Consider the following 57,671-nt stretch of genomic DNA (forward strand, 5'->3'; position numbering starts at 1 on the left):
GGGCCTCGACTTTTACAAATCCATCCCCCAACCCTCCCTCGTCATCTTCACCACCTCTTACCGCGACTACGCCGTCGAAAGCTACGAAGTCAATGCCGTTGACTACCTCCTCAAACCCTTCACCTTCGCCCGCTTCCAGCAAGCCGTCGAAAAAGCCGCCAGCCGCCGCCAGAACACCACCCAGGCCCCACAACTCGTACTCCGTGTCGACTACGGCCTGGTAAAAGTCTTCATCTCCGACATCCAATATATTGAAGGCTGGGACAACTACCTCAAAATCTACCTCAAATCCCAAAAACCACTCCTTGTCCGCATGACCATGAAAGCCATCATGGAAAAACTACCCCCGAAAGACTTCATCCGTGTGCACCGCTCTTACATCGTCGCCCTCTCCGCCATAGAAAATGTACGTAACAAACAAATCCTCATCGCAGGATCCGACATCCCTTTAGGCAGCAGCTACGAAGCCGCATTCTTCGATGTTTTCAAATCCTGATTTTCACCACAACAAACCGTTCATTGACCCCAATTTCCCCCCGAAAGGCTAAACCTTGTCTTTAATTGCAGGTCCTATGCATAAACCAGCATGAAAAGCCTTTTCCCTTCACCAAAAACAAGAACATGAAAATGCGCACGATCCATTTCAGCTTACTGGCCATCATTCCGGCTATGCTGTTATTTTCCTGTAGTAAGAAAGACGCGACGACGACTTCTACCACTACAGACAGTACCACGACAACTGATACTACCACCACTACTGCGACATCAGATTGTAGTTCCGCGGCCAACACCACTGCCAAGGTAGTTTGCCTGGCCGAAGCCTTTGAAGCTACGCTTTCCAGCTCACAGCTTTCATCACTCGTCACCAGCTATTCCAGCACCTATGCCATCAGGTGGTCTAACCTCCCCTGTGGTAGCAGTTGTCGCAATGGTCTGCAATACTCCTCCCTGAGCAGTACACAGCTCGCCGCTGCAAAAGCAGTCGTAGTAGCAGCTTCAGGTACTGCTGCCAACGAAGGATATGACGAAATCACCCAGATCATTGCAGCAGACGATGTGTTGAATACCGCTAGCGGTAGCAGTAGCTATGGTTCCGGTATCTACTTCATTGCATTCGTAGGTACGCCTTCTACCACCGGTACCTGGCAATTGCAATTCGGTGGCCACCACCTGGCAGTAAACATCACTTTCAGCGGTGGCGCTGTAACCGGTGCTACGCCAAGATTTGAAGGTATCGAACCCAAAAGCTGGACATCCAGTGGCACCACCTATGCCCCCCTGGCACAGGAACAGGCTGCTATGGTGGCCATGCTCGCCTCTCTCAGTACTTCGGAACTGGCAAGTGCCCTGCTGACCACCAAATTTAGCGATGTACTCTTAGGCCCTAACGAAGACGGACAGTTCCCTACAACTAAATCAGGCATCGCTGTCAGCTCTCTCACCAGTGCACAACAGGCGTTGGTATTAGCCGCCATGAAACCGTGGGTAAACGATGCAGACAGTGCTACCGCTGCAAGCCTGCTCAGTACTTACAGCAGTGAGTTAAGCAGTACTTATATTGCTTATTCCGGCAATGCTACACTGGCTACCAATGCTGATTATGTACGTATCGATGGCCCAAGCGTATGGATAGAATTCGTTTGCCAGACGGGGGTAGTATATCCTTCACAGATCCACTACCACAGTGTGTACAGGGACCATAAAAGGGATTACGGCAACAGCTTTACTTTCTAATCTTATTGTATGCGATATTACTTTTTGCTGCTCATTTGCTGTGTAGGTGCGCTGGGTGCAAAGGCACACCCCATGCCGAATTCAATAATATTATTGGATATTAAATCCAATGGTGTTGTTGCAGAAGTGCAATTGCCACTGAGCGAACTGGAACTGGCCCTTGGGCACAAAGTTGAGCCCGGCCCGGCGTTGCGTGCATACCTGCTGGCACATATACATCCGCAAAGCCTGGAAGGCTACCCTTGGACGGTGCAGGTAAAAGACCTGCATATACAATCTGCAGCGCAAACGGCTACAGGCCCTTATAATGAGGTGACAGCTACATTGTGGATGGAACCTGTAAAGGGTACATCTGTTCGTAATTTCAGCCTGCATTACGATGCAATCATTGCCGAAGTCAGCTCTCACAAAGCACTCGTATCAGTTCGTCAGGATTGGGAGAGAGGTAAGTATGGAGAACAATCTTCGGAGGTTGGCGTAATCAAACTGGATGTCAGGAGTGGCACCATAGAACCATTGGTCGTGAGCCGGGAGCAGGGCAGCCTGTGGCGGGGATTCAGCAGTATGGTGGCACTGGGTATGCAACATATAGCAGCAGGTACAGATCACCTGTTGTTTCTCTTAGTGTTACTACTACCTGCACCACTGTTGGTAAGGCAACAGCGGTGGGATGGTTACGGTGGCACCAGGTATTCCCTCATACGCTTATTACAGATCGTGACAGCATTTACGATTGGTCATTCCATTACATTGCTGGCTGGTGCTGCTGGCTGGTTACGATTACCCTCGCAACCGGTAGAAGTACTGATTGCAGTGTCTATATTAGTATCGGCAGTACATGCACTGCGGCCCCTCTTTCCCGGTCGGGAAGCGTGGGTAGCAGCAGGTTTCGGCCTGGTACACGGATTGGCATTTGCCGGTACGCTGGCCAATTTACAACTGGATGCCACGAGAATGGGATTGAGCATATTAGGGTTTAATGTAGGTATAGAACTGATGCAGCTGATCGTAATACTCTTTGTGATGCCATGGCTGATATGGCTAAGCCGGATACCCGCATATAAGTATGTACGTGTAACCGGGGCAGTGTTAGCTGGAATAACAGCCACCATGTGGATCACAGCCCGCATATAAAAGTTTTTTGCCGGCCGCAGGCCGCGCCCAAAGATCAACATTTGAAGTTCTCAAATGTTGATCTTTGCTCTTCTCCCTTCCAATATCCTATAAAACGACCTCGTCCTGATCTCTTCCATTGTCAACCCTGTTGCTACCACTTCTTCCTCCGACACCGCCCCACAATTAATAGCCTTCAAAAAGAAGTTCAGCAACCCCTGCCCGGTGGCAGCATCATCAAAGATGTCTTTATTTAAAGTAGAAATGGCAGCCCGCTCCACAAATGTTTTCAGTCTGAATAAAGCCTCCTCATAATTGCTCAGGAAGAAATGATAAGTCGCTGCATACCGCATAGGTAATTGTGCCGGATTCAGGTCCCAGCCCTGGTAAAACCCATTAATCAGCGAATGCATGGTATGACCATAACCCGTACGCCATGCCTGGTGCACATGCTCCCTGTTTTCTTCCAGTTGTGCATAATTCAGGTAATCACCTTTATGCAATGCGACAGGTATCACATTAGTAGCGCCATCAGACAAAAAAATCCCTGTTCCCCCCAGTGCTACCTTCGTCATATGATGTGCAAAATCACATACAGGATGTGCCATAGTCTGGTACTTTGCCGTAATGCCGCAGGAAGCAGTATAATCATACGTGCCAAAATGGGCAGCTATACATCGCCCTTCACTTGCCCGGATAATGCGCATCAGGGGGTTACGCCCTTCTTCATCCATAATGATCTGGGTCGCTTCCACCATTGTTTCCATTTTCAAAGTACCGGGCTGCAGCTGTAGTATTTTTTCCAGTACTTCAAAGAAACGGACCAAAGTAGTAACCTGCTCAGGAATGGTAACTTTAGGCAGCATCACAACAAAGTTTTCAGGAAGAACCCCCTTTGTATGCTGTAATAAAGTAGTTAAAAACAGGTCCAGTGTGCGCACGCTTCTCTGCTTCAGGTCTTCAGTAAATGGTTTGATCCGGATGCCGATGAAAGGGGAGATGGTATCAGACTGCATGCCCTTTGCCAGTTCAATAGCAGCTGCGATGGCTGTGGCATCTTCTTCGTCATCAGGTCTGTTTCCAAACCCGTCTTCAAAATCGATACGAAAATCTTCAACAGGTTCTGTTTGTAATTTAAGCATGATCTTATTGTATATAATCTCTGCAAGCCCGGTGTCTTCCCAGTTCAACGCCTTTGCCAGTATGCTGCTGTCAGGTGCATACGTATGGAAATGTTGCAGGGCAATTTCACCCATCCTGATACAGGTATCAGCCTTGAACAGGTTAGCGCCGCCATACACCGTATGTATGGGTTGCCTGTCTGGTTTATCGCCGGGGTAGGTCTGTTGAAAAGCAAGGTTTGCTATTTTCAGGGTACCCAGCAGGGCATGTTTGTCAGAGTCGGGAATAGATAGTTGCATAGTTTAATCAGTTTAAGAACCACGATAAGTAGAGTAGCCAAAGGGTGACAACAGGAGCGGCACATGGTAGTGTTCATGGCTGTTTACAAAAAAGGCAATCTCTACAAATGGAAAAAAGGAAGTCGTGAAATTGCGCTCAAAATATTCCTGTGTGTTGAAATGTAATTTATACAGGCCATGGGGCAGGAGGGCCGCGGCATCCAGCAGGTCAGTCACCCTGCCATCATTGTTGGTGAGGCGGGAGGCGAGTTGCACCCACTCCTCGTCATGCAGTGCAAATAAAGTAACAGATACATCACGGGCGGGGGCACCCAGTGAGGTATCGAGTATATGGGTGGTCAACTGGCTCATGCAAGTAGTTTTTCAAGACGTAAGTGTGTAATCTTCCCTTGCTCTGCCATGGCGATCTTAATTTCTTCGTCCGGGGTATTGTTCATCCTGGCATGGAGCAGGGACAGCATTTCGGTGGCAGACTTGCCGGTGGCGCATACGATAAAGATGTAGCCGAATTTTGCTTCATAGCGTTGATTAGCGGTGGCTAATTCCTGCAACACAGCTGTATCTGCATTGACCACACCCGCCTGTTCTTTGTGCAAAGCTGGCTGGTCGCCGATGCGGGGATGATGGCTGAATGCCTCCAAACCATCCGCGGGGGTACATGCCAGCCAATGTTTACGGGCTGCATCCAGCAAAGTTGTTTTATCCGCCATGGGAAAATCTGCTATCATCTTTTCCACCCAGGCATGTGATCCACAGCATTGCTGCAGGGCGGTGTACAACGCAGGCTGGGGTAAATGATTGAGTGCATCGAGCGTCATATGGTGGTGGGAAACCTGTTTACATTTTTGTAATAGATGTATACCGCCGGTTCCTTGCCCATGGCCGTAAACCACTGCTGGCAGTACGGCGCCATCCAGATAGCATCTCCTTTTTTAACAGGGTACCATTGATGATCCAGCATATATACACCTTGTCCCTGAAGATATAGCAATCCATGTTCCATGATGTGTGTTTCTACAAATGGCAGGTGACCACCGGGGTCGTAGGTAAAGATATTCACAGCCATATCAAAAGAGAGATCTTCCGGCAACAGTACCTGTAACCGCAAAGCAGGATCACCGAGAAAAGCAGGCCCGGGTATATGTGCACTGTCACCAAACAGAATGGTAGGCGTGGGGTATCCTTCCAGTGGTTCATACACCTTGTGGAAGGTGAGCAACTGTGTACCGGCACTGGCTTGCTCAAACTGGTATGTTTCTCCGGGTGGGAAGTAAACGAACTGGCCGGCGCTGAGTGGGGTGCCATTGGCAATACAGTTGCCCTGCATCACATAAAAGAAAATCTGGGAAGCAGCAGTGCTGCCACTCACAATACTCTCCGCCTTCATAGTGATGAGTGTCTGGCATAGCCTTGCACCCATCTGTTCATTGATGAGCACATTGATTGTACAATTCGTCCATCCGGGTACTACACTGTTTACATGCCCATCGGGGCATATCAGTGCGTGACTACTTTTGACAACGGAACGGGTGAGTGCTGAAATCTCCATATGTTTATCTGATAAGTTGTTGAATAAATGCGTGGGCGACCTGCAGGGATGCTTCTATATCAGCAGGCTCCACATCTTCCAGCGGATGATGACTGATGCCTTTGAAACAACGTACAAAGAGCATACAGACAGGGGCTATGGCTGATACGGCTACCGCATCGTGACCCGCTCCACTCACGAGTTTTACAATTTCAATACCAGTAGATTGAATAGCATTTTCCAGTACACCGGTAAGTTCCTCATTACACTTCACGGGTCTTGTTTCCTGCACAATGTTCCATTCAAAACTGATATTTCTTTTTTCACAAATAGCGGTAAGCAGGTGCGACAATTCCGTAGTGTCAATATGTTCACCTCTTACATCAAGACTGCACACCACCTCACCCGGAATCACATTCGAAGCGCCATGTACCACCTGCAAAGTGCCCACAGTAGCAACTACCTTGTCCCTATGCTGCATGGCCCATTGTTCCACCATCACAATGCACTCCGCCGCACAGCAAAGTGCATCCTGCCGCATGGTCATCGGCACCGTACCTGCATGACCTGCCATCCCTTTAAAGACCAGCTGGCTGCGTTGCTGACCTGCTATACCAGTAACAATCGCCACTGGAATATGTTTTTCATACAATACAGGTCCCTGTTCAATATGTATTTCAAAATACCCCAGCCACTGCGCTGGCGGAATCTGATCTGCTGCTAACAGTTCCGGGCTACCTCCCATAAGGCGAATGGCATCCCCCAATGTAGTCCCCCCAGCATCCTGTATCTCCAGCTGCTGCCTGTCAAAGGCTCCTGTCAATACCTTACTTCCAAGATAGGTAGTATGAAACCGCACCCCTTCTTCATCACAGAATGCGACAACCTCAATATGAAAGGGTAAGTCCATTTCAAGGGAACTGACCACATCCAGTGCCATTAGTATACCCAGTGGCCCATCCCACTTTCCTGCATTGACCACAGTATCAAAATGGGAGGCAAAGACAAGTGTACGGGCATGGGGGTTTTTAGAAATTAACCTGCCACGTACATTGCCAATATTATCTATCCGTGCGGACAATCCCGCTTCCTGCATCCACCCCAATATCACCTGGCTGGCCTTCATAAAAGCCATAGACCCAAAGGTGCGGGTCAGGCAGTGATGATCTTCACTGATAGCTGCCAGTGCCTGTATCCGTGCAAGTATGGTGGCTGTACTCATAAGCGTAAGATATTTTCCCCCTGTGGCGCGGCAGTATATACACCTTCGTCATATACTTTTACACCTTTGAGGTAGGTTTGGAGCACCACACCATCCAGCATTTCGTGCGCATAAGGTGTAATCGGGTGTTTGTGTTGTAAGTTTTCAGGAATGACTTCAAAAGATTGATCGGGGTTCCAGATCACCAGGTCAGCATCGTACCCTTTCGCAATTTTTCCTTTGTGCTTTTGGGTGCCTGCTAACAGTGTGGGGGCGGTACACAACCATTGTGCAATCTGGGTCAGTGATACTTCTCTTTTTTTCGCCGCTGTCCATAAAGCGGGCAAGGCTAACTGCAGGGACGATATTCCGCCCCACGATGTTACATAATCACCCTGTTTCAATCCTGGGGGACTGGGCGAGTGATCCGTAGCCACCATGTCAATAATACCCGATTTTAAGGCTGACCACAGGAGTTCATTATTTTCCTGACTCCGAATAGGCGGCGCGCATTTAAACGCCATATTGCCATCAGGAATGCCCTCTGCGTTGAAGTATAAATAATGTTGCGCTGTCTCAACCGTCAGTGGCAATCCCTGTGCCTTTGCTTTGATGATCTGCGGCAATGCAGCAGCTGCAGAAAGGTGTACGATATGCACCCTGCAATTATATGCTTCACATAAGCGTATCATAAGGGCAATGGCTTCTTCTTCCCAGGCAGCGGGGCGCGAAGCCAGGTAGGCTGAATAGGTACCCACTACAGATGCCGGCATCGGGGTGGATAACTCACAATGTACCAGCAGGGGTAAACCATGTTTGGCTATCACAGGCATGGCCTTTCTTAAATCTTCTTCTGTCACATTGGGAAAGTCTTCAATACCGGAATGGGTCAAAAATGCTTTGAACCCCAATACACCGTGGGCAATCAAGGGTTCTAACTCATCCTGGTTACCCGGAACTACACCTCCCCAATAGCCGCAATTGGTATACAGGTTAGCCACCCTGATCTTTTCTTCCAGTGCGGCCACAGTAGTAGTAACGGGGTGCGCATTCAGTGGCATGTCTACCAGGGTAGTAATACCACTGGCCAGTGCGGCACGGGTAGCTGTAGTAAACCCTTCCCAGTCAGTTCTGCCCGGTTCGTTGATATGTACATGCGGATCAGTGATGCCAGGCATCAATACATAATCTTCTATGTCGATTATTTTTTGAACAGCATCGCCGGGTATAACAGTGACAACATCTGCAATCAATCCATCCTTAATCAGTACCACGGCCGGTCGAATACCATCGGGAGTAATAATACGGTTCCCTTTTATAGCCAGGTCAAACATATATGAGTTCTTATTTAAAAATAGGCATTTAATTTTTTAAATTAGAGAAGTAAATGTTAACCATCATGATCAAACTAGGCGAAAATTCATACGGCAAAAACGCCGTTCAATTATCCAAAATCATCCGTCACCCTGAATATGATGAATTCAGGCAGATTACTGTCAATGTATCCCTGCAAGGCGATTTTGAAACCGCCCATACACGGGGAGACAACACGAAGATCCTGCCAACGGACACACAAAAGAACACAGTGTATGCCCTTGCCAAAGAGCATTTTACCACCAGCATAGAAGCCTTTGCCCTTCACCTGGCAGAACATTTTGTACATACCCAGCAACAGGTATCTACTGCTACAGTCGAAATAGCAGAAGCTGCGTGGTCAAGACTTACGCCTCATGCTTACATCAGTGGAGGTACAGAAAAGCACACGACCAGGATCGTTTACAATGCGGCAGTTACCACCATTGCCAGTGGTATTACCGATCTGCTTATTCTCAAAACAACTGACTCCGGTTTTGAGCACTTTATCAAAGATCCTTATACTACCTTAAAAGAAACCAGCGACCGCATTCTCGCTACCCAATGTGAAGCAACCTGGATCTACAAAGGACCGCTTAAAGATTATAGCGCCATCTTTGATAATATCCGGGCTACCTTGCTGGGTACCTTTGCGGGCCACAATAGCCTGTCTGTACAGCAAACCCTGTATGCCATGGGCGAAGCTGTGCTGGAAGCCTATCCTGAGGTACAGGAGATTACCCTGAAAATGCCCAACAAGCATCACATTCTCTTTAACCTCGAGCAATTTGGTATGAGCAATCAGAATGAAATTTTCATTGCTACAGATGAGCCTTATGGTTATATAGTAGGTACCGTCATCCGGGAGTAACCGCATTCCGCTCCCTGATTATTTCCGCTGCAATACTAACCGCAATCTCTTCCGGGGTCTGACTCTTAATAGGCATACCTACCGGGGCGTGAATCCGCTGCAATAACTGTGGGGAAATCCCTGCTGCCTGGTACTCCTCAAACAACTGCTTTATTTTCGCCTCGCTCCCCAACATACCTATATACCTGAACTGCTTATAGAGCAAGGCCCTGATCACAACATCATCACTGCGGTACCCCATGGTCATAACGACTACATAACTGTGAGGCCCCTCAGGTATCATTCCTTTCAGTTGACTATAATCTTCTACTATTACTTTTTCATGTGCCCATTCATTCCGCAAAAAAGTATTCAGCCCGGGTCTGTTATCATATACATGAATATAAAAATCCAGCATAGACATGATCTTGGAACAGGCTAAAGAACAATGTCCGCCACCAACCAGGTACAAATGATCTTGATACCCCAGTTGTTCAGTATAGCGCCAGTCATCAGGCGAAAGCATAACAAATGCGGACCTTCCTGTTTGTTCCTTAAACTCCAATCCCGCAGGCGATAATTGCAACAATCCATTTCTATATTGAGAAAGGCAGTTAATAATCTGTTGAATCAAACCAACATCTTTTTTATCCACACGGTACAGTAAAATAGTTTGCTCCCCGGAACAGATCATACCACTCTGATCTCTTGGACTACTTTTATCATGCACCTGTCTGCGCACCACGGCCACTTCCTGGTGCTGCATCAACTGTTCCCTGGCCATTTCCACAAATTTATGTTCCATGATCCCGCCTCCGATGGATCCCGCCATGTTTCCCACAGCATTGACAGCCATGAAAAATCCTTGTCTGCCGGGACTACTCCCCTCACTCTGCAATACATAGAGCAGCATGACAGGAATATCCTGCAGCAGACTTTCACGAATCAATTCCCAGGTGACTAACTTTTTCTTCATGGGCTGGAACAGGCTGTTTTGAATACAATGCCATCAACACTCTTTCAGGTGTCATAGGCGCAACAAACGGAATCACTGCATCCGGCTTAAAAGCCAGGATGGCATCCCTTAGCGCAAACCATGCACCTATTCCATACATGAGTGGTGGCTCTCCCACAGCTTTTGAGCGGAAGATGGCCATGTTGTCATTCGTAGTATGTAAATGGTCAATGAGAATTTCTTTGGGCACAGCATAGATGTCCGGAACCTTGTAGGTAGACAATGCATTCGATAACAGTTTGCCATGTTGGTTATAAATCACTTCCTCAAGCGTCATCCAGCCTATGCCCTGAACAATGCCACCTTCAATTTGTCCCCTGTCAATATCAGGGTTCATGCTTACACCAAAGTCATGTACCACTTTCACGCTGTCAGTTTCATATGTACCGCGCAGGCAATCTATAGTGACTTCAATAATAGCTGTGCCATATACATGATAGGCAAAAGGATGTCCTTTGCTTGTTTCGTTATTATAATGAATAATGGGCGTGGCATAATGGCCATGCTCAGAAAGAGAAACTCGTTGCACAAAGGCAGTATTTACAAGTCGAAGCCAGTTCCATTCGGTAGGGTTACCATCCAGTAATACGACTTCATTTTGAATGGTGAGTTGCTCACGGTTGGTTTTTAAATCTGTGGCTGCCAAAGTCAATAACCTTTCTAACAGCACTTTACAGGCCAGCAAGGTAGCCTTGCCATTCAGGTCCGCCGTGGCACTTGCTGCAGACGGCGATGTATTGGCAATCGTGTAAGTACTGGTCGCATTGATCTTCACTCTCTCATAACCAATACCCAGCGTTTGCGCAGCAACCTGCAATATTTTTGTATTCACACCTTGCCCCATCTCTACTGCACCGGTACTGATACCTACACTACCATCGCTATATATATGAACCAGTGCGCGTGCATTGTTCATCAACGTATTCGTAAATGAGATGCCAAAACAAACCGGCATCAGTGCAAACCCTTTTTTAACTAACAGATGTGCTTCGTTAAAAGCATGGATGGAAGTACGTATATTATCCAGGTCGTACAATGCTACTGCTTTATCCCAACAAGCGGTGGCTTCACTTTCTGCTAACTGTCCATAAGGGAATGCATCCCCTGTCTGAATCAGGTTGGCTCTTTGAATCAGTGCCTTATCAATATGTAAACCTGCCGCTGCTGCTGCAATAGCCGCCTCAATCACATACATGCCCTGTGGCCCGCCAAAACCTCTGAATGCAGTATTGGGGGGTAAATGTGTTCTGCAGCTGTATGCAGTCGCAGTTACATTGGGTATATAGTAGGCATTGGTACAATGGAATAAAGTTCGTTGCAGTACGGCAGGCGAAAGGTCGGCACTGGCCCCGGCATTCTGAAAAAAAGTAACCTCATAGGCCAGTATTTTCAACGCACTATCTAACCCTATTTTGAAATCGGCCATGTAGGGATGGCGTTTTCCTGTCATGGCCATATCTTCCATTCTGTGCAGGGAGTATTTCACCGGTTTATTCAGCAGGTGTGCAGCCAGTGCGCAGAGTGCTGCCCAGGTATTTGCCTGGTCTTCCTTGCCGCCAAATCCGCCGCCAAGGCGGGTTACTACTACCTCTAGCCGGTGCATAGGTATGCCCAGCACCCGCATAATCGTTCTTTGTACAGCCGTTGGGCCCTGGGTAGATGAATATACTCTCAATGACCCATGTTCCTGTGGAATGGCATATGCGCCCTGTGTTTCTATATAAAGATGTTCCTGCCCGTTGATGTCAATAGCGCCTTCAAAGATATGTGTGCACTGGGACCAGGTACTATTTGTATCTCCCAGTATCACTGATTTGGGTGGCATAATGAGTTCTCCTTTCGCCTGTGCGGTTCTTGGATTCGTGATCACTTCCAATGGATCAATGATAGCCTGTATCTTCTTCACGGCTGCCCTGGCCGCATCCCTGCTGTGCGCTACCACCAGCGCCAGCGGCATGCCTGCAAAATGAATATGGTGGTCAGCAAAGAGTGGTTCATCGGGGATAATTCCACCGATCTGGTTCTCTCCCGGAATGTCGTGTGCTGTGAAAATGCGTACTACACCCGGTATCTGCAATGCTTCTGTCAATTCCAGCCGGCGCAGTATGCCATGTGCCACAGGGGAGCCATAGGCAGCGGCAAAGAGCGTGCCCTGTAGTAGTGGCAAATCATCCAGGTACACCGAGGTACCTGTGACGTGCGTATCGGAGTCTATATTCTTCATCGGATCAGGATGGCTGTTTCCAGTTGTGGAAACAGGGTAATGAAATGAGCCTTGAATAATTGTGCTAATAATAACCGTTTGTAATCTTCAGTGCCCCGGGCATCAGAGATGGGGGTGACTTCCGTTTGCAACAAAAAGCTGGATTCCCTGATCAGGGATTCAGTCAATAATTTGCCTGTCATGAACCGGGCTGTTTCCTTCAGCAATAGTGGTACAGGTCCGACCCCACCTGCAGCAATGCGGATATCGTCAATGATATCGTATTGCATGGTGATACTGATGGCGGTATTCACGCTGGCAATATCGAGGTGGGTGCGCTTGCTCACTTTTTCAAAGTTGAACAAGGTATTTTGGGAAGGCAGGTTGAACCAGAACCGGGTGATGTATTCATCGCCTGATTTGTCCAGTTGTTTATAGCCTTTGAATAATTGTCTGAGGGGGAGCTCCCTTTCTTTTTGCCCGTCACTGAGCACGAGGGTAGCATCCAGCGCCAGGAAGAAAATGGATAAGTCCCCGATGGGGGAGGCGTTGATAAAATTCCCGGCTATGGTAGCCATGTTCCTGATCTGGGTGGAGCTCACCTTTTTCAGGTATTTACTTAGATAAGGAAAGTAAGCCTGTAATAGGGGAGATGCCAGCATGTCCGATACGGTAGTGGCGGCACCCATGATGCATTTATTGCCTTCCTGCCAGATGCCTTTGAGGGCAGGTTGATCATACAGGAATCGTAGCGCCTTTTTTCCAAGGGCGTCATGCTGCTGAACATAGAGATCAGTGCCCCCGCCAATTGGTTGCGCCCTCACATCATCAGCCGATTCCAGGGTGCTATGGAGTGCCTGTAACCGTGCCGGTATATGTACAAAATATTCAGGTAAAATATGTGCCCCGGCAGCATATTGTGCGGGCGTAGTGCCATTGCGGGGTTCCAGTATTTCCGCCACCCTTGCGGCAGCCCTTTCTATGGATTTATAGCCGGTGCAGCGACAGATATTCCCGTCGATGGCGGCAATGGCATTTGTCAGCGTAGGGGCTTTATGGCTCAGGCAAAATCCCGTGAGGGACATCACAAAACCTGGTGTGCAGAAACCACATTGGGTGGCGGCACAGTCCTGCATGGCATGTTGCACGGCGGTGAGTGAACCTGGCAGGTTAATACCTTCAATAGTCACCACATGTTTACCTCTTACATTTCCCAAAGGGGTCAGGCAGGAGGTAAAGGAGCGGTAGTGCATGGCACCGTTTCGCAATTCCCCGATCAGTACGGTGCAGGCACCGCAGTCGCCCTCATTGCAGCCTGTCTTGGTGCCGGGCAGGTGTTGGTAGTACCGGATGTAATCCAGCAGGAGCATACCTGGGGGGAGGCCGGTACCAATGTCTTCATTATTGAGAATAAAGCGTAGCAATGGGGATAATGGGTTTATTGGAAGATAATAAAAATTTGCCAGAAAAGCAATTCCCCCCTGGTAAGCCAGGGCCTGTGGCTACCTTCCCTTCAATGAAACTATAGTGCTTTTTCGTCACCAATTCGTCACCAAAAGGGCACCTCATTATCCAAGGGATATTGAGGTGCCCTTTTAGTACCCTTTAAATACCGAAGTAATGGTGAAGTTGTAGTATACTTGAGCTATGAAATCACTATCCTTATTCATAGCATTACTCCTCTACCTCACCCCTGGGTTTTCCCAGAAAATCCTTGCCTTCTACACCGCCAGAGAAGACGCTGCCCACATCAGCTTTGTGCACGAAGCCAACAAATGGTTCCCCGCTGCCCTCGCCAAATACCACTGGACCTACGACTCTACCAACGACTGGAGCAAATGCAACCCCGATACCCTGGCCAGGTACAACGTCATTCTCTTCCTGGACACCCGTCCGGAAGCCCCTGCTCAAAGAGCAGCTTTTCAAAAATATATGGAACATGGCGGTGCCTGGATGGGATTTCACTTTTCCGCCTTCGCCCTTACTCCCTCTGCGTACAACCAGGACTGGGACTGGTATCACAATACCTTCCTGGGTTCCGGATCATATGGGAGCAATACCTGGCGGCCAACTTCCGCCGTATTAAGAGTAGAAAACAAACAGCATAGAATTGTTCATGACCTGCCGGATACCTTCCGGTCAGCACCGAATGAATGGTATAGATGGTCTAACGACCTCCGGAAGAATAAGGATATTACCATTTTATTGTCCATCGACCCGGCCAGTTTTCCCCTGGGTACCGGGCCCAAACCCAGCGAAATATGGCATAGTGGCTATTACCCCGTGGCCTGGACCAACAAACGATATAAAATGGTCTATGTAAATATGGGGCATAACGATATTGACTATGAACACGGTACTAATAGGGAATTATCTTATACATTCGCAAACCCTGACCAGGACCGGTTTATCATCAACTCTCTATTTTACTTAATAAATTCAAGTAGAATATTACCCTAATTCTGGCAATATTTTAATCAACTTTTTCAAGTTTTCCTGCCGGAATCAGGTTACCTTTGACCTCGGAATGCTAATGAGTGACTCGCGTGGTAATGCGCAATTGTTTACTTCTGATAATGCCTTTGACCAAATCTATCCACAAGGGATTCAACAACTGTCAAAGAGGCACTGGACACCGCTTCAGATCGCTACTGCGGCTGCTGCGTTCCTGGCGCACAAGCCGGGTTCCAGGGTCCTGGATATAGGTAGTGGAGTTGGTAAATTCTGCCTGATAGGGGCATATTTTCATCCAGAATCTTATTTTTACGGAATAGAACAACGAGAAGAGCTGTATCTGTACGCCAGACAAGCTAAGGAAGTACTAAAGGTGGAAAATGCCGATTTTATATCCGGCAACTTCACCCGTTTTAACGCAGACCAGTACGATGGTTTTTACTTTTACAATTCATTTTTTGAACATCTGAAACCGGAAGATGGTATCGATCAGCAGATCAATTATTCAGCTAATCTTTATGACTATTATTCCCGCTACATGCAGGAAATAATGGATCAAAGGGTTTCGGGCACCCGATTAGTCACCTATTATAGTATGGGGGATGAAGTGCCGGATAGTTATCAGCTGGTAGACGCTTCCGACGATATGCTCTTAAGAATGTGGATAAAACGTTAACGGAAAAATTGATTAATGACATGAAAACAGCAGAATTAGCGTCGAAGATAATCGTCCAATTAAAAGATGCTAAAGACGACGGCGCAGTTGAAGCGTTATTAAATGCCTCTCTGAAAGAATTGGGAGCCAGCAGGATTTCCATCAGACAACTCGAAGAGAAACTGGAAGAAGTGTCACCTCTGGAAGTAGATAGTGTACAATGGATGAACCTCCGGTACACCCGTATCTATCTCCGCAAGCAGGAGGAGCTGCAAGAAGTTTAATAAGAAAGGCCCCGGCAGATGTCGGGGCCTTTTTATTTCTTGTGATTTATAGTGATTAGTGAGAAATGACTCATTTAAATAATTAGCGGTCATGTCTGCCGTGATCTCCACCCCGGCCATGTCCACCGCCGTTCCACCCGCCACCGTCATGACCTCTTCCATTACCATTCCAACCGCCGCCATGTCCTTCATGACCACGTCCGCCTCTGTCCCAACCACCACCGTCATGACCTCTTCCACCATAATATCCGCCTCTCGGACCATCACCATGTGGCTGTGCAGCGAAGTAACGGGGATTACGTGAATCCCTGATGATTGACTGACGGCCCCAGGCACCTCTGTATCCCGCATATCTTTCCCTGTAAACACCCGGGTGCAGGTAAGGACGAGGTTCATTTACCACTACCTTATAACCGCGATACAGGTCATAATGGAAGCGTGGCGGCAATGCTGGTGCAAACACCCACCTGCTACCTTCCAGGTATATAAACTGGCGCTCTGGTATATAATAATATGCGTCGATATCTGGCATGTAGTAATATTCAGCATAGTCATAACCCACAGGGCCCCACACTGGCTGGCTGCCAATATTCACGTTCACATTAAACCTCACCTGCGCGTCTGCCTTATAACCGTATATTGAACCAATGGCTACTAAACAGGTAATAAGAACTATCTTTTTCATAACAAGTTGTTTTATACCTATCAATAGCCAAATAGAATGCCAAACTCTAAATTTCCGCTGAAACCCTTATCTGGTAAGGGAACCAGGGGTGACGCCGAAATGCTTTTTGAATGCCCGGCTAAAGTGCTGGAGGTGAGCGTAACCTGTTTCGAATGCGATTTCTGATAATGTGAGCTGATTATCAAGGAGCATCATTTTCGCATGTTCCAAACGTGTTATATTGAGGTAACCAAAAACTGTGTTGTTAAAGATTTGTTTAAATCCCTTTTTCAGTTTGAACTCATTTAACCCACACCGGCGGGCTAGTTGAGAAAGGGTAGGCGGGTTTTGCATTTCTTTCAGTATAATTTCTCTCGCCAGGTAAATTCTGTCAATATCATCCCTGCTTTTTAATATATCTGTTTTCGTTATGCGTGGAGTGAATAATTCATTTTGCAGCATCATCAGTTCCATCATCTTCGTTTCAAGGAACAGCTTTTTCATATTCCCCTGTAGCGTGCTGTTCCAGATGGCATGGATGACAGACAGCATTTGAGGTGTATAATGTACAGCTGGTTGCTGTATGAGGAATGGACGTTCTGCCTGCAGATTTTCGACTATATGTGGGTAGTAAGGTGCGAATAACTGTGCAAACCGGTCTGTGGTCATATGGATAGTAAATGTATTGTGCGCACCATCGCCAACAAAACGGTTCTGTTCCCATTGTCCGGCATTGTACATCAGGTTGTGATAACCTTTTACGAATTCCAGTTCTTCTTTCAGATAACTTTGTTGCTGCAGGGTACGGCCTTCAAGTGTGAAGTTCATTTCAACAATTGGTGCATCGTTGAAGTGCCGGAGGGTCTGACCTTTCAGGCGGGGATCTATAATGTATAGCTGGCCATCCGAGACAGAAATCTCTCCCAGTTTCATAAAGCGGTGCTGCCCCGTGGCTTCAGGTAGAATCAGGCTGTTCACATATGGAACATCATTATCCGGGAGGTTTTTGATTTCCTCAAAACCGGGGAATTTTTGTTGGTCGGGCATATCTGCAAAATACTCCGTTTTAGGCACAAAACATTCCGGAATATGCCATTGTCCGGGCGCTACAACAAGCATCTTTGGTATATGAAAACACAACAACATGTACCCGTGCTGATCGTCGGCGGGGGCGTGGTAGGCTTGTCTGCCGCGCTATTTCTTTTACAACAGGGTATCGTTCCTATGCTGGTGGAAAAACATGCCGGCACTTCTATTCATCCCCGCGCCAGGGGCTTTGATATTCGCAGTATGGAATTATTCCGTTCATTGGGTCTGACCGATGCCATCCGTGAGGCCGGGAAGGCATTGGCGCCTGCATGGGGTATTTTGAGTGGCGTTTCTATTGCAGCTGCTATGGAAAACCGTAAGCCGCATAAAAAAACGAGAGGTCCTGAACTGATCGTGAAGGCGGCGAACCTGGACAGTTATAGCCCGGAGCAGGGTGCAAGATGTACACAGGATTTATCAGAACCGGTATTATTAAAGGCAGCTATTGAAAGAGGTGCAGATGTACACTTTCAAACTAAATGTATTTCTTTTTCCCAGGATGAAAATGGGGTGAGCGCTGTCATGCAGAGTGGAGAAAAAGAATGGACAGTGACAGCTGATTATATGATTGCTGCTGATGGTGCAGGTAGTAATATTCGTAGCACTTTGCAGGCCGCTACTATGGGAGTAGGCGCTCTTGGTAAACTACTCAATATTTACTTTGAGGCAGATCTTTCAGCAGAAGTGAAAGGCAGGGAATTCAGTTTATTATTGGTTGATACTCCTGGTATCAAGGGCTTATTGACGGCTATTAATAATACTGACCGCTGGGTCTTTCATTTATTAAATGACAGGGATTATACACAGGAAGAACTGATAGCCATATTAAACACCGTAGTCGGTTTTCCTGGAAAAAAGATCCAAATTCTCAGCATCCTTCCCTGGCAACCCACTGTGAAAGTAGTAACCAATATGCGTCATGGCCGTATCTTCCTGGCAGGCGATGCTGCGCATACCATGCCGCCATATGGTGGTAAAGGTGCAAATACCGGTGTTCAGGATGTGCATAACCTGGCCTGGAAACTGGCTGCTGTATTAAATGAAAAAGCAGATAGTACACTACTGGATACTTATGATATAGAAAGACAACCTGTCGGGTATGAAAATGCTGTCAGTTCCGGTGCCTGGGCAGATGAGTATGGATTGCTGAAAAAGAAGAGAGGAAATATGATGAAGATAATGGGCAGTATGCTATCTGTTATTGCGCTCAACAAACTGGGTTTTAAAAAGCGTAGTCATCGTATTGCCATGCATAACATAGCAGGCATAGCTGGTTTACCGGAATACAGGTATTCAAAACAAAAAACCTACCTGAAAGCCGATGCCCTCAATGGCGCTGTTGGTACCCGTGTACCACATGAGTGGATCACTGTTAATGGAAAGATAATATCCTCGCTGGATGTAGTAGGTATCGGCTATGTTTTGTTTACTGGCAAGGGTTGGAATGGGGAGCTGCAAAACAATATCCCCGTTTATCCAATGCGTATGTTGCCGCCAAAGGTCGCCATATTGGTGAGACCGGATGGGTTTGTCGAAAAATACTTATATTCAATACCGTAATTGTAAAATAGCCACGTTCATAGACCCAAAAAGACACCCCCAATGAAATACGTGTCCTACTTTTTCTATATCGTCTGGCACTGGGGCTTTAGCATGGCATTTTTTATCATCTGGTATGAGATTCGCGGAGAAAAACAATTTGGCGTAAAGACGATTGGCACAGATGACCTGGTGACACATATACCGGCAGCAGAGCTGGAGCATGCATCTATGTATGAACCGGTAAATTATTATACAGGTAGCTGGTTATTGGACCATGTGGAAAAGCATGAACTGGGTACGACCTTCCTGGATGTAGGATGTGGAAAAGGCAGGGTACTGGCCATTGCTGCAGCCTATGGGTTTACCAATATTACAGGGATTGATTTCTCTCCAAAGCTGTATGGCGATGCACTGGAAACCGCCACGGCACTGGAAAACAGGTATGCAGGCTGTAAAGTGGATATTGTATGTGCAGATGCCAGGAAATACGATATTCCGGACCAGGTAGGTGTGATCTTCCTGTTCAACCCCTTTGACGAGGTGATCATGGATGACTTTATCAGCCAGGTGATGGAGAGCCTGCTCCGAAACCCCCGCCCGCTAAAAATCTTATATGCCAATCCCCAATGTAAACAACTCTGGCTGGATGCCGGTTTTAAGGAATCGGCGGCTTTCCAGAAACTAAAATACCTGAAAGGATCGGTTCTGACATTTTAACCCGGGTTAAAATTTTTACCATAGGAAATAGGCAATTTTACATCAACAAACAAATACACAAAAAACCCAAAAACAAGATATTATGAAAAGAACAGCAAACGCACACTGGAATGGTAATTTAAAAGAAGGTAAAGGCAATATTTCTACCCAGAGCACCGTACTGGCCAATACACAGTATTCTTTTAACGCCCGTTTTGCCGATGGACCAGGTACAAACCCTGAAGAGCTGCTGGGTGCTTCCCATGCAGGTTGTTTTACCATGGCACTGAGCGCAGCGCTTACACAGGCTGGCTTTACAGCTGGCGACCTGGATACAAAGGCGACTGTAGAACTGGATCCTTCTATTCCCGGTATTACAGGGATTACGCTGGACCTGGTAGCGGCAGCCATTCCGGGGGTGAGCGAAGAGCAGTTTAATGCGATTGCGAAGGGTGCGAAGGAGAATTGTCCTATTTCAAAGGCGCTGGCAGCTACGCCAATCACTTTGAATGTGACCTATAAAGCATAAAATGGTGTTAATACCACATCATAAAAAACGCTTTTGCCGCAGGCAAAAGCGTTTTTTATTTTAAAAAGAAATATCAATTTTTTGCAGGCGTGATCTCATCTGCCTCAGGTGTCGGATTCAACACAAATGCTTTTTTCCTGGGATCGTACATAATATACAGGTACCCGCCTCTCTTTCCAACATCATTCCACACGGTAATATCCTTGTTCCCATCATTGTTAATATCATCTACAATGGTGTTGCCGTAAATGATCGTCCACACATTTCCACTGGCAGTTTTTACATTTTCAAAGTCAATCTCCTGGGTCACTTTGTTCGTCACTTTATCCACAATCTTCAGTTTCCGCATCACGGCCTGTTTGCCAATGACCTTCTTGCTATACACCCCTACCAGGTACTTATCTTTCAGGCTGGCACTCTGGATAATATCGATGGGGTTGATCTTCGCAGTGGCGACTGTATCAATCAGTTCCCCGATTTTTTCCAGTTCTAGTGTTTCAGGCGTCATGTTGTTTTTCAGTGACATCCAGGTGCCTTTCATCTTGTTCCCGTAAAACAGGAAATCCATCATCGCATTCGGCTGGTTATTAATGGTTTCTTTCAAAACCATATGGGTACGTTCGTTGAGTATACCATTGAGGGGAATCGGTTCATTCAGGTTATCATACATATACACCCCTTTTACAGTAATGGCTTCCGGGTCATCTCCATACCCACGCAGCAGCTGCACAGAGAGATGAATAGGTCGGTCTCCGATTTTCCCTTTGAAATTATAGCAAACATACCAGCCCGCATGACTGGTGCCGGCAAATAGCAGGCATAGGAGCAGGGATAGGATAGATCTTTTCATAGGTATTGGTCATTTGGAATAGGACAAAGATACCCCAACTTATTGAGATTTTTCATATATGATGTCAATTCAGAAAATAGTCAGTACATTTACGTAACTAGTTACGTAAATTATGTCAACAATGGAATTCTTCAAAGAAGCGGGCAAAATGGCGCTTGGCAGCCGGCTCCGGTTGCTCACAGAAAAGATTACCGAGGACGCGGGACAGATTTACAGCCTCTACGGTATAGACATGCAACCGAAATGGTTCCCGGTATTCTACGTGCTTTCCAAAGGGGAGGGCAAAACCATCACCGCCATCGCCAAAGAAATTGGTCATACCCACCCATCTGTGAGTAAGATCACCACCGAAATGGCAAAAGCCGGTTACCTCCTGGAGAAAAAGGATAAAACCGACGGCCGCCGGAACGTGGTGCAGTTATCAAAAAAAGGAAAGGAAACCGCTCTTCAGATTGCAGATCAATATAAAGATGTAGAACAGGCGGTTAATGAGATCTCTTCCCAAACGAGAAATGACCTCTGGCAGGCGATTGAGGAATGGGAATTCTTATTGGAAGAAAAAAGCCTGCTGCGCCGTGTACTGGAAACGAAGAAACAAAGAGAAAGCAATACCATTCGTATTGTGGAATATACACCTGCCTATCAACAGGCTTTCCGCGATCTGAATGAAGAATGGATCAATACGTATTTCAAAATGGAACCTGCTGATTACAAAGCACTGGATCATCCGAATGAATACATACTTGACAAGGGTGGATATATTTTGGTAGCCCTGGATGGCGACACGCCGGTAGGGGTATGTGCACTGATCAAAATGGATGATCCTGTATACGAATACGAACTGGCTAAGATGGCTGTATCTCCTAAGGCGCAAGGCAAAAGCGTAGGCTATAAACTAGGTAGCGCCATCGTAGAAAAAGCCCGTTCATTAGGTGCTAAAAACCTTTACCTCGAAAGCAATACAATTTTAAAACCAGCCATTGGATTATACCAGAAATTAGGGTTTAAAAAAGTAGCCGGGCGCGCTACTCCTTATGAAAGATGTAATATTCAGATGGAGTTGATCTTATAAAAAAATGCGGGTTATTACAACCCGCATTTTTTTATTAACCGTTGACTAACTTCATCGCACCTGGCAGGTACCTTTCTCCTAAATTCGGATACTTGATAACGAGTGCATCAATTGCTGCCAGATCGTCGGCAGACAAGGTAATATCTACTGCTCCTGCATTTTCTTCCAGGTACTTAATTCTCCGGGTACCAGGAATCGGAATAATATCTTCACCCTGTGCCAGTACCCATGCCAGCGCCAGCTGTGCAGGCGTGCATTGTTTACCAGCTGCCAGTGCTGCAAATTCAGCTACCAGTTTTCCATTATTCTCCAGGTTCTCTTTTTGATAGCGGGGTAATCCTTTTCTGAAATCACCCTCTACCAGGTTGTCGGCACTGGCATCGATCAGCAATCCTCTTGACAGCGGGGAATAAGGTACCAGCGAAGTGCCGAATTCCCTGGCGGTATTGAGTATATCACCTTCCACATCTCTTGTCAGGATAGAATATTCTGACTGCAGGGCTGCGATAGGATGCACGGCATTTGCTTTTCTTAAAGACCTGGCGGAAGCCTCACTCAGTCCCAGGTATCTTACTTTACCTTCTTTCACCAGTTCTGCCATGGCACCCACTGTTTCTTCAATAGGTACATTTGGATCCACGCGGTGTGCATAATACAAATCGATGGTATCTATGCCCAGTCTTTTTAAACTATTTTCCACGGCGGTTTTGATCCATGCAGGAGAGCCATCAAAGTAAGTGTTGGACGTGCCACTGGGACCAGCCTGACCATCTCTGAAACGGAAACCGAATTTAGTTGCGATAAAGATTTTATCCCTGTTAGGGACTAATACTTTTGAAATGAGGGATTCGTTTGCACCAGCGCCATACATATCTGCAGTATCCCAGAAATTAATGCCCAGTTCCAATGCCCTGTGCAGGGTTGCAATGCTTTCTGTATCATTGCTGGGGCCATAAGCAAAGCTCATACCCATGCAGCCCAATCCTGTAGCGGAGAGCTTTTCGCCGGTATTGCCAAGGGTTCTGTACTTCATATCGTGCGTGTTTTTGTACACACAAAGTTAGGGGGCATATAGCAGGTGGTCATTAACGGAATCAAACAGAAACTTACAATTTTCAAACAAGCACAGCCCCATTCCGGATTTCGCCCGGCGACACGCCCGCATGCTTGCGGAAGAAGTTGGTAAAGTAAGGTGGTGACTCAAACCCCAATGCATATCCTATTTCAGCCACGTTCCAGTCGGTATGCTGCAATAAGGCTGTCGCTTCGCGGGTAATGCGGGAGGCGATATGCGCAGTGGTAGTCTTGCCGGTGATTTCTTTTACAGAACGGTTCAGGTGATTGACGTGTACAGAAAGGCTTTGTGCAAAGTCGTTGGCAGTCTTTAACCGCAGTGCAGCCTCCGGGGTGTCAATGGGGAACTGCCTTTCCAGCAGTTCCAGGAATAAACTGGAAATACGGGTAGATGCATTGGCGTGTTTCTCAAATGAACCGGCAGGCGTCATTTTCATGCCTTCGTGAATGAGCAGTTGTACACAATTGCGGAGAACGCTGAACTTATGCACATAATCACTGTTCATTTCCCTGACCATTTTATCAAAGATGGCTGAGATTTCCCCAATTTGCATTTCATCTGGAAAGAATACAGGGTGTGGCGTGCCGATACTGAACAGGGGCGAATCCTGCAACTTCTCTATCTGCGACAGGAAAGCCTCGGTGAAGATGCAGTACCAGCCACGCTGATCCGGATCATCCGTTTCCCAGGCATAAGGTACTATGGGATTGGAAAACAGGAAAGCAGGTCTGTCTATATTGATCCAGGTATCGGCATAGTGAATCTTGCCGGTACCAATGATCAGGGAAATTTTGTAGAAGTCCCGGCGGCTGTAAGGGCTGCTGGTTACGCAGGCCTGCCGCATGAAGATATTGAAATTCCCGGGGCCGTTTTCGTTCGCGGGCGTTGCCTCGGGGTGACGATTGTAAAAGTCCTGGATACTTTCGGAGCGTTTCATACATTAAAGTTATAAAATTCAAACATGATTACCACCTCCCGGTATTATCCCCATGATTTTTTATCTTGTCAGCAAAATAATACCCACGTAAAATGAAGTCTCAGGTCTTAATTTTTCTATTATTCTGTATTTCCGTACAGGCACAGGTTACGCCTGTCTACAACCGGGCGCCGCTCCGGGAAAACCCGTACACAGCATTACCGCTTGGAGCTATCCGTCCACAAGGCTGGTTAAAAGAAATGTTGATTCGCCAGAAGAATGGTGCTACCGGCGAACTCGATAAGCTTTATCCCTTAGTCATGGGGCCACGCAATGGCTGGCTGGGTGGCGATGGTGACCAATGGGAACGCGGCCCTTACTGGATAGATGGTTTACTGCCACTGGCTTACATACTGCAGGATACCGCCCTGATCCGCAAAGTAAAACCATGGGTAGAATGGAGCATCAGGAGTCAGCAACCCGATGGTTACTTTGGCCCTTCAAAGGACTATAGTCCTGAGCCCGGCGTCCAAAGAGACAATAGCCACGACTGGTGGCCGAAAATGGTGATGCTCAAAATTCTGCAGCAGTATTACATGGCTACCGGCGATCAACGGGTGGTAAAACTCATGACCAACTATTTCAGGTACCAACTAAAAGAGTTGCCCATTCATCCATTAGATCACTGGTCATTCTGGGCCAGGTTCAGGGCCGGCGATAACCTGCAGGCTGTATACTGGTTGTACAACATCACCGGCGATAAATTCCTGCTGGACCTCGCCGATCTGCTGCATAAGCAGACATTTGATTTTACCCATGCATTTTTGAATACTCCCCTGTTATCACAGGTGGGCAGTATTCATGGTGTGAACCTCGCACAGGGTATGAAAGAGCCTATCATTTACTACCAGCAGCACCCGGAACAACAATATTGGGATGCTACCGTGAAAGGCTATACAGACCTGCGTCGTTTTGATGATATGGCCATGGGCCTGTATGGTGGCGATGAAGACCTGCATGGCAACAATCCCACTGGTGGTTCGGAGTTATGTACCGCTGTAGAAATGATGTATACACTGGAATGCACACTGCCCATTACAGGTGAGGTGGCCTATGCTGACAAATTGGAACGCATTGCTTTCAATGCTATGCCTACACAGATTACGCCTGACTTTATGGACAGGCAATATTTTCAACAGGCGAACCAGGTGATGCTCACCCGCCATACAAGAGGTTTTCATGTAAACCATAGCGGTACGGATGTATGTTATGGTCTGCTTACAGGTTATGCCTGCTGTACATCCAATATGCACCAGGGTTGGCCCAAGTTTACACAAAACCTCTGGTATGCTACTGCCGATAAGGGAGTGGCGGCATTGGTATATGCACCGAGTGAGTTGAAAATAACCATTAACGGAAAACAAATCGGCTTTACAGAAACGACAAATTATCCTTTCGAAGAGCAGATTACATTTACCTATACAGGTGGTAATAATTCCTTCCCATTATCATTGCGTATACCTGCATGGTGTAAACAGGCTAAAATTGCCATCAATGGAAAGGTAGAACAAGAGCCGGCCGGCAACCAGGTTGTAAAAGTGAACAGGACCTGGAAGAAGGGAGACGTGGTTACTTTACAATTACCAATGCACCTGAATAATCAGCGCTGGTATGAAAACAGTATATCTGTAGAAAGAGGTCCATTGGCCTATGCGTTGAAGATAGGCGAAGAAAAGAAGTTAGTGCACATTACCGCTGCAGATAGTATTGATTATGGTAACAGCTACTATGAAATCAGGCCCACCACACCCTGGAACTACGCCTTGTACGCAACGCCGGAAAATGAACTTTCAGCCCATTACATGGTTGAAAAGAGCAGTAAGGTAGCAGCTTATCCATGGGAGCCGGAAAAGGCGCCAATTACCCTTAAAACGAAAGGCAGGATCATTCCCAGCTGGCAACTCTACCAGGAGATGGCGGGACCTGTTCCTTTCAGTACTATTTTCCAGTTGGAACTGGGCGAAGAAAAGGAAATAGAACTGATACCTTATGGTTGTACACACCTGCGCATTGCACAGTTTCCTGTCATAAACAGGTAGTTGTCGCATCGTACCCGGCAATTGTCGGAATTGCCCATAATTGGAATAAATGACTTAACTTAAGTTTGTAGTATAAAATCAAACACCATGAGCGCTATCACCATCAAAACCACGGTTAATGCACCTGTAGACAAGGTGTGGAAAATCTGGAGTAATCCGGAGCACATTGTTAAATGGAGCACAGCTTCTGAAGACTGGCATACGCCTAAGGCAACAAATGACCTGCGTCCGGGAGGTCGGTTTTCTTCCAGGATGGAAGCTAAAGATGGCAGTATGGGCTTTGATTTTTGGGGTACCTACGATGTGGTAAAGCTGCATGAAAAAATCGGCTATACCCTCGGCGATGGCCGTAAAGTAGATATCTTTTTCCACGGTCATGGAGAGTCAACTGATATTAACGAGACTTTCGAAGCAGAAGAACAAAACCCCGAAGAGATGCAAAGAGCCGGATGGCAGGCAATTCTTGATAATTTTAAGAAGTACACTGAGTCCATCTAAGCGAATTAAAAAAGCCTCCTGGTCAGGAGGCTTTTTTAATATTATATACGAATTGCCATCTTAATGAAAGTTGAAAAACTACACCACCCACAAGCGAACCGATGATTGCCCCACCTAACACGTCAGAAGGGAAATGTTTACCGACATATACCTGCGCATAACATACAGCTGCCGCCCAGATCCATAACCAGTTCCATTTTTTATCTAAGTAATGCCTGATAGCAAAGAACCAGTAAGTGGCCAGTGCAAAGTGATTGGCAGCATGATTGGAAGGGAAGGAATATGCACCGCCGCAATCCACCAGGCTTCTCACCATTCCATTCAGTTCAGGATCATAGCATGGACGTAGTCTGCCTACGAAGGGTTTTACAAGTTGTGCACACAATGCATCAGTAAAGGCAAATGTGATCAGGGTCATGATGATAAACAATACGGCATCGTGCTTCAGCTTCCGTAAGCTGAACCATAACATAAACACATAAAGTGGGATCCAGGTAAGAGGTTCTCTTATCGCCATCATGATGGGGTCCAGGAATTTACTGTCCGCATCGTGATTAATAAGCATAAAGACGACCTTGTCCAGTTCCCTGAACGAATGTAAAATGTCCATAAATTAAAGTCGTTTACACTGAGTTTCAATTGGCAATGCCGGGATGGACAATGTAGGTGTTGTCACTGGCGGCAGCTTATTTCAATCGTTTTTAAAGTTGTAGGTATTCTATCCAATCTATTCAGACTGTAAGGTAATTATTTATTCAAATGTCCTCTTTTTGTTCATAATCATTTAATATTAGCGACGAGGGTCAAAAGTTCGTCGATGTATTGTTTTCGCATAGTTGTGCCCGCTTTTCCGTCATATCGCATGATTCTGCGGGCTGGTCGCTATAATTCCGGAATATGCCTATAAGACTGCCTGAGTTATCGGATTCAGTTGTAGTATTGATCCGCAGGCTTCCTGTACGCGAACGAACATCAAGCTTATGAAGTCTACGATACTATCGTATTTTTTATTGATTGCCTTTCCCATTTCCCTTGTTGCGCAGACTATTGTGTCAGGAACAGTGACCAATGCCGGCACCCACACTCCCCTGCAGATGGTAAGTATAGTGATCACCGGCAAAACGATTGGTACACATTCTGACGAAAAAGGTCATTTTAGTTTAACAGCCAGCGAACCATTTACACAGATCTCCGTATATGCCATGGGGTATAAAACAGTGAAACTCGCTGTGGTACCCGACAAGCAGCAGGTGATCAACGTAAAGCTGGTACAGGATACCTATGGCCTCAACGAGGTCGTGGTCAAATCAGGAAAAAAGCAGCGATACTCGAATAAGAATAATCCTGCCGTAGACCTGATCAGGGAAGTGATCGCGCATAAATCAAAGAACCGCCCGGAAAATTATGACTATGCAGAATATCATAAATATGAAAGGATGTTACTCTCGCTCAGTCACCTGTCAGATACCTTTCGTAACCGGCGTATCTTTAAGAATTACCAGTTCCTCTTTACAGAGCAGGATACCGATGCCATTGGTGGCAAACTGATGTTGCCTGTGTATATGGAAGAAAAGTTGTCTGACAATTATTATCGTCGCAATCCTTATACCAAAAAGCAAATTATCCGTGCCAGCAAGCAGGTGAAGTACGATGAAAATCTTATTGATAATAAAGGCTGGTCTTCTACCCTCAATTTCTTTTACCAGGATATAGATATTTACCAGAACAATATCATGGTAATGACGAACCAGTTATTGAGTCCTGTGGCTGGTGGCGCACCTGGATTCTATAAGTATTTTATTACAGATACGGTAGACAACCAGGTGGTATTGGATTTTAGTCCCAGGAGTAAAACAGACCTGCTTTTTGAAGGGCGCTTGTATATCAGGCTGGATAGTACTTATGCCATATCGCGGGCAGAGCTGACAGTGGATAAGCGCATCAACCTCAACTTTGTCCGGCGCATGGAAGCTGTTTTGGCGTTTGATGACAGGAACCAGTTGAAAGAAAGCTCGCTGAAAATTGACTTCGGTCTCAGCAAAGAAAAAGGGAAAGGGATGTATGGGGAGCGCATAGTACAGATCGACAGCTTTTTCCTGGATAGAAAAAGACCTGCTTCGGATTATGCCGGACCTGCAGTAGAAACGGTGGCGGATGCGGAGAAAAAGGATACTGCTTATTGGAGTTCGAATCGTCCGTTTGCATTGTCGGGACCGGCATCGGGTGTGTATAAAAATATGGATAGCCTGCAGCGTACGCCTTCTTTTAAGAGAGCGGTGAACTGGGCGACATTCTTATTAATTGGTTTTAAAAACTTTGGCCCCTTTGAAATAGGACCGGTGAATACTTTTTACAGTTTCAATGCAGTAGAGGGCTTCCGGCCTCGCTTTGGCGGCAGAACGACGGAGCAGCTAAGCAAGCGCATTTACTTTGAAGGGTATGTAGCGTATGGTGTGAAAGATGAACGCTTCAAGTATTTTGCGAGTGCTACTTATTCACTGAACAATAAATCTATTTATACCTTTCCGCAACATTATATCCGGGCCAGTTTTCAACACGATACCAAAATTCCAGGGCAGGAACTGCAATTTGTGCAGGAGAACAACGTGTTGTTATCATTTAAGCGTGGTACCAGTAACCAGATGCTGTACAATGATTTTTTTAAGTTAGAATACCAGCATGAGTTACAGAATCATTTCTCTTATTCTTTTGGATTTAAATACTGGGACCAGCATCCGGCAGGAGGTTTATCATTCCAGAAAGAAGTGAATGAAGAAGTGGTAAATGTGGCCGGTGTAAAGACCAGCGAAGTGAATATGACATTGCGCTATGCACCGCATGAGCAGTTTTACCAGAGCAAATTGTACCGCACACCGATAACAGATAAATACCCTGTATTTACATTGCGGTACAACCAGGGTATAAAGGGATTGCTGAATGGGGAATACAATTACCAGCATATAGCGTTGAATGTGTCGAAGCGGTTTTATTTATCACAGCTGGGGTATACAGATGTCAGTGCAGAAGGATCTTATTTGTTTGGGCAGGTGCCGTTTCCATTACTGGATATTCACAGGGCGAACCAGACGTATTCTTTTCAGTTGCAGTCTTACAACCTGATGAACTTTTTGGAGTTTGTGAGCGATCATTATGCGGGTATCAATATCGATCATCATTTCAATGGATTTTTCTTTAACAAGGTACCTTTATTGCGCAGGTTGAAATGGAGAGAAATTGTGAATGCAAAGTTCCTGTGGGGCGGGGTGAGAAGTGAGAATGCAGGCAGGCTCATGCTATTCCCTTCGGGAACTTACCCGCTGAGTAACGGGCCATATATAGAGGGCAGTGCAGGTATCGGCAATATCTTTAAAATAGTCAGGGTGGACGTGGTAAGGCGTTTTACATACCTGGATCATCCGGAGGTGCCATCATGGGGAATCAGGACAATGTTGAAGTTTGATTTTTAGGCGATAATTAGTATTTTAGTTATCGCACTATGAACCAGAGAATGTACAAATTCCTGTTGGCAGACGATGACAGGGATGACCAGGAAATTTTGATAGAGGCTATATTGCAGGAGCAGCCAGCTACACAAATTAATACTGTATTTAATGGGCAGAAGGTATTGGATTATCTGGCAGAGCGCACGCCTGCCGAATGGCCGTCATTGATTATACTGGATTATAAGATGCCGGTGATGAACGGGAAGGAGGTGCTGGAAAAGATACAGGAAGTAAATATACCCAAGGTAGTATGGAGTACATCCAGCCAGCCTGAGCATATGCAGTTATGCCAGGAATTGGGCGCAGCCAGATATTTTATAAAGCCGAGCAGCAAACCTGAATTAGACGCGATAGTGCTGGAATTATTCCGCATCTGTGGCGGGTAAGGTGATAGTAAATGTAGCCCCTTCGCCTACCTGTCCTGTAGCGCTGATAGTACCATGATGGTTCTGTACAATACGCTGGCAGAGCGCCAGGCCTATGCCGGTACCCGGATAGCTGTCACGACCGTGGAGGCGCTCAAAAATCTCGAATATTTTCTCACTGTTTTGCGGTTCGAAGCCAATGCCATTGTCATGGATGGTAATGATGTATTTACCATTGCCGGTGGTGGATTGGAGGGTGATATGGGGTGTCTTTTCTTTGTGATGGTATTTGAGGGCGTTGCCGATCAGGTTATCCAGTAATTGGCGTAGTTGAAAGGTAATACCGGTCACAACAGGGAGTGGGCCTGTTTCTATATTTGCATGGAGTGCTTCGATGGTATCCTGGTAGTGGGAGAGAACATCTTCGACTATTTTATTGAGGGGTACCTGTTCAAATGGAGGTACCTCACCAGATATCCTGGTGTAGGTAAGCAGGTCTTCGATGAGGCCCTGCATGCGATGCGCGGCATCTGCAGTTCTTTCGAGGTAAGACTTTTCTTTTGGTGGCAGGGAGGTGCCAATGCGTTCTAATAACGCGGATGTGTAGAACTGCACTTTGCGGAGTGGTTCTTTCATGTCGTGGGCAGCGGCGTAGGCAAATTGCTGTAACTCTCGGTTCTGGATTTCCAGCTCCTGTGCGTATTGTTGTATTTTATCTTCAGCGACTTTTCTTTCGGTGAGGTCGCGGGTCACTTTAGAGAAGCCGATAACGTTGTTATGATCGTCATGGAGGGCAGTGAGCACAACGCTGCCCCAGAAGGTGGTACCGTCTTTGCGCACGCGCCAGCCTTCGTGAATGGCTTTGCCGGTAGTACGGGCCTGTTGAATCAGTTTTTCGGGGAGTTGCCGTTGTTGATCTTCCGGGCGGTAGAAGATGCGGAAGTTGCGGCCTATGATTTCTGCTTCTTTGTAGCCTTTGATTTTTTCAGCGCCTTTATTCCAGTTCATGATACGGCCATCTTTGTCCAGCAGGAGGATGGCATAGTCTTCTACTTCTTCCACCATTTTGTGGTAGCGTTCTTCGCTGCGTAAAAGGGCTGCGTCTTTTTGTTTGGCAAGCAGGCGCAGGCGCTCGTATGAAGCGGGGTCGTCGGGTAGTGATTTTGTGTCCATGTGGAAAAGTGTACGTATCGTCTCAAACAAATATAAGATTAAATTAACCAACGCTTTTGAAGTGCCACAATAAATAATAACTTTAATGCGAACAAGACTGTATTGCCGGTGACATTGACCGAATTACAGGCAAATCCTAATCTCACGCAAAATTCAGGTTATTAAATGCGATTAACAACGATCTTACTTGCCACGTTATGTAGCTTCCAGGTTTTCGGACAACCTAAAATTATTCCTGAACCTGTATCCATGCAGCTTAACAATGGAGCATTGCCATTGGGTAAAAATATTGTCTGGACCACGACGGTAAACAGTACTGCCTTGTCGCAGGCAAAGACACAGGTAGAAGCAGATTTCAGAAAGATGGTAGCTGCTGGCGGGGAAACCCGGATTTCCCTGACCTTGTTAAAAAAAGAAGATGCAGGCATTGGCACCGAGGGGTATTTACTTGACATCGATAAGGAGGGTATGCATATTGCTGCTAACCAGGAGAATGGATTGTTCTATGGCTTACAAACGGTACGCCAGTTACTATCTGCTCCTGAAGCTCCTTATCTCACTATCAGGGACTATCCTGTGGTAGGCTACAGGGGAATGATGCTGGATGTGGCCAGGCACTTCTTTACCAAAGCAGAGGTGATGCAGTATATTGATGAAATAGCAGCGTACAAATTTAATATGCTGCACCTGCACCTGACCGATGACGGTGGATGGCGTATTGAAATAAAAAGTTACCCTAAGCTGACAGCAGTAGGTGCCTGGGGTGTAGAAAAGTATGGCTATTACGGTGAATATTCACCGGCAGGGAAAAATGCAAAATATAACTATGGTGGATTTTATACCCAGCAGGATATAAAAGACATAGTGAAATATGCAAAGGAGAAATTCATCGATATTCTTCCGGAGATAGATATTCCGGGCCATTCTATGGCAGCAGTGGTAGCTTATCCGGAGTTGTCAGGAACAAAGGATGCAGTGAATTATAAAGTATATTCAGGAGAGAAAGGATTTATGGATTGGACGGATCATGGGATAGTGGCAAGGTATGATAATACGCTCAACCCTGCTAAACCTGAGGTGTACAGGTTCCTGGATAAGGTCTTTGAAGAAGTGGCCGGTTTATTCCCATACGAATATATCCATGTAGGGGGCGATGAATGTGCGAAGAATTATTGGCAGAAAGATCCGAATGTGACAGCACTGATGCAAAAGGAAAAGCTGAAGAACTATGAGGAGGTACAGGCATATTTTGAAAAGAAAGTAGAAAAGATCGTCACGGCCAAAGGTAAAAAGCTGGTTGGCTGGGATGAAATACTGGAAGGCGGAGTGGCACCGGGTGCTACCATTATGAGCTGGAGAGGAGAGAAGGGAGGTATAGAGGCGGCACGATTACAGCATAAAGTGATTATGACCCCGAATAACTATGTATACCTCGACTTTATGCAGGGCAATAAATTTGTAGAATCAAAGGTATACGAGACCCTGCGGTTAAAGAAAGTATATACATTCAGCCCGGTACCTGCAGGGGTAGATCCGAAATTTATTTTAGGAGGGCAGGCGAACCTGTGGACAGAGCAGGTTTTTGATTTCAGGAAAGTAGAATATATGACCTGGCCCCGTGCGCTGGCAGTGGCAGAGTGCCTGTGGACACCGGCTGCAAAAAAGGACTGGCCCCGTTTTGTAGAAAAAGTGGAACAGCATATGCAGGCATTTGACAAGGACACCATCAGTTATGCGCCTAGTATATATGAACCCGATGTAACGGCGCAATATACAAAAGACAGCGTATGGTTATGTACGTTTACACCTGAAATAGACGGGCTGGACATGCATTATAGCGTGGATAATTCTTTTCCCGACATAAAGTCCCTGGCATATCAAAAACCATTCGCATTGCCGGAGGATGCAGTAATGATTCGTATAGTTAGTTATAAAAATGGCAGGCAGGTAGGCAGGATACTGACAATACCTGTAGCTGCATTGAAAAAGGATTAAGTTATGAGGTATTTGTTGTTGGCGGGTTATTTCTTCTTCTTTTCAGCGTTCTGCTTCACACGGTAAATAACAATTTTGGTAATGAGTTCCAGGGGAAGGGGTTGATCATAGGGAAACTGGATCGACCCTTTCCCTTGTTTGTAAGGGGATAATTCTTTCTCAAATGCCTTTATCCCGGTAGGTGCAGGGTAAAACCCAATATGGTGCTTAAAAGCCGCAAAATGCACCAGGTTTCCATTCAATACAAAAGTGGGTATAGCATATTTAATAGTCTCTGTAGCATTTGGAGCGGCCTGTTGAATAGTCTGTCTTACCTGTTGCAGCAGGGCTTGCACATCCGTTGGAAAGGTAGCAATGTATGAATCAATAGTCATGTTGGTTTAAAATTTGTTTCCGCTAATTTAATGTTACCTCTCTACAAAACCGCTTTATTGAAGGGCCTGTTCCTGTTCATTTTTGCAGGCTGTTGTACCCGTGCATTTAGCCAGGTTCCTGCGCCAGCTGCCGATACGCTGAAGGGGGATTCATCGCGGGTGCATATTCCTGTTGAAAGGTTGGAGTCGCAATTTGACTTTACCGATCTCGTCAGGGATATTTTTCATATTCGCAGGGATTCTGCTAAGAAGCCTTCAGGAATCATTATCGTACCCAATATAGCCTCCAATCCAAGTATTGGTTCGCAGATTGGAATTAAGGCGGTGGCAGGGCGTAAGCTGGGCAATGATCCGAATACATTGTTATCGGTAGGAGCCACCTCTGCATCTATTACAACGAAGGGGATCATTTATTTCTACATCAGTCATAATATCTACACACCAGGAAATAAATGGAATTTTCAGGGGAGCCTGGTAGCTGCAAAAACCGTGACACCTGATTATGGGTTAGGGATAGGGATAGATCCGGCAGGCAGTGCAACAGATAAGCAGCTGGCGAATCCGGATCGTAAGCCACGGGGGCTGCATGCGCAGTTTTATAACTTCAGGGAGAAGGTGTATAAAGAGGTGGTGCCACATTTGTTTTTAGGGGCTGGGGTATCATTTGATATCAGGAGGAAGCTCACAGAAACGGATACATCAGGGAATACGCCTTATGATATTTATAGCGACAGGCATGGGTTTCACAGGGATCATTATATGGCAAACGGGTTGTTGTTCAATGTACAGTATACCACGCGCGATAACCAGAATCGGGCTTACAAGGGAATGTATATAGATGCGGGTTTCAGGCTGAATCAAACCTGGATGGCGAGTACGCGGAATGCGTTGCAGTTTACAACTGATGTTCGGAAATATGTTAGTTTATCGCACCGGAACCCGGAGCATGTGGTAGCTTTCTGGAACTGGGGATCTTACCTGATAGCGGGGAATGTACCTTATTTGGAGTTGCCGGGTACGGGAAAGGATCCGTCGTTTAGAAGTGGGCGGGGGTATACGGTAGGGTATTTTAAGGGAACGCAGTATAACTATTCAGAGATAGAATATAGGTTCCCGATATTAAGAAATAAGTTCCTGAGTGGGGTGGCGTTTTTTCATGTGCAAACGGCGAATGATGCTTCGGGAACGAAGTTGTTCCAGGTGTGGCAACCGGGTGGTGGGGCAGGTTTGAGGGTGTTGTTTAATAAGCTCACGCGGACGAATTTGTGTTTGGATTATGCGTGGGGTAAGTTTGGGGCGAGGGGGTTCTTTTTGGGGTTGAATGAGGCGTTTTAGTTTTTAGAAGGCCAGTCTTTTTTTCATTGCTTCTATTACATTGTAAATGATGAGACAGGTGCTGTAGTGAGTAAAAGTGGTGAACAGCCTTTTATTAAACTTCGGCAGGTGTAAGGCCGGAAATTCGCGGCAGCCGGCAAAGCGGTGTTCGTAGATGGTGCAGCGGTTTTCGTGCAGGAAATGACAGGGGATGGTGTTGATGATCATCAGGTCATTGCTGGATCCTGTTTCGATGTATTGTTCTTTTAGTTCGGTGTTGGTTTTGTTGAGGTGTGTGGCTAATGCGGTTACTTCCTCTTCAGTAACATTGATCATGAGGTTACGGCAGCAGTTACCACAGGTGGTACAGTCTATTTGCGGGGTGATGAGGGTATCCAGCTCGTGGACAAGCTCATCTATGTCATTTGAGTCCTGTGATTGCAGGAATGATCTGAATGCGAGATTTTCAGCTTCCTTTTCTTCGGCAGCGTGTGCGATTTCTGTGAGTGTGGTAGTTAGTTTCAAGCTGCGAAGGTAGGTAAAATTCCCTGTTTTATTTTCTCAATCATCATATGTAGTGGGGAGGTTGAAAATCCCGGATGGCGGTACCTATTTTGTTCCAATTACTTATTGCATTGGAATCCAGGTATCCATAACTCCCGTCCGGACGAATCAGTACTAATGACGCAGAATTATTTCCTTTGCCTCCAGGTACAATGAAATAGTATACACCAATATAGTCATCCCAGAGATATTCTTTGTTGTGGATGGTCATGCCTTTTTTATTGATTGTAACGATATCCGGACCAGGGAAAATGAAGACCAATACTGCAGAGAAAATCAGCGCCGGGAGCGAGATGATCAACATGTAGTAGGAACTGGCGAATAAGGCTTGTATTGTCAACCCCAGGGCCATAATGCCTATGAATGGATAGAGGGGCGGGAGTGTACGAATAACGACATTCCCATCTTTGTCTGTTTTTGCCGGGTTGTAATAGGCAAATTTACTGGCGCGTGTTAACGCGATATTTTTCGTATAGGTAAGGCGTTTTTTACGTATGATGTTCTCTTTGATACGTTCGAGGAGTGCATCGTGTTCCATTGTTCATGATTTATTGTTCAATGCGGGTGATAACCTTTTTACAGGATTGGGTTCATCGGCAATAGCATTATTTTGTCAAATAATCCGGCACCATGTATTGAATTTCCTTAAATCCCCCGAACATCACTATTGGAGTCAGTGTGTTATTTTTTATAATGAATTCATAAATGTAAGGACGGGTGTAAGTCTTTAGAATGAGCGTGTCATGTGCCACCGTCCAGCTACCTTTTGCAAGGCAGGTTGTATCAAGGTCTTTATAAAAGACCTTGATTTTATAGGTAAAACTCGAATCCTTTTCTAAGTTCAGTTTCCATCTTGAGTCTTCTCCGTAATCAACGTAGCATACCCGTCTTTCGTGATAATAGGTACCTGTTATGTCAGGTTCGGAAAAAGAGAGTAATGCAAGGATGGCCAGGTATTTTAGCATAGTCGGGAATATAAGGCAATATACTGCTTTATAACCAATCCGGTTAAACTTTAAATTACTGTAATTCCAGTGTATCCAAAGGCGGGGCAGGAATTATCGATGTCGGATAGCGAGGTTCATCCAGTGCCACCAGTATTTTCTCCCGCACGAGGAAACGACGTAGTTTACCTGTCGGTGCAGTTATTAATTTCAGGGTATCTCCATTTACTGTCCACTTACCATTACCTGGACTTTGAACGATTGTAAATACACTACCGCCAATATGTTCGGTATTCAAAGTGTAACTGGAATCTTTTTCCAGTTTCAATGTCCAGATTACCTGGTAGTCATTATCGTTATCACGATACTTCTTTTTCCGGGAGTAGGTACCAGTAAGATCTGGAAGAATAAGCGGCAGCAAAGCTGACAGAAAGAGGTATTTCATCATGGTTAGGAATATTATTAGTTTATACTAAAAAAGCCATGCGCGGTTACGACGGAATAAGTGACTACTGGTGCATGGTATGAAAAAGATTAAAGATAGCATATTGATTAATTATTCGCGATATTCCATCTATATCTATCGGTTCTAAAAGCGATAATTCAAATTATCGTCTTTAACCCCGATATAATTAATATCGGTCAAATTGACGATATTTTGAAATATCGGTATAATAAACGATATTTGGAATATGACCAGTATTATTACAGGAGATATTATCAATTCGCGGAAAGTTGATCCGGTTATTTGGTTAAATCCTTTAAAGGCTCTTATGAAGGAGTGGGGGAAAACACCAAAAACGTGGGAGATATACAGGGGAGATAGCTTTCAATTAGAAATAAATCAACCTCAGCATGCCCTGTTAGCAGCAATTCGCATCAAAGCCTGTATAAAGTCTATTGAAAAATTAGATGTAAGAATAGGGATAGGAATAGGAAGAAAGAATTATGATGCTTCAAAAATTACTGAGGCTAATGGAGAAGCATTGATTAATTCGGGAGAAACATTTGAAGAGCTTAAAAAATTAAAGCAGCAACTGGCAATCAGGAGCCCCTGGCCAAAACTGGATGCTGAACTGAATTTAATGTTCCGCCTGGCATCTATAGCACTTGATAAATGGAGTCCTGCTACAGCACAAATAGTTGCAGCATCAATCGTTAACCGCACATTATCGCAAAAAGAGCTCGGCGATAAAATAGAGCGGACACAATCAACAATCAGTGAGGCTCAGAAACGGGCACATTATGACGAAATGATGGATTTGGTGGCCTTTTATGAAGAATGCATCACAGAAAAAATCAATTGATATGATTCTGCTACTTCAACTTTTTTTAGCTCATATTCTTGGCGACTTTTTTTTACAAACCGACAAATGGATTGCCAGTAAAGAGTCACAAAAATGGCGCTCTCCATATTTATACGTCCACGTATTCATACACTTTATACTTATTCTGTTAGTTACCTGGAACTTTGGTTTGTGGAAAATGTCATTAATAATTATGGTTTCGCATTTACTTATTGATGGAATAAAGTTGCAATATCAACAACCCGCTACCCAAAGAGCATGGTTTTTTATAGATCAAATCGCGCATCTGATTATTTTATTTTTAGTGTGGTCTTTCTATGAAAAAATATCATGGAATTATATGGCTATAGCTACCCCCAAAACGCTTATTATTGGCACTTCTATTTTATTCGTATTGAAACCGGCATCTCTCATTACCAAATTTGCAATCTCGAAATGGACACCTGGAGCAAGTACTAATTCCGGCTCAAACATGATAGGGGTAATTGAATCTTTAAAAGACGCGGGTGAATGGATCGGGTTTCTTGAAAGGCTAATGATTCTGATATTTATCTTATTAGGAAAATGGGAAGGGGTAGGATTTTTACTGGCGGCAAAATCCGTATTCAGATTTGGGGATTTAAAAGAACCTAAAGAAACAAAACTCACTGAATATGTGGTAATCGGAACATTCCTGAGCTTTTTTATTGCTATTCTTACAGGGATTATTACCTGCCAGCTGTTAGGTTTGTTTTAAGAAGGAATTTATAAATTAAACTTTCTGAAGAAGAATGTGATGAGGGATTACTTATGAAAAAACCCTCCAAATCTTTCGACTTGAAGGCTTAAAGCTTGCGGGCTGAAGTGAGCAGGTTCGAACCGCTATATAGAGGATTTTTTGAGTTAAATCAGTACTTTAACTATTGAAAAAGGGTATTCAGGCTGTTGCTTTTCAAACAATTATGCTAAATTGTGAGTGGTTGAACCGTTTTATTGCAGGAGTCCGCCAATTTTTAGAGGGCAATTTATGTATCAGAATTCAGTCCGTGTCGTAATGGCAATGAGCTATAGCCGCCAGATTAGCAAGTATCTCTATCATGAATGCAGATAATTATTTTATCACCAGGAAACCGGAAAACCAGTTTCTTTCGACACTGGTTGATCATTACTTTCACATTGATGTTTCTGTAAACCAGCTACCTATAAGCCAGGAGTTCATTATTCCTTGCCCCCGAATTACCTTTGGGTATTTTTTCAATCACCCGTTTATAGCCACAAACCATTCATTAAAGCAATCGGTCCCTGTGCACATGGTAATTTCCCGGATCCGTACACAAAAAATAACTGTACAGCCACAAACTGATAAGATAAAAATTATAGGTGCACATCTTCGCCCTTTTTGTTTGGCATATTTAACCAGACAACCCATCCATACCATGCCCTGGTTGATAAACGCTGTTGACTTATTTAAAGAGACAGCGACTGAGTTTTGCGAACGGATTGACAATAGCAGCAATGTAGAGCAAATGTTTAACGAAGTAGAAAAGTTTTTCCTCGATAATATCTTAATTCGGGACTTGTCTGTAATATCAAATGCAATAGAACTTATAGAAAAAAGTGCCGGAAATATTCAAATCGGAGATATAGCCCGCCAATTAGGTGTTTCAGACCGAACAATCAGAGGTCATTTCTATGACCATGTAGGTTGCACCCCAAAGGAATACATTCGTGTTGTGAAACTTAAGCAGGTTGCGTTTCAATTGAGACATTCTGATGACTCATTAACTGATATCGCATATGATAACAATTACTTTGATCAGGCTCACTTTACTCATGATGTCAAAAGCATCACCGGCAGATCTCCTAATGAGTTGAGGAAACAAATGCCCAATTTCCGTTTTTTACAATTTTAGAAAATCACTTTTCCGTTCCTTTGCGAAGAGCATTAGGCGCAGAATACTTTTAATAGTCATTTAATAGCGATCGCTATTACAATAATGGCTATTGGCATTTTCTTTATATGTTCATTAACGGCAACAATTTAAATAATGAAATCAATTATTAGAAACAATCTTTCTGAAAAATACGGGAAAGGAACTATAATAATTCATTGGGTAAGTTTTTTACTAATTCTAGTCCTGATCCCATCTGGTTTCATCATGACAGGTACAAAACCGGGAGATGCAAAAATACTTTTGCTAAGAACACATATTTTCATTGGTGTGATTGTATTTATATTGACCCTTCTGAGAGTTTGGTTCTTTTTTAGATACAAACGACCGTCTCACCTTGAAACTGGCAATCTCATTCATAATAAGCTGATTGTCTGGCTTGAAAACTCGTTTTATATAGTGCTGATTTTGCTTTCTGTATCCGGAATTCTCACTGTTATACTTGGTGCGCTTGGACAGGCTATCAGGGCAGGAAATTACACATTGCTACCAAACAATCTTGACGTGCCATCTCTTGCTCCACATCAGGTTCTGGCCAAACTGCTTATAGCTTTGTTAATTGTCCACATTGTTGGCGTCGTAAATCATTACATCAAACTAAAGGAAAACACTTTGAAAAGGATCCTGCCTTAAATAATATCATTAATGCAAAGCTCCACTACTAACTCAAAGCCAGTGATCATGAATACACAATCTACATTAAGCAACAAATGGATATTAGGGGTGCGTGGCCTTTTCTTATTGGCCTGGGCATTGTGCTTTTTAATATTACCAAAGATTCATCAAGGAACTTAGTGTTCATATTTGCGCTGCTTGTCTTGCTGGCAGGCTTATGCGGAATTTACTTCGCAAGTTCAAATAGAGTGGAAAATTTCCGGCGTAATTGGCTGATTATTGAAAGCGGTACAGACATTTTAATCGCCGGCGTTGCTCTCTATTTCTATATACGATCTTCCAATCTTACGGGAAATTTCAACACGGCATTTGCCTACTTTGCGCTGGCATTTGCATTTATGCAACTCATCTATATTTTTCAAATTTTACAAATTGGAAGAACTCTAAACCTGAACATTATGCTGGCACGCTGTCTCATGGCAGTTGGGTATGGCATTTTCGGAATCATTCTTATTTTTAACGCAGCACAGCAAAGTGCCTCGACATTCATGATAAACCTTATTGGTATAGGTCCGTTATTGGCTGGGCTGTTTTCACTCGCATTTTCGGGGCGGATGTACATGCTGAGAAAAAGTGTAAGTGAATGAACCTGTTTTCTCCTTTAGGGAAGTTTAGTTTTGATATTCAATAATACAAAATGTCTCAAAAAAACGGTTTACAACTGTTGAATGTCGGCCTTTGGATTGCCCAACTTCTGCTGATTCTGGTGCTGCTTATGACGGGGCTAATGAAACTTTTTCAACCAATTGAAAAACTAGCAACCAGGTATCTTTGGATGGGGCAGGTACCTGCCATTTTTTTGCGCTTTCTTGGCTTGTGCAATTTGCTTGGATGCCTGGGGTTGCTGTTGCCGTCTCTGCTGCGTATCAAACCAGTGCTTACTGTCTGGACTGCGTTTGCGATAATAGTATTGATGATTTGTGCCATCGTTTTCCATTTAAGCAGAGGGGAAACACAAATCATCGGGTTTAATATCCTGATTGCTGCATTAGCGGCATTTGTTGCCTGGGGAAGATCCAAAAGGCTACCTATCCGGCCTAAAATATGATAATATCAAATGGTGTTAAAGGCGCAATTGACTTTTTAAAGAATAATTTCAGGGTTGAAAAGCATGAAAATTTACCTACGAGATATATATTAATTTAATCCCACTGTCCGAAGAGGGAAGAATGCAGAGGCTAAAATTTCGTTGAACTAAAAAAGCCTTCAAATCCAAAGACTTGAAGGCTTTTTTTATTTCTTGCGGGCTGCGGGGGACAATCTTCGAACCTATTACAGAATGATTTGTCTATCATCAGGGAGTATATTGAAATGAAACAAATGAAATTCTTAAAATAGTAAAATTTTTATCTACCAAGGTTTGTGCATCATTAAATTGAAACAGCGTTAATCCCACCATTATATCCTCATCTTCCTTTGGATTTAGTGGCTCAATGCAAAATTGACACTCTTATTTGCAAGGTAATAATTCACTTAATTTTTTCATAAGTGGTTGTTTATCAATTTAAATATTGAAAATTTAATTTTTATATTTCGCCACAACTAACTAAATTTATATAGTTATGGCGAAATATAATTAAATAGACAATGGAACATCTCATAGGAAGGGAAGAAGAAAAAGCTATACTACAAAGGGCCTTATTGTCCAATGAGGCTGAATTAGTAGCAATATATGGTAGACGAAGAATTGGGAAAACCTTTCTGATCCGGAACTTTTACCAGAAGGAGCTGATTTTTGAGTTTTCAGGTGTTCATAATACGACTTTGAGTGACCAACTGGCTAACTTCGCTCAGGCCCTTACCCGCTCTATGAAAAGTTCACCTATTGATACTCCAGGTAATTGGAGGCAGGCTTTTAGTCTGTTAGAAAGTTACGTAGCCCCTCTTATAAAAAAGCAAAAGCGGGTACTATTTTTTGATGAATTTCCCTGGATCCAAACGCCAAGATCGGGTTTTATGCAGGCATTCGAAAATTTCTGGAATATGTGGGCTTCCCGGCAGGAAAACCTTGTTGTGGTAATCTGTGGTTCTGCTGCATCATGGATGATACGGAAAGTAATTAATAACCGTGGAGGGCTTCATAACAGGGTAACAAAAAGGATTCGCCTGTTACCTTTTAATCTTAGCGAGACGGAAGCGTATTTGAATAGTAGAAAGATAAAACTGGATCAATATCAGTTATTACAACTTTACATGGCAATGGGTGGCGTTCCTTTATATCTTAAAGAAGTAAATATCGGAGAGAGTACAGCGCAAGTATTAGATAGAACGTGTTTTAACAAGAATGGGTTATTGCATAATGAATTCAAAATACTTTTTCATTCATTATTTGAAGCAGCCGTACACCACATGGAAGTGATCAGGGCCTTGGCAGCCAAACCAGGAGGGCTGACAAGAAATGAAATAATTGAAGTCTGCTCGCTAACATCCGGCGGAGGTACTACACAATTACTGGAAGAACTGTCGGAGTCGGGATTTATCACACCCTATGTGCCTTTTGAAAAAACTTCCCGGGATAGTATCTATAAGCTAACAGACGAGTATTCAATTTTTTATATAAAATTTATAGAGAATAGTAAATCATATGGAGCGGGTGTCTGGATGCGACTTTCAGAAGGCTCGTCATGGAAAGGCTGGAGTGGGCTTGCATTCGAAAGTATATGTCTTAAACATGAGCAACAGATTAAAAAAGCAATAGGAATAGCTGATGTTTATACAGAGGCGTCTCCATGGCGTTACTCTGCTAAAGAGAAAGAAGATGGAGCACAAATAGATCTTCTATTTGATAGGAGAGATAACTGTATAAATCTGTGTGAAATTAAGTTTTCCATTTCTGAATTCGTTATAGACAAAAAATATGCTGCTACATTAGCGCAAAAAGAAAGAGTTTTCCGACAGAAAACTCAAACCCGTAAGACATTATTTCTTACTCTTATAACTACGTATGGAGCTAAGAAGAATGATAACTATGTAAATCTTATACAGAAAGAAATCACGATGGAAGCCTTATTCAAAAATTAGTTAACTGGCAATCGAAGCGTAGAAACGATTAGACTTCGAACACTTATAGGGTTGAAAACAAATAACTTAGAAATTCATATTATATTATACAATAAAAAGCAAAACCCGCTCTTAGAGCGGGTTTTGCTTTTTTGCGGACCAGACGGGACTCGAACCCGCGACCTCCGCCGTGACAGGGCGGCATTCTAACCAACTGAACTACTGATCCATCTCCCTTACGGTCGATTAACACTGATCCATCTCCCTTTTTGTTCGATGAACACTGATCCACCTCCCTTTTGTTCGATGAACACTGTCTTATCTCCCTCCGTTCCAGCACTCCTGCCTTCCCGTTTTGGGATTGCAAAGATACCGACAAACCAATCAATTTTGCAAATCTTTTTTAAAAAATATTTTAGCCGTTATCTTTACACCGTACTTTAACCAATTTATAACATAAATATGCAATTCCTGGAATTCGAAAAACCTATTGCGGACTTGTATGATCAGCTGGAAAAACTGAAAGAAAATGGCGCCAAGTCTGGTGTTGACGTGACAGCTACCGTGGTGGAATATGAGTCTAAAATCGCTCATACCCGCCAGGAAATCTACGATCATCTGACCAGTTACCAAAAGGTACTGCTGAGCAGACATCCGGATAGGCCCTATACCCTGGCGTATATTGAGAAGATGTGTACCAACTTTGTGGAGCTGCATGGCGACAGGAACGTAAAGGACGATAAGGCGATGGTAGGCGGTTTCGCTGACCTGGATGGCGAAACTGTGATGTTCATCGGTCAGCAGAAAGGTGTAAACACCAAAATGCGCCAGATCCGCAACTTCGGTATGGCAAATCCTGAAGGCTATCGCAAGGCATTGCGTCTCATGAAACTGGCAGAAAAGTTCAACAAGCCTATCGTAACGCTGATAGATACCCCGGGCGCTTACCCAGGTCTGGAAGCTGAAGAACGTGGGCAGGGCGAGGCAATTGCCCGCAATATATTTGAAATGGTGAAACTTCGTGTGCCGGTTATCTGTGTCATTATCGGGGAAGGTGCTTCCGGTGGTGCCCTCGGCATCGGTATCGGAGACCGTGTGCTGATGCTGGAAAATAGCTGGTATACCGTAATTTCTCCTGAAAACTGCTCTACCATCCTCTGGCGTAGCTGGAATTTCAAAGAAAAAGCTGCTGAAGAACTGAAACTCACCTCCGATCATATGAGCAACTTCGGCCTCGTAGATGGAGTAATCAAGGAACCGCTGGGTGGCGCGCACGTAAACCCCGATGAAATGGCGGTGATCCTGAAGCAAAAAATTAAAGAAACACTGGCCGAACTGAAGAAGATCGATGCCGATACCAGAATCGAACAGCGTATTGACAAATACAGCAACATGGGCTTTTTTGACGAACGCTAAAAATAATTTGACATAAACCATTTCAAATTGTCATCTTTGCACCTCCTTTCAGGAATTTCACCGCTTGAAGGGTGATTCAGAGAGGACAATTTGGAATTTCTTATCCGGAATTTTTACGCATTATGGAACAATTAAGAGGCACCGGCGTCGCGCTGGTTACGCCCTTTAAAAAAGACGAAAGCATCGACTGGAATGCTTTAGAGAGAGTGATCGATCATGTGATTGCCGGCGGGGTTGACTATGTAGTATCCCTGGGGACCACCGGTGAAACACCTACACTGAGCGCAGAAGAGAAGTTGGACATTATGAAGTTCACCTTCGAAAAAGTAGCGAAGCGCGTACCAGTGGTGGTGGGTATTGGAGACTATAACACCCGTGATGTAGTCAAGCGTCTCGAAACCTGTCCGCTCGATGAAGCCGTTGCCATACTCAGCGTAGCTCCTTATTACAGTAAACCAAGCCAGGAAGGCATCTTCCAGCACTATAAGGCGGTAGCGGCAGCTGCGCCAAAGCCAGTCATTCTCTACAATGTACCTGGCCGTACCGGTCGTAATATGACCGCCCAGACTACCCTGCGCCTGGCGCATGAGGTAGAAAACATCGTGGCAATGAAAGAAGCCAGCGGCGATATGGTACAATGCATGCAGATTATCCGTGACAAACCGAAAGATTTCATCGTGGTGAGTGGAGACGATGCCCTGGCTATGCCACAGATCGCTACCGGTATGGATGGATTGATCTCTGTAGCTGCCAACTATTTTGCAAAAGACACAGCTGGTATGGTGCAAGCTGCATTGCAGAACGATTTTCCTACAGCAAGAGCTTTGCATTATAAATTGCAGGAAGCCTTTGACCTCATGTTTGAAGAAAACAACCCTGCCGGCGTGAAAGCGTTTTTACAGGAGGGTGGTTTGATTGAGAATGTGTTCCGCCTGCCGGTTGTGCCGGTAAGCAGTGGATTGCAGGCAAGAATTGCTGCGCTCGTGAAGAATTTTAAGTAAAATATCAGGGTGGGAGCAATCCCACCCTAAATAATGTATGTAGCCCCCTCCAGTGACAGATCAGTATTCGGAAACACTGGCCTGCATTCTTCCAGGAAAGCATTCAGTTCTGTATACTTCGATGAAAAATGCCCGATAATCAATCTTTTAGCTTCCCCCTTTGCCGCTAATGTCGCTGCCTGCACACTGGTGCTATGATATCTTTCCGCCGCTCTTTCTGCCAGGTTATGCAAATAGGTCGTTTCGTGGTACACGAGATCTGCCTGGTGCACATATGGTAATAACTCTTCCGTATACTTCGTATCTGCACAATACACATATTTCTTGCCCGGGGCAGGAGGGAGGGTCACCCAGTCATTTTTGACCAATACACCATCTTTTCGCTGATAATCAGCTCCTTCGGCCAACTGAGAAAAATAAGCTGCAGGAATTTCATATGCCCTTGCCTGTTCAGGAATAATCCGGCGTTTCCTTTTTTGCATATCGAATACAAATCCATAGCAGGGAATCCGGTGCCTGGTAGCAAAGTAGCTTACCTGCAGGTCCTTTTCGCTCACGATAATGCCTTGATTTTCCGGTATTAAGGGGGTAAAATGCATTTCGAACTGCAAAGTGGTGGCTGCACACTCCATCTGCAGATGAAGAATCTGTTCCAGTTCAGGAGGGCCGAATAAATAGAGCGGATCCTGGCGCCCCAGGAGACTCAGGGTATTGATGAGACCAATGAGCCCAAAATAGTGATCGCCGTGTAAGTGGCTGATAAAGATATATTTCAGCCGGCTACGCCGGATTTTATAACGTGCAATCTGCACTTGAGTGCCTTCACCGCAGTCTACGAGTAGCAAAATATCGTTACATGTGACTACCTGTGCCGTTGGATGCCTGTCTAACGTGGGAAGAGCCGAATTATTACCTAGTATGGTTACCGCAAACATGCCCGAAAATACGCATTTATAGCATGAAAAAATTCCGGAATATGGAACCATTTTCCACATTCCGGAACGAAATGCCTGCACGAAGGCGGCACACAAAAATTATTCATCTTCGCCCAGTAATTCTCTTTCCAGGTCTTCCATCATGACCAGGTCAATGGCTTCTAACATAGTAGGGGCGAGGTTTACAACGTTTTCGTCGGCAGCTTTGATCTGCCCGGAGAGGGCACTGTTAAGCCCGGTAAGGGCACAAGACAAACTGCTGTCATACTGTTGGTAGTAAACTGTTAAAATGGCTTTTAACCCAGCTTCATCCACATTTGACACCAATGCCATATCCAGTATAAGATTGCGGCCTTCCAAACCAGGTAAATCTGATACCTCTTTTACAAACGCATCTGCCAAATTAGCATCCAACAAACTTATTTGCGGCTGTACAACAAGAATTTTTTCTTTGGTATCAATTTTGAATTCCATTCGCTAAGATTTTGTTTTATAGTTTAGTAAATAAGTAATCGGAATCCTGCCAAATAACAGCCTTCTTCTTACTTCCCTACCCTTCAGAATGTTCTTTATACTATTAAAGTGTTAGGGTAAAGGTAAATCAAAATTATTTGCTAATATTGTATAAGCAAGTCCCGGTAAGGGTTTTAATAATTTAATATTCTCACAATGGACCAGAATTTTTCACCGCAAGTAAAGGAGATTATTTCGTTTAGCAGAGAGGAAGCTCTACGCTTGGGGAATGATTTCATCGGCACAGAACACCTGCTGCTAGGCATTATCCGAGAGGGGGAAGGGACAGCTGTTAAAATTCTGCAGGCCTTGAATGTAGACCTTTATGAACTACGTAAGGAGGTTGAGTTGGCCGTAAAAGATAAGACAGGAAAAAATATCGCCAATATCAATAGCCTCCCGCTTACAAGGCAGGCAGAGAAAGTAATCCGTGTTACGGTGCTCGAAGCAAAGGCACTGAAAAGTCCCACCGTGGAAACGGAGCACTTAATGCTTTCTATCCTCAAGAATAAAGAAAACGTTTGTACACAAATCTTACAACAGTTTGACGTGGATTACGACACTTTTAAAAACGAGCTGGGCTTCGTAAAGTCTTCTGACCCTAAAGCAGAATTTGACGATCCAGGAGAGGAAGAATTTGAAGATGAGCGTAAAAGTTTTGCCTCTAAGGCCAAACAGACCAATACGAAGTCAAAAACGCCTGTGCTGGACAATTTCGGCCGGGATATCACTAAGCTGGCCGAGAGCGGCAGCCTTGACCCAATTGTAGGTCGCGAGCAGGAAATTGAGCGTGTATCGCAAATATTATCCCGCCGTAAAAAGAATAATCCGATCCTGATCGGTGAACCGGGAGTGGGTAAAACCGCTATCGTAGAGGGCCTGGCGCTGCGCATTGTGCAGCGTAAGGTATCGCGCGTATTGTTTGACAAACGTGTTGTTAGCCTCGACCTCGCCGCACTGGTAGCCGGTACTAAATACCGTGGCCAGTTCGAGGAAAGGATGAAAGCCATCATGAACGAACTGGAGAAAAACAGAGACGTGATCCTGTTCATTGATGAAATTCACACGATCGTAGGTGCAGGTGGTGCTTCAGGTTCCCTGGATGCTTCCAACATCTTCAAACCAGCCCTGGCTCGTGGAGAACTTCAGTGCATCGGTGCATCCACCCTGGATGAATACCGCATGTACATCGAAAAAGATGGTGCACTTGACCGCCGTTTCCAGAAAGTAATGGTAGACCCTCCAACCGTGGAGGAAACAATACAGATCCTCAACAATATCAAACCAAGATATGAAGAGTATCACAACGTAAGTTATTCTGATGATGCCATTGAAGCGTGCGTAAAACTAAGCGACCGCTACATGACAGACCGACTACTACCAGACAAGGCTATCGACGTACTGGATGAAGTAGGCGCCCGTGTACACCTCAAGAACATCAATGTTCCGCAGAACATCCTCGACCTGGAAAAACAGATCGAAGATATCAAGCAGGAAAAAAATAAAGTCGTGAAGAGCCAGCGTTTTGAAGAAGCTGCCGCCCTGCGCGATACTGAAAAGAAACTGGGAGAAGACCTGGAACGTGCAAAAGCAGTTTGGGAAGAAGAAGTGAAACACAAACGCTACCCAATCGATGAAGAGGCAATCGCCGAAGTCGTGAGCATGATGACAGGCATCCCTGTAAAACGTATGGTACAGGCCGAAACCGAAAAACTGCGCCGCATGGGCGAAGACCTGAAAGGTGCAGTAGTAGGTCAGGACGAAGCCATCACCAAAGTAACAAAAGCCATTCAGCGTAACCGCGTAGGTCTGAAAGATCCTAAGAAACCAATCGGTACTTTCATCTTCCTCGGTCCTACAGGGGTTGGTAAAACTGAGCTGGCTAAGTCACTCGCACGCTATATGTTCGATTCAGAAGATTCCCTGATCCGTATAGACATGAGTGAATACATGGAGAAATTCTCCGTAAGCCGCCTGATCGGTGCGCCTCCAGGATATGTAGGTTATGAAGAAGGCGGTCAGCTGACTGAAAAAGTTCGCCGTAAACCTTACTCCGTAATCCTGCTGGATGAAATCGAAAAAGCACACCCGGATATTTACAATATCCTGCTGCAGGTGCTGGACGATGGTATCCTCACCGATGGCCTGGGCCGTAAGGTAGACTTCAAGAATACATTGATCATCATGACCTCCAACATTGGGGTGCGTCAACTGAAAGATTTCGGTGCAGGTGTAGGTTTCACTACCAGCGCAAAATCAAACAGCGAAGAAGAAAATACCAAATCAGTGATCGAAAAAGCACTGAAACGTACCTTCTCTCCTGAGTTCCTGAACCGTATCGATGATGTAATCATATTCAACTCCCTGAGCAAAGAACATATCTATACTATCATAGATATTACTATGCAGAGCGTACTGAAACGCCTGGAAAACCTGGGCTTCAGCCTGGAACTGACAGACGAAGCGAAAGGATTCCTTGCAGAAAAAGGCTACGACCAACAGTTCGGCGCCCGCCCACTGCACAGGGCCATCCAGAAATACCTGGAAGATCCTTTAGCTGAAGAGATCCTGAATATGAATATTCACAACGGAGATGTACTGATTGCTGATCTGGATAAGGAAAATCAGAAACTGGTTTTTACTTTAAAGAACTCAAAAAGTAACAAATCCGAAAAATCAGAGGCTTAATTAATATAGCCATAGTTGATAGAAATGTTTTCCAATAAAAACTCCCGGGATTGTTTCCCGGGAGTTTTTTTTATGCCCAAATGAGCGATTTTCTACCCCCTTTGTGTGAAGAAAAGGACTGATTTTACATTTTAACATATGTTTAGGAAATAAAAAAGGCGATAAATTTTACCGCCTTTTTCACTTTCATTCCGCTGTGGTGGGATCAATCACCGCTTCAACCTGATGGACCGCATTCGCCGGAAACCCGCCCTTTCTTGCATGTTCCCTGATCGTTTCTTCATCCGGTGAAATGTAAATACAAAAAATCTTATCTCCCGTCACATAACTCTGTACCCACTGAATCTGTGGGCCCAGCTCTCGCAATACATTACATGACGTTTGTGAAATACCCTGCAATTGCGCAGGGGTCAGTTTTCCCGCCCCGGGAATTTCCCGTTCGATGACAAATTTTGGCATGTTAACATCATTTTGGGATTATAAATATTACTCCTGCAAGTTAATGATTATTACCCTTTAAAATAACTAACCTGTTGAAAATGAATATAGATTGAATAATATCTATGTTAAGCATTGATGATTTATAATATTTATTTAAATAAATAATATATGTTTGTTCTATAGTTAAAACAGACCCGATACCTATAAAATGCAGAGATGTAGCGCATTGTTTAAACCCATGTGCACAGGTTTCATAATTATTAGCTATTGTTGTTTCGTTAGTGTTAGAGGATATTCCCAGGGACATCGTACTGATAGCATTGTTAGATCGCAGGCCGAATCATTTGTACAACCAGTTGTAGAAACAGATAGTTTATTAAAACCCGTAAAACATGATTTTCATTTACCTGGCCTGAAACGGCCGGATAGCCTGGCATTGCCCGTAAAGCCAACCGTTTCATTCGACAAGGTAACCATCTCCAACGAAGGATTGTTGGAGCAGACCTACTTTGCAGGGGGGTATTATTACCTGAACAACGCACAGGTAAGTGGCGTGGCTACGGTTTCCAAAATGCCGCTGAATGTAGGGTTCCTTCACCAGGACCTCTATATGGATGGTCATTCCGCTAAAAATACCTTCAGCATTAAATTCGACAAACAGGCTTACCTGGATAGTTACAGAAAACAATTGCAGGATCACCTGAGCATCGACCAGCTAGTGCCGAAAGATTCCCTGCTGCAATCCATGAAACAAAAGGCGGAAGCTGGTATCCGTAACCGCATGGACAGCCTGCTGCATGATTATAAAAACACGGCCGCCAAAAACATTCCCGCGCTTGACACACTAAAGGACTATACCAATAATACTGATGTCAACAGCATTTTCCGTTCCCTGCTGTCCGCCGCCTATGCCAAAGCCATCAGGGAAAAAGAAGCGAAACTAAAGCAGCTGCAGGAATCTGGTGCAGACAAAGCGCAAATGGCCGACCTGCAAAAGGAAATCACTGCCTACTATAAACTGGTCGGCATGTACAACCAATACAGGGATTTACAATCAAAGTATAACCTCGCTGACCTGCAGAAGAAACTCAATGCTGAAACTGTCCAAAGAAAAAAACAATACGACCAGTTGATGAGTAAACCTGCTTCTGTCAAGGAGCTGGCGCAGCAAAACCTGCCGCTCTCCGGTTTTGAAGAGCTGCTCATGAGTATTGAGAAATTAAACATTGGTCAGCATACAATTTCATTAAGCTCGTTATCCTTATATAATTACCTTACGAATGGTGCCAGTATTGAAATCCTGACAAAGAAGAAACGCTATCTGTTTCTCATGATGGGAAAAGAGCAGGACCTGAACAGCATTTATGACAGGGCTTTGTTTACTTCCCTGTACAATAACGACCATACCGCCATGGGCTTCAGAATGGGGAAGGGTGCCATCACGGATAATCACCTTCATTTCTCATTTTTCAACTTCCGCCAGACCAAAAGTTATAGTAATGGCACTACCCTGGAAGTACCACAAAAGAACACCATGGTCATTGGATTGAGTAACCGTTTTGAAATAGGTGGCTCCTCGGCAGTAGAAATTGAATTGTCCCGTTCTTCCGCAGTTTACAAAGACGCTGTTTATGAAATAGATTCATCCACCCGGCGTAGTGCATTTCATAATTTAATCAGTGGTAGTAACCTGTCGCAGGGACTGGCCGCAGATATTAAATATACTGGCAATTTTAAGGACGAAGGGCTGAATGTGACCGCAGCGCTCACACATGTGGCTTCAGGCTATTATAACCCCGGAAATCCCTTTTTAAGCAGGGGTTCCAATACCGGTATCCTACAGGTCAAAAAAGTATGGAAGAAGAAATTTACCATCAATGCCCGTACAAACATTCGTCAATATCATTATACCACCCTGCCATCCAGCACCTGGTGGAATTTCAGTCATCTGGTAGACCTGGGACTGAAATTAAAAAACGGCCAGCAGATCAGTGTGAAGTACCAACCCACCCGCGGCATTCAAAAGCGTAATGGGCAACGTATTTTACAGAACGCTTCGGACATGATCACGGTAAACCTGAACCTGCAAAAGATGTTGGGTACCACCTTTTATCGCAATAATATAAACACGATATACAATACTTCCCGGTACGCGCAGTTTACAGCATTGTCGTCCAAAACCCTTACACTGACCAGTTTGCAGAGTATTACGCTGGGCAACAACCTGGTGTATTGGAACAATACCTATTCTTACGCAATTGATCCTTCCATCATTGCTTATATGAATACCAACTTCAATTCGGATATGGGTATCAGTTACAAGGCGGGAGACAATGTAAGCCTGAGCTCATCGCTCAATTATAACAGCATCAGGGGATATGTAAAACAGGTAGGTGGCCGCCAGAGCGTATCTGCCACCATTCATAAAAAAATAGAAACAAGTTTTTATATAGATGTAAAGCTGAACATACAGGCGTCTGCCAGTTACTATGGAGAGCCTGTGACAGCCAATGTTAGCATAAAATATAGCCTATAATCCCTTATATGAAGTACACCTTATTAATCCTAGCCATGTTGGCCGGCAGCCTGCTCCATGCCCAGGTGCTGATCAACTATCAACCCGCCATCAACGGGCAAACCCTTGATGGATTGTCCCTGGCCCAGATCGTGAATACCGGTGGTGAAGTAGCCGGTGCGTTTAAGATCACTGTAAAAGACGGGAATAACGCCGGTGTAGTGAGCATTCTGATTCCTTCGCTGACCGTACACCCCGGTGTGAATACCCTGAATAAAGGTGTGATGCGCAGTGCCAGCATCCGGTTCGGCGAAAGTGCTGCCGCTGCCTTACTTAGTCAGTCAGGCCGTTTTCCTGAAGGGGAATATGAATACTGCTTTGAGCTGAGTGTGCCTGATGTGAAACCGAGTATGCCACCCCTGATCTATGAAAACTGTTTTCAGCAGGCATTACAGCCCGCTACTCCACTGTTGCTGATCGACCCGTACAATGGTGCAGAAATTTGTAATGTTCGTCCCGCTTTCAGCTGGCAACCACCCATGCCATTTGTGAACAGTATGCGCTATCGCCTTGTAGTAGTGCCGAAAGGCGATAACGAAACGCCTGAAGCCGCAATTGCAAACAACCGCCCTGTTATCAATAAAGGAGAGTTGCGCCAGCAACATATTAACTATCCGGTTACCTCTCCTGATTTAGTAAAGGACCAGGAATACGCGTGGCAGGTAACCGTGTATAGCGGCAGCACCCTGATTTCCAGTTCCGAAATATGGACATTCAGGATACAATGCGACGATACGCTGGATACTCTGCAGGGAGGCTCTTTCAGGGAACTGACTGTGGAAGGGAACAAGAACTTTTACATTGTAACAGATGGTATAGTTCGTTTTGCCTTTACCAACTATTACAACAACAGTCAGCTGCAATATGAAATAGTTGACCTGGCCAACCCGGAAAACAGTCTGAAAAAACTACCCCGTGTGCAGATGCATGCCGGTCATAATAAAGCAGAAATTAAACCCACTGGCTTAATCAGCGGTAAACAATACTTATTAAAAATCAAGAATGCTGATAAGCAGGAGCTGATCATGCGCTTCATTTATCAGGACAACTAAAAAAGACATTTACCTATGAAATACTGTACCAGCCTGCCAGTTTTATTGGCATGTGTGATGGCTTTTGGTTCCTGCCATCGAAATACAGCTCCAAAAGATCTTTTAACCTATGTAAATGACCCGGGCAACGGCATTACCCAGGAGCAGGATATCATGGACAATCATATCCAGCTGCAATACATTCCATCTGATTTGCAGGTACTATCTGTGAATGGGAACAACCTTTCTGCTACTGCCTTTGAACAGGAAAAGGCAAAGTACGACAGCTTTATGTACTTCCGGTTTTCCATCATGAACAATGTGTATAAGCCGGCAGGCGATACCCTGAATTACCTCAACTTTAGTATGCAGAACGACCTGATGCTGGTAACTGACAGGAAAGACACAGTGCCCTGTGTGTTTTACCAGAAGATAGCTGGTGCCAACCGGTATAACAATGAGTTTATAGTGGTGTTCGAAAAGTCAGTGCAGGAAATGCCCGATTTCCACTTTGTGTATACTGATAAGGTATTTGGATTGGCAACGAGGTCTTTCTCTTTCAGGCGTGCAGACCTTGACCATATTCCCCAATTATAACCCAATCAAGATGAATCGCATTTTACGATATAAAAAATCGATAGCGATGTTCCTGCTTTTTGTGCTGGGAACACAGCTACTCCTGTCCAATGCTGTATACGCATTGACCACAGGGCCCTCACAGCCTGAGATGAAGGGATTTACACCAGCAGGTACAGATAACCTGGTAGACCTTTTCTCCGGCGATTTTGATTATAGTATTCCTTTGGTAAGCATAGATGGTTACCCTATCAATATGGCCTATCACTCAGGTAGTGGTATGGACGATGAAGCCAGCTGGGTGGGATTAGGATGGTCCCTGAACCCCGGTGTGATAAACCGGCAGATGAGAGGTATTCCCGACGATTTTGATGGAGACCCGGTGATAAAGGAATTCAACATGAAGCAGAATACCACTGCCGGTTTAAAACTGGTAGCCAGTCCGGAATTCTTTGGTTTTGGTAAAGCAAAGATCTCACTGAACGCAGGTATTTTTAAAAACACTTACCGGGGCTATGGTGCGGAAGTGGGTGTGAATGCGACCATTGGTCTCACCAACAATGGTTCCGGCTCCATGACGGTAGGGTTGAACTCCAACTCACAGTCAGGCGTAGATGTAAATGCTAATGTCAACTTCTCTATGCAGGTAAAGAGTGGGGAAACCAAAGATGTGTCTCCCGGCTTATCAGTAGGTTCTTCTTACAATTCCCGTTCCGGTATAAAAGGGTTAACGCTGAGCGCCAGTGCAGATTATATGGGGAAGGAAATTTCCTCCACAGAAACTGCTTTCAATTTTGCATCACCTGCTTATACGCCCAGTAGTACCATCGCATTCAACAATCAATCTTATACATTGAGCGGCAGTCTTGGCCCTGCAGTGATGGGGGTATATGGCAAATTGGGTTTTACCGGTTATTATATTAAACAAACGGTTGCTAACAAGCGTGCGTCTCACAAAGCATATGGGTTTCTGCATGCTGAAAAAGGCAAGAGCGATATCAATGGTCTCATGGACTTTAACAGGGAAAAAGATATGCCCTATAATGACCAGTTGCCTTACCTGCCATTGCCTGTGCCTACTTACGATTTGTTCAGTGTGAGCAATCAGTCTGCTTCAGGGCAGTTTCGTGTGTTTAGAAATGGCAGCGGTATCTTTTTTGATCCGAAGACGGAGGATAAAAATGCAGACGTATCACTTGGTGTGGAAGTGGGTGCCGGTGCCTATTTTCAGGCTGGTGTGGATTTGAATGGTCAGTCATTGACCACCAGGACCAATAAGTGGGAATCGGATAATGATTACCGTAGTAAGGGCGATTTTCAGGCTGCTGATGATGCGAACCCGGTGTTTGAACCAGCGTATTTTAAACGCTCAGGTGAGAAATCTGAAATGGATACAGGTTACTATACCACCTTCCAGAAGGAAGGAGTGGCAGGTATCAACACCAGTTTAAGTGGGGAAAAAACCCGTGCATTGGCACAGTGGAAAACAAAGTCAGGCACTGTGCCTATTTCACAGGCAGTGAAGAGAACCAAACGGGAAACACGACAATCTGTATTCAGTTATCTCACTGCTACAGAAGCCAATGTATATGGATTAGATAAGACGATTAAGAGCTATCCATCCAATACGCTGGTGCTGGCATGCGATGATAGCCGTATTGAAAACATCAGCCGTGTCAATACAAATGCGAAAGCGCACCATATGTCGCAGGTTACCGTGCTGGATAACAATGGAGCCAGGTATATCTACGGCATTCCTGCCTATAATACTTACCAGGAAGAAGTTTCTTTTAGTGTAGACCCTGCAAAGGGAGATCGTAATACCGGGTTAGCAGGTTATTCCAGTCAGGATGCCAGTGCTGCCAATAACCAGGGCCGGGATGGCTATTACAGCAAGGATATCATGCCTGCATATGCGCATTCCTTTCTGCTCACCGGTATGGTGAGTGGTGATTATGTAGATGTAACCGGTAATGGTATCAGTGATGATGATTTAGGTACGGCTGTTAAATTTAATTATACCAGGCAGCCTGGTGTATTTGGCTGGCGTACCCCATTTGATAAGGATAAAGCGAACTACAATGAAAACATGCGGAGTGATAAGCGCGATGACAGGGCCAGCTATGTATATGGTACGAAAGAGATCTGGTACACGCATTCAATAGAAGGCAGAACGATGGTTGCCCTGTTCATATTGGGCGACCGTGAAGATGGCATGGGTGTAAAGGACAATACAGGTGGTATTGATACAGATCATCATCAACGTTACCTGGACAGGATTGAACTGTACTCCAAGGCAGACCTGAAGCAAAATGGCACGGCTGCTGTTCCTGTTAAAACCGTTCACTTTGAATATGATTATTCTTCCTGCCCCGGTGTGACCAATAACTCTGGTAAGGCAGTGATGAAAGATGGGGTGAACATCAATGAGCAGAAAGGGAAGCTTACGCTGAAGAAGATGTACTTCACTTTCGGCAGGAATGGGAAGGGTATGTTGCAGCCTTATAAA

At 44.9% G+C, this 57,671-nt stretch carries 55 protein-coding genes and 1 tRNA gene (1 of these 56 running past the window's edge); 31 read left to right on the top strand and 25 right to left on the bottom strand.

Annotated elements, in window-relative coordinates:
• From ABDW16_RS14310 to ABDW16_RS14320, 3 genes are all read left to right on the top strand, one after another.
• Positions 1-496: LytTR family DNA-binding domain-containing protein (locus tag ABDW16_RS14310; protein WP_343670587.1), on the top strand; the 496-nt coding region annotated here is incomplete at its 5' end.
• 125 nt (positions 497-621) lie between these two features.
• Positions 622-1,734 carry a DUF3500 domain-containing protein gene (locus ABDW16_RS14315; protein ID WP_343670589.1) on the top strand — a complete coding sequence of 371 codons (1,113 nt, stop codon included), beginning with the start codon at positions 622-624 and terminating at the stop codon, positions 1,732-1,734.
• Between the two features lie 9 nt (positions 1,735-1,743).
• Complete coding sequence (locus ABDW16_RS14320; RefSeq protein ID WP_343670591.1) at positions 1,744-2,868, top strand: HupE/UreJ family protein; 1,125 nt, start codon at positions 1,744-1,746, stop codon at positions 2,866-2,868.
• Between the two features lie 50 nt (positions 2,869-2,918).
• Here the strand turns inward: ABDW16_RS14320 and ABDW16_RS14325 are convergent, their stop codons facing one another.
• From ABDW16_RS14325 to allB, 6 genes are read right to left on the bottom strand one after another with little or no spacing between them, the layout of a single operon-like run.
• Positions 2,919-4,268 carry a phosphoenolpyruvate kinase gene (locus tag ABDW16_RS14325; protein ID WP_343670593.1) on the bottom strand — a complete coding sequence of 450 codons (1,350 nt, stop codon included), beginning with the start codon at positions 4,266-4,268 and terminating at the stop codon, positions 2,919-2,921.
• Positions 4,269-4,280: 12 nt separating this feature from the next.
• Entirely contained in the window at positions 4,281-4,619 is a 339-nt protein-coding gene (uraH, locus tag ABDW16_RS14330) for a hydroxyisourate hydrolase (protein WP_343670594.1), read from the bottom strand.
• Positions 4,616-5,086 carry a 2-oxo-4-hydroxy-4-carboxy-5-ureidoimidazoline decarboxylase gene (gene uraD / locus ABDW16_RS14335; protein WP_343670596.1) on the bottom strand — a complete coding sequence of 157 codons (471 nt, stop codon included), beginning with the start codon at positions 5,084-5,086 and terminating at the stop codon, positions 4,616-4,618. Before uraD ends, uraH begins: the two co-directional genes overlap by 4 nt.
• On the bottom strand, positions 5,083-5,817 hold the full coding sequence (allE, locus tag ABDW16_RS14340) for a (S)-ureidoglycine aminohydrolase (RefSeq protein ID WP_343670598.1): 735 nt from the start codon (positions 5,815-5,817) through the stop codon (positions 5,083-5,085). The genes uraD and allE overlap by 4 nt, the downstream gene beginning before the upstream one ends.
• Before the next feature lie 4 nt (positions 5,818-5,821).
• The gene (locus ABDW16_RS14345; RefSeq protein WP_343670599.1) at positions 5,822-7,018 is read right to left on the bottom strand and encodes a M20 family metallo-hydrolase; all 1,197 of its coding nucleotides are present in this window, start codon (positions 7,016-7,018) and stop codon (positions 5,822-5,824) included.
• Positions 7,015-8,331 (bottom strand): allantoinase AllB, encoded by a 1,317-nt coding sequence (gene allB / locus ABDW16_RS14350; protein WP_343670600.1) that lies wholly within the window; start codon positions 8,329-8,331, stop codon positions 7,015-7,017. Before allB ends, ABDW16_RS14345 begins: the two co-directional genes overlap by 4 nt.
• A 65-nt stretch (positions 8,332-8,396) precedes the next feature.
• Here allB and pucL point away from each other — a divergent pair, with 65 nt between their 5' ends.
• Complete coding sequence (pucL, locus tag ABDW16_RS14355) at positions 8,397-9,221, top strand: factor-independent urate hydroxylase (RefSeq protein WP_343670601.1); 825 nt, start codon at positions 8,397-8,399, stop codon at positions 9,219-9,221.
• On the opposite strand, the gene ABDW16_RS14360 is transcribed toward pucL, so the two are convergent.
• The 3 genes from ABDW16_RS14360 to ABDW16_RS14370 are packed head-to-tail and all read right to left on the bottom strand — an operon-like array spanning position 9,208 to position 13,842.
• Positions 9,208-10,176 carry an XdhC family protein gene (locus ABDW16_RS14360; RefSeq protein WP_343670602.1) on the bottom strand — a complete coding sequence of 323 codons (969 nt, stop codon included), beginning with the start codon at positions 10,174-10,176 and terminating at the stop codon, positions 9,208-9,210. The two genes, pucL and ABDW16_RS14360, sit on opposite strands and share 14 nt — an antisense overlap.
• On the bottom strand, positions 10,139-12,439 hold the full coding sequence (locus ABDW16_RS14365) for a molybdopterin cofactor-binding domain-containing protein (RefSeq protein WP_343670603.1): 2,301 nt from the start codon (positions 12,437-12,439) through the stop codon (positions 10,139-10,141). The genes ABDW16_RS14360 and ABDW16_RS14365 overlap by 38 nt, the downstream gene beginning before the upstream one ends.
• Entirely contained in the window at positions 12,436-13,842 is a 1,407-nt protein-coding gene (locus ABDW16_RS14370) for an FAD binding domain-containing protein (protein WP_343670604.1), read from the bottom strand. The genes ABDW16_RS14365 and ABDW16_RS14370 overlap by 4 nt, the downstream gene beginning before the upstream one ends.
• A gap of 223 nt (positions 13,843-14,065) precedes the next feature.
• Between ABDW16_RS14370 and ABDW16_RS14375 the strand changes: the two genes are divergently transcribed.
• The 3 genes from ABDW16_RS14375 to ABDW16_RS14385 all read left to right on the top strand — a co-directional run bounded on the left by ABDW16_RS14375 (position 14,066) and on the right by ABDW16_RS14385 (position 15,811).
• On the top strand, positions 14,066-14,878 hold the full coding sequence (locus ABDW16_RS14375) for a ThuA domain-containing protein (RefSeq protein ID WP_343670605.1): 813 nt from the start codon (positions 14,066-14,068) through the stop codon (positions 14,876-14,878).
• Between the two features lie 73 nt (positions 14,879-14,951).
• Positions 14,952-15,548, top strand: coding sequence for a methyltransferase domain-containing protein (locus ABDW16_RS14380; RefSeq protein WP_343670606.1), 597 nt, complete (start codon positions 14,952-14,954; stop codon positions 15,546-15,548).
• 20 nt (positions 15,549-15,568) lie between these two features.
• The gene (locus ABDW16_RS14385) at positions 15,569-15,811 is read left to right on the top strand and encodes a hypothetical protein (protein ID WP_343670607.1); all 243 of its coding nucleotides are present in this window, start codon (positions 15,569-15,571) and stop codon (positions 15,809-15,811) included.
• 82 nt (positions 15,812-15,893) lie between these two features.
• Here the strand turns inward: ABDW16_RS14385 and ABDW16_RS14390 are convergent, their stop codons facing one another.
• Both ABDW16_RS14390 and ABDW16_RS14395 read right to left on the bottom strand, forming a co-directional pair.
• On the bottom strand, positions 15,894-16,496 hold the full coding sequence (locus tag ABDW16_RS14390) for a hypothetical protein (RefSeq protein ID WP_343670608.1): 603 nt from the start codon (positions 16,494-16,496) through the stop codon (positions 15,894-15,896).
• Between the two features lie 66 nt (positions 16,497-16,562).
• Positions 16,563-17,594, bottom strand: a complete 1,032-nt coding sequence (locus tag ABDW16_RS14395) for an AraC family transcriptional regulator (protein ID WP_343670609.1) — start codon at positions 17,592-17,594, stop codon at positions 16,563-16,565.
• 9 nt (positions 17,595-17,603) lie between these two features.
• On the opposite strand from ABDW16_RS14395, the gene ABDW16_RS14400 reads away from it, so the two are divergent.
• The 3 genes from ABDW16_RS14400 to ABDW16_RS14410 all read left to right on the top strand — a co-directional run bounded on the left by ABDW16_RS14400 (position 17,604) and on the right by ABDW16_RS14410 (position 20,331).
• Entirely contained in the window at positions 17,604-19,124 is a 1,521-nt protein-coding gene (locus ABDW16_RS14400; RefSeq protein ID WP_343670610.1) for an FAD-dependent monooxygenase, read from the top strand.
• A 42-nt stretch (positions 19,125-19,166) separates the two neighbouring features.
• A complete protein-coding gene (locus ABDW16_RS14405) occupies positions 19,167-19,823 on the top strand; it encodes a class I SAM-dependent methyltransferase (RefSeq protein WP_343670611.1) in 657 nt (218 codons plus the stop codon).
• Positions 19,824-19,905: 82 nt separating this feature from the next.
• A complete protein-coding gene (locus tag ABDW16_RS14410) occupies positions 19,906-20,331 on the top strand; it encodes an OsmC family protein (protein WP_343670613.1) in 426 nt (141 codons plus the stop codon).
• Positions 20,332-20,404: 73 nt separating this feature from the next.
• Here the strand turns inward: ABDW16_RS14410 and ABDW16_RS14415 are convergent, their stop codons facing one another.
• Positions 20,405-21,181 carry a hypothetical protein gene (locus tag ABDW16_RS14415; RefSeq protein WP_343670615.1) on the bottom strand — a complete coding sequence of 259 codons (777 nt, stop codon included), beginning with the start codon at positions 21,179-21,181 and terminating at the stop codon, positions 20,405-20,407.
• 121 nt (positions 21,182-21,302) lie between these two features.
• Here ABDW16_RS14415 and ABDW16_RS14420 point away from each other — a divergent pair, with 121 nt between their 5' ends.
• Positions 21,303-22,253: a bifunctional helix-turn-helix transcriptional regulator/GNAT family N-acetyltransferase gene (locus ABDW16_RS14420; protein ID WP_343670616.1), complete on the top strand. Its 951-nt coding sequence runs from the start codon at positions 21,303-21,305 to the stop codon at positions 22,251-22,253.
• 34 nt (positions 22,254-22,287) lie between these two features.
• Here ABDW16_RS14420 and ABDW16_RS14425 read toward each other — a convergent pair whose 3' ends face one another.
• Complete coding sequence (locus ABDW16_RS14425) at positions 22,288-23,286, bottom strand: aldo/keto reductase (protein ID WP_343670617.1); 999 nt, start codon at positions 23,284-23,286, stop codon at positions 22,288-22,290.
• A gap of 82 nt (positions 23,287-23,368) precedes the next feature.
• Positions 23,369-24,265 (bottom strand): helix-turn-helix transcriptional regulator, encoded by an 897-nt coding sequence (locus ABDW16_RS14430; RefSeq protein ID WP_343670618.1) that lies wholly within the window; start codon positions 24,263-24,265, stop codon positions 23,369-23,371.
• A gap of 92 nt (positions 24,266-24,357) precedes the next feature.
• On the opposite strand from ABDW16_RS14430, the gene ABDW16_RS14435 reads away from it, so the two are divergent.
• Together ABDW16_RS14435 and ABDW16_RS14440 are read left to right on the top strand one after the other, a co-directional pair.
• Entirely contained in the window at positions 24,358-26,343 is a 1,986-nt protein-coding gene (locus tag ABDW16_RS14435; protein ID WP_343670619.1) for a beta-L-arabinofuranosidase domain-containing protein, read from the top strand.
• An 87-nt stretch (positions 26,344-26,430) separates the two neighbouring features.
• Positions 26,431-26,841 carry an SRPBCC family protein gene (locus ABDW16_RS14440; RefSeq protein WP_343670620.1) on the top strand — a complete coding sequence of 137 codons (411 nt, stop codon included), beginning with the start codon at positions 26,431-26,433 and terminating at the stop codon, positions 26,839-26,841.
• A gap of 22 nt (positions 26,842-26,863) precedes the next feature.
• On the opposite strand, the gene ABDW16_RS14445 is transcribed toward ABDW16_RS14440, so the two are convergent.
• A complete protein-coding gene (locus ABDW16_RS14445; protein ID WP_343670621.1) occupies positions 26,864-27,451 on the bottom strand; it encodes a phosphatase PAP2 family protein in 588 nt (195 codons plus the stop codon).
• A 370-nt stretch (positions 27,452-27,821) separates the two neighbouring features.
• Here ABDW16_RS14445 and ABDW16_RS14450 point away from each other — a divergent pair, with 370 nt between their 5' ends.
• Positions 27,822-30,308: a DUF5686 family protein gene (locus ABDW16_RS14450; protein ID WP_343670622.1), complete on the top strand. Its 2,487-nt coding sequence runs from the start codon at positions 27,822-27,824 to the stop codon at positions 30,306-30,308.
• 29 nt (positions 30,309-30,337) lie between these two features.
• The gene (locus ABDW16_RS14455) at positions 30,338-30,730 is read left to right on the top strand and encodes a response regulator (protein WP_343670624.1); all 393 of its coding nucleotides are present in this window, start codon (positions 30,338-30,340) and stop codon (positions 30,728-30,730) included.
• On the opposite strand, the gene ABDW16_RS14460 is transcribed toward ABDW16_RS14455, so the two are convergent.
• On the bottom strand, positions 30,707-31,882 hold the full coding sequence (locus ABDW16_RS14460) for an ATP-binding protein (RefSeq protein WP_343670625.1): 1,176 nt from the start codon (positions 31,880-31,882) through the stop codon (positions 30,707-30,709). The genes ABDW16_RS14455 and ABDW16_RS14460 overlap by 24 nt on opposite strands.
• A gap of 165 nt (positions 31,883-32,047) precedes the next feature.
• Between ABDW16_RS14460 and ABDW16_RS14465 the strand changes: the two genes are divergently transcribed.
• Entirely contained in the window at positions 32,048-33,877 is a 1,830-nt protein-coding gene (locus ABDW16_RS14465) for a family 20 glycosylhydrolase (RefSeq protein ID WP_343670626.1), read from the top strand.
• 26 nt (positions 33,878-33,903) lie between these two features.
• On the opposite strand, the gene ABDW16_RS14470 is transcribed toward ABDW16_RS14465, so the two are convergent.
• Positions 33,904-34,251 carry a DUF1801 domain-containing protein gene (locus ABDW16_RS14470; protein ID WP_343670627.1) on the bottom strand — a complete coding sequence of 116 codons (348 nt, stop codon included), beginning with the start codon at positions 34,249-34,251 and terminating at the stop codon, positions 33,904-33,906.
• Positions 34,252-34,281: 30 nt separating this feature from the next.
• On the opposite strand from ABDW16_RS14470, the gene ABDW16_RS14475 reads away from it, so the two are divergent.
• Positions 34,282-35,586: a BamA/TamA family outer membrane protein gene (locus ABDW16_RS14475; RefSeq protein WP_343670628.1), complete on the top strand. Its 1,305-nt coding sequence runs from the start codon at positions 34,282-34,284 to the stop codon at positions 35,584-35,586.
• A 3-nt stretch (positions 35,587-35,589) separates the two neighbouring features.
• On the opposite strand, the gene ABDW16_RS14480 is transcribed toward ABDW16_RS14475, so the two are convergent.
• From ABDW16_RS14480 to ABDW16_RS14495, 4 genes are all read right to left on the bottom strand, one after another.
• Entirely contained in the window at positions 35,590-36,090 is a 501-nt protein-coding gene (locus tag ABDW16_RS14480) for a YkgJ family cysteine cluster protein (RefSeq protein WP_343670629.1), read from the bottom strand.
• Between the two features lie 43 nt (positions 36,091-36,133).
• Entirely contained in the window at positions 36,134-36,667 is a 534-nt protein-coding gene (locus ABDW16_RS14485; RefSeq protein ID WP_343670631.1) for a hypothetical protein, read from the bottom strand.
• 67 nt (positions 36,668-36,734) lie between these two features.
• Entirely contained in the window at positions 36,735-37,094 is a 360-nt protein-coding gene (locus ABDW16_RS14490; protein WP_343670632.1) for a hypothetical protein, read from the bottom strand.
• Positions 37,095-37,149: 55 nt separating this feature from the next.
• Entirely contained in the window at positions 37,150-37,521 is a 372-nt protein-coding gene (locus ABDW16_RS14495; RefSeq protein WP_343670633.1) for a copper resistance protein NlpE N-terminal domain-containing protein, read from the bottom strand.
• A 244-nt stretch (positions 37,522-37,765) separates the two neighbouring features.
• On the opposite strand from ABDW16_RS14495, the gene ABDW16_RS14500 reads away from it, so the two are divergent.
• The 7 genes from ABDW16_RS14500 to ABDW16_RS14530 all read left to right on the top strand — a co-directional run bounded on the left by ABDW16_RS14500 (position 37,766) and on the right by ABDW16_RS14530 (position 44,007).
• The gene (locus tag ABDW16_RS14500) at positions 37,766-38,380 is read left to right on the top strand and encodes a hypothetical protein (RefSeq protein ID WP_343670634.1); all 615 of its coding nucleotides are present in this window, start codon (positions 37,766-37,768) and stop codon (positions 38,378-38,380) included.
• A gap of 1 nt (position 38,381) precedes the next feature.
• Complete coding sequence (locus ABDW16_RS14505; RefSeq protein WP_343670635.1) at positions 38,382-39,116, top strand: DUF3307 domain-containing protein; 735 nt, start codon at positions 38,382-38,384, stop codon at positions 39,114-39,116.
• Positions 39,117-39,456: 340 nt separating this feature from the next.
• Entirely contained in the window at positions 39,457-40,272 is an 816-nt protein-coding gene (locus ABDW16_RS14510) for an AraC family transcriptional regulator (RefSeq protein ID WP_343670636.1), read from the top strand.
• A gap of 135 nt (positions 40,273-40,407) precedes the next feature.
• Positions 40,408-40,944 carry a cytochrome b/b6 domain-containing protein gene (locus ABDW16_RS14515; protein WP_343670637.1) on the top strand — a complete coding sequence of 179 codons (537 nt, stop codon included), beginning with the start codon at positions 40,408-40,410 and terminating at the stop codon, positions 40,942-40,944.
• A 77-nt stretch (positions 40,945-41,021) separates the two neighbouring features.
• The gene (locus ABDW16_RS14520) at positions 41,022-41,573 is read left to right on the top strand and encodes a hypothetical protein (protein ID WP_343670638.1); all 552 of its coding nucleotides are present in this window, start codon (positions 41,022-41,024) and stop codon (positions 41,571-41,573) included.
• 50 nt (positions 41,574-41,623) lie between these two features.
• Positions 41,624-42,034, top strand: a complete 411-nt coding sequence (locus tag ABDW16_RS14525; protein WP_343670639.1) for a DoxX family protein — start codon at positions 41,624-41,626, stop codon at positions 42,032-42,034.
• Between the two features lie 539 nt (positions 42,035-42,573).
• Positions 42,574-44,007, top strand: coding sequence for an ATP-binding protein (locus ABDW16_RS14530; RefSeq protein WP_343670640.1), 1,434 nt, complete (start codon positions 42,574-42,576; stop codon positions 44,005-44,007).
• A 134-nt stretch (positions 44,008-44,141) separates the two neighbouring features.
• Here ABDW16_RS14530 and ABDW16_RS14535 read toward each other — a convergent pair.
• Positions 44,142-44,215 (bottom strand) — tRNA-Asp (locus tag ABDW16_RS14535).
• Positions 44,216-44,448: 233 nt separating this feature from the next.
• On the opposite strand from ABDW16_RS14535, the gene ABDW16_RS14540 reads away from it, so the two are divergent.
• Positions 44,449-45,402, top strand: a complete 954-nt coding sequence (locus ABDW16_RS14540; RefSeq protein WP_343670641.1) for an acetyl-CoA carboxylase carboxyltransferase subunit alpha — start codon at positions 44,449-44,451, stop codon at positions 45,400-45,402.
• Positions 45,403-45,524: 122 nt separating this feature from the next.
• Positions 45,525-46,403: a 4-hydroxy-tetrahydrodipicolinate synthase gene (gene dapA, locus ABDW16_RS14545; RefSeq protein ID WP_343670642.1), complete on the top strand. Its 879-nt coding sequence runs from the start codon at positions 45,525-45,527 to the stop codon at positions 46,401-46,403.
• 26 nt (positions 46,404-46,429) lie between these two features.
• Here dapA and ABDW16_RS14550 read toward each other — a convergent pair whose 3' ends face one another.
• Together ABDW16_RS14550 and ABDW16_RS14555 are read right to left on the bottom strand one after the other, a co-directional pair.
• Complete coding sequence (locus ABDW16_RS14550; protein ID WP_343670643.1) at positions 46,430-47,338, bottom strand: ribonuclease Z; 909 nt, start codon at positions 47,336-47,338, stop codon at positions 46,430-46,432.
• A gap of 99 nt (positions 47,339-47,437) precedes the next feature.
• Complete coding sequence (locus ABDW16_RS14555; RefSeq protein ID WP_343670644.1) at positions 47,438-47,812, bottom strand: STAS domain-containing protein; 375 nt, start codon at positions 47,810-47,812, stop codon at positions 47,438-47,440.
• 195 nt (positions 47,813-48,007) lie between these two features.
• Here ABDW16_RS14555 and ABDW16_RS14560 point away from each other — a divergent pair, with 195 nt between their 5' ends.
• On the top strand, positions 48,008-50,539 hold the full coding sequence (locus tag ABDW16_RS14560; RefSeq protein ID WP_343670646.1) for an ATP-dependent Clp protease ATP-binding subunit: 2,532 nt from the start codon (positions 48,008-48,010) through the stop codon (positions 50,537-50,539).
• A 186-nt stretch (positions 50,540-50,725) separates the two neighbouring features.
• Here ABDW16_RS14560 and ABDW16_RS14565 read toward each other — a convergent pair whose 3' ends face one another.
• Complete coding sequence (locus ABDW16_RS14565) at positions 50,726-50,998, bottom strand: DUF4242 domain-containing protein (RefSeq protein ID WP_343670647.1); 273 nt, start codon at positions 50,996-50,998, stop codon at positions 50,726-50,728.
• A 220-nt stretch (positions 50,999-51,218) separates the two neighbouring features.
• Between ABDW16_RS14565 and ABDW16_RS14570 the strand changes: the two genes are divergently transcribed.
• The 4 genes in view from ABDW16_RS14570 to ABDW16_RS14585 are tightly spaced (at most 15 nt apart) and all read left to right on the top strand, a layout consistent with a single transcriptional unit that may run on beyond the window.
• Positions 51,219-53,516 carry a hypothetical protein gene (locus ABDW16_RS14570; RefSeq protein ID WP_343670648.1) on the top strand — a complete coding sequence of 766 codons (2,298 nt, stop codon included), beginning with the start codon at positions 51,219-51,221 and terminating at the stop codon, positions 53,514-53,516.
• Between the two features lie 8 nt (positions 53,517-53,524).
• Positions 53,525-54,607 carry a hypothetical protein gene (locus ABDW16_RS14575; protein WP_343670649.1) on the top strand — a complete coding sequence of 361 codons (1,083 nt, stop codon included), beginning with the start codon at positions 53,525-53,527 and terminating at the stop codon, positions 54,605-54,607.
• 15 nt (positions 54,608-54,622) lie between these two features.
• Positions 54,623-55,183: a hypothetical protein gene (locus ABDW16_RS14580; RefSeq protein WP_343670651.1), complete on the top strand. Its 561-nt coding sequence runs from the start codon at positions 54,623-54,625 to the stop codon at positions 55,181-55,183.
• Positions 55,184-55,193: 10 nt separating this feature from the next.
• A protein-coding gene (locus tag ABDW16_RS14585) for a hypothetical protein (RefSeq protein WP_343670652.1) crosses the window boundary here: on the top strand, positions 55,194-57,671 show its beginning. 3,966 nt of this gene lie beyond the right edge of the window; only the first 2,478 of its 6,444 coding nucleotides appear in the window; the start codon lies at positions 55,194-55,196; its stop codon lies off the right edge, out of view.

Origin of the sequence: Chitinophaga sp. (assembly GCF_039596135.1) — a bacterium.
Taxonomy (GTDB): Bacteria; Bacteroidota; Bacteroidia; order Chitinophagales; family Chitinophagaceae; genus Chitinophaga.

Bases quoted from the DNA above. Each gene is read 5' to 3' on its own strand.
- ABDW16_RS14315 (WP_343670589.1), top strand. From the start codon at position 622: ATGAAAATGCGCACGATCCATTTCAGCTTACTGGCCATCATTCCGGCT.
- ABDW16_RS14320 (WP_343670591.1), top strand. From the start codon at position 1,744: ATGCGATATTACTTTTTGCTGCTCATTTGCTGTGTAGGTGCGCTGGGT.
- ABDW16_RS14325 (WP_343670593.1), bottom strand. From the start codon at position 4,268: ATGCAACTATCTATTCCCGACTCTGACAAACATGCCCTGCTGGGTACC.
- uraH (WP_343670594.1), bottom strand. From the start codon at position 4,619: ATGAGCCAGTTGACCACCCATATACTCGATACCTCACTGGGTGCCCCC.
- uraD (WP_343670596.1), bottom strand. From the start codon at position 5,086: ATGACGCTCGATGCACTCAATCATTTACCCCAGCCTGCGTTGTACACC.
- allE (WP_343670598.1), bottom strand. From the start codon at position 5,817: ATGGAGATTTCAGCACTCACCCGTTCCGTTGTCAAAAGTAGTCACGCA.
- ABDW16_RS14345 (WP_343670599.1), bottom strand. From the start codon at position 7,018: ATGAGTACAGCCACCATACTTGCACGGATACAGGCACTGGCAGCTATC.
- allB (WP_343670600.1), bottom strand. From the start codon at position 8,331: ATGTTTGACCTGGCTATAAAAGGGAACCGTATTATTACTCCCGATGGT.
- pucL (WP_343670601.1), top strand. From the start codon at position 8,397: ATGATCAAACTAGGCGAAAATTCATACGGCAAAAACGCCGTTCAATTA.
- ABDW16_RS14360 (WP_343670602.1), bottom strand. From the start codon at position 10,176: ATGAAGAAAAAGTTAGTCACCTGGGAATTGATTCGTGAAAGTCTGCTG.
- ABDW16_RS14365 (WP_343670603.1), bottom strand. From the start codon at position 12,439: ATGAAGAATATAGACTCCGATACGCACGTCACAGGTACCTCGGTGTAC.
- ABDW16_RS14375 (WP_343670605.1), top strand. From the start codon at position 14,066: ATGAAATCACTATCCTTATTCATAGCATTACTCCTCTACCTCACCCCT.
- ABDW16_RS14380 (WP_343670606.1), top strand. From the start codon at position 14,952: ATGAGTGACTCGCGTGGTAATGCGCAATTGTTTACTTCTGATAATGCC.
- ABDW16_RS14385 (WP_343670607.1), top strand. From the start codon at position 15,569: ATGAAAACAGCAGAATTAGCGTCGAAGATAATCGTCCAATTAAAAGAT.
- ABDW16_RS14390 (WP_343670608.1), bottom strand. From the start codon at position 16,496: ATGAAAAAGATAGTTCTTATTACCTGTTTAGTAGCCATTGGTTCAATA.
- ABDW16_RS14395 (WP_343670609.1), bottom strand. From the start codon at position 17,594: ATGCTTGTTGTAGCGCCCGGACAATGGCATATTCCGGAATGTTTTGTG.
- ABDW16_RS14400 (WP_343670610.1), top strand. From the start codon at position 17,604: ATGAAAACACAACAACATGTACCCGTGCTGATCGTCGGCGGGGGCGTG.
- ABDW16_RS14405 (WP_343670611.1), top strand. From the start codon at position 19,167: ATGAAATACGTGTCCTACTTTTTCTATATCGTCTGGCACTGGGGCTTT.
- ABDW16_RS14410 (WP_343670613.1), top strand. From the start codon at position 19,906: ATGAAAAGAACAGCAAACGCACACTGGAATGGTAATTTAAAAGAAGGT.
- ABDW16_RS14415 (WP_343670615.1), bottom strand. From the start codon at position 21,181: ATGAAAAGATCTATCCTATCCCTGCTCCTATGCCTGCTATTTGCCGGC.
- ABDW16_RS14420 (WP_343670616.1), top strand. From the start codon at position 21,303: ATGGAATTCTTCAAAGAAGCGGGCAAAATGGCGCTTGGCAGCCGGCTC.
- ABDW16_RS14425 (WP_343670617.1), bottom strand. From the start codon at position 23,286: ATGAAGTACAGAACCCTTGGCAATACCGGCGAAAAGCTCTCCGCTACA.
- ABDW16_RS14430 (WP_343670618.1), bottom strand. From the start codon at position 24,265: ATGAAACGCTCCGAAAGTATCCAGGACTTTTACAATCGTCACCCCGAG.
- ABDW16_RS14435 (WP_343670619.1), top strand. From the start codon at position 24,358: ATGAAGTCTCAGGTCTTAATTTTTCTATTATTCTGTATTTCCGTACAG.
- ABDW16_RS14440 (WP_343670620.1), top strand. From the start codon at position 26,431: ATGAGCGCTATCACCATCAAAACCACGGTTAATGCACCTGTAGACAAG.
- ABDW16_RS14445 (WP_343670621.1), bottom strand. From the start codon at position 27,451: ATGGACATTTTACATTCGTTCAGGGAACTGGACAAGGTCGTCTTTATG.
- ABDW16_RS14450 (WP_343670622.1), top strand. From the start codon at position 27,822: ATGAAGTCTACGATACTATCGTATTTTTTATTGATTGCCTTTCCCATT.
- ABDW16_RS14455 (WP_343670624.1), top strand. From the start codon at position 30,338: ATGAACCAGAGAATGTACAAATTCCTGTTGGCAGACGATGACAGGGAT.
- ABDW16_RS14460 (WP_343670625.1), bottom strand. From the start codon at position 31,882: ATGGACACAAAATCACTACCCGACGACCCCGCTTCATACGAGCGCCTG.
- ABDW16_RS14465 (WP_343670626.1), top strand. From the start codon at position 32,048: ATGCGATTAACAACGATCTTACTTGCCACGTTATGTAGCTTCCAGGTT.
- ABDW16_RS14470 (WP_343670627.1), bottom strand. From the start codon at position 34,251: ATGACTATTGATTCATACATTGCTACCTTTCCAACGGATGTGCAAGCC.
- ABDW16_RS14475 (WP_343670628.1), top strand. From the start codon at position 34,282: ATGTTACCTCTCTACAAAACCGCTTTATTGAAGGGCCTGTTCCTGTTC.
- ABDW16_RS14485 (WP_343670631.1), bottom strand. From the start codon at position 36,667: ATGGAACACGATGCACTCCTCGAACGTATCAAAGAGAACATCATACGT.
- ABDW16_RS14490 (WP_343670632.1), bottom strand. From the start codon at position 37,094: ATGCTAAAATACCTGGCCATCCTTGCATTACTCTCTTTTTCCGAACCT.
- ABDW16_RS14495 (WP_343670633.1), bottom strand. From the start codon at position 37,521: ATGATGAAATACCTCTTTCTGTCAGCTTTGCTGCCGCTTATTCTTCCA.
- ABDW16_RS14500 (WP_343670634.1), top strand. From the start codon at position 37,766: ATGACCAGTATTATTACAGGAGATATTATCAATTCGCGGAAAGTTGAT.
- ABDW16_RS14505 (WP_343670635.1), top strand. From the start codon at position 38,382: ATGATTCTGCTACTTCAACTTTTTTTAGCTCATATTCTTGGCGACTTT.
- ABDW16_RS14510 (WP_343670636.1), top strand. From the start codon at position 39,457: ATGAATGCAGATAATTATTTTATCACCAGGAAACCGGAAAACCAGTTT.
- ABDW16_RS14515 (WP_343670637.1), top strand. From the start codon at position 40,408: ATGAAATCAATTATTAGAAACAATCTTTCTGAAAAATACGGGAAAGGA.
- ABDW16_RS14520 (WP_343670638.1), top strand. From the start codon at position 41,022: ATGGATATTAGGGGTGCGTGGCCTTTTCTTATTGGCCTGGGCATTGTG.
- ABDW16_RS14525 (WP_343670639.1), top strand. From the start codon at position 41,624: ATGTCTCAAAAAAACGGTTTACAACTGTTGAATGTCGGCCTTTGGATT.
- ABDW16_RS14530 (WP_343670640.1), top strand. From the start codon at position 42,574: ATGGAACATCTCATAGGAAGGGAAGAAGAAAAAGCTATACTACAAAGG.
- ABDW16_RS14540 (WP_343670641.1), top strand. From the start codon at position 44,449: ATGCAATTCCTGGAATTCGAAAAACCTATTGCGGACTTGTATGATCAG.
- dapA (WP_343670642.1), top strand. From the start codon at position 45,525: ATGGAACAATTAAGAGGCACCGGCGTCGCGCTGGTTACGCCCTTTAAA.
- ABDW16_RS14550 (WP_343670643.1), bottom strand. From the start codon at position 47,338: ATGTTTGCGGTAACCATACTAGGTAATAATTCGGCTCTTCCCACGTTA.
- ABDW16_RS14555 (WP_343670644.1), bottom strand. From the start codon at position 47,812: ATGGAATTCAAAATTGATACCAAAGAAAAAATTCTTGTTGTACAGCCG.
- ABDW16_RS14560 (WP_343670646.1), top strand. From the start codon at position 48,008: ATGGACCAGAATTTTTCACCGCAAGTAAAGGAGATTATTTCGTTTAGC.
- ABDW16_RS14565 (WP_343670647.1), bottom strand. From the start codon at position 50,998: ATGCCAAAATTTGTCATCGAACGGGAAATTCCCGGGGCGGGAAAACTG.
- ABDW16_RS14570 (WP_343670648.1), top strand. From the start codon at position 51,219: ATGTGCACAGGTTTCATAATTATTAGCTATTGTTGTTTCGTTAGTGTT.
- ABDW16_RS14575 (WP_343670649.1), top strand. From the start codon at position 53,525: ATGAAGTACACCTTATTAATCCTAGCCATGTTGGCCGGCAGCCTGCTC.
- ABDW16_RS14580 (WP_343670651.1), top strand. From the start codon at position 54,623: ATGAAATACTGTACCAGCCTGCCAGTTTTATTGGCATGTGTGATGGCT.